39 protein-coding genes and 1 pseudogene (2 of these 40 cut by a window edge) are annotated in these 57,671 nt (G+C 54.0%); 25 read left to right on the top strand and 15 right to left on the bottom strand.

Annotated elements, in window-relative coordinates; translation table 11 throughout:
- The 5 genes in view from DTL42_RS13185 to DTL42_RS13165 are tightly spaced (at most 10 nt apart) and all read left to right on the top strand, a layout consistent with a single transcriptional unit that may run on beyond the window.
- Window positions 1–1,202 carry the 3' portion of a WGR and DUF4132 domain-containing protein gene (locus DTL42_RS13185; RefSeq protein ID WP_114369182.1) on the top strand. Its footprint begins 1,939 nt before the window's first position, so the window shows 1,202 of its 3,141 coding nt (coding positions 1,940–3,141); its start codon lies off the left edge, out of view; it ends in the stop codon at window positions 1,200–1,202.
- A gap of 10 nt (window positions 1,203–1,212) precedes the next feature.
- Window positions 1,213–2,355: an ATP-binding protein gene (locus tag DTL42_RS13180; protein ID WP_114369181.1), complete on the top strand. Its 1,143-nt coding sequence runs from the start codon at window positions 1,213–1,215 to the stop codon at window positions 2,353–2,355.
- Window positions 2,330–4,690 carry a DUF5682 family protein gene (locus DTL42_RS13175; protein WP_114369180.1) on the top strand — a complete coding sequence of 787 codons (2,361 nt, stop codon included), beginning with the start codon at window positions 2,330–2,332 and terminating at the stop codon, window positions 4,688–4,690. Before DTL42_RS13180 ends, DTL42_RS13175 begins: the two co-directional genes overlap by 26 nt.
- Window positions 4,683–5,810 (top strand): VWA domain-containing protein, encoded by a 1,128-nt coding sequence (locus tag DTL42_RS13170; protein ID WP_114369179.1) that lies wholly within the window; start codon window positions 4,683–4,685, stop codon window positions 5,808–5,810. Before DTL42_RS13175 ends, DTL42_RS13170 begins: the two co-directional genes overlap by 8 nt.
- A 4-nt stretch (window positions 5,811–5,814) precedes the next feature.
- Window positions 5,815–7,851 (top strand): hypothetical protein, encoded by a 2,037-nt coding sequence (locus tag DTL42_RS13165; protein WP_114369178.1) that lies wholly within the window; start codon window positions 5,815–5,817, stop codon window positions 7,849–7,851.
- Window positions 7,852–8,276: 425 nt separating this feature from the next.
- Here the strand turns inward: DTL42_RS13165 and DTL42_RS13160 are convergent, their stop codons facing one another.
- The 5 genes and pseudogenes from DTL42_RS13160 to DTL42_RS13145 all read right to left on the bottom strand — a co-directional run bounded on the left by DTL42_RS13160 (window position 8,277) and on the right by DTL42_RS13145 (window position 13,141).
- Window positions 8,277–9,335 carry a DUF1559 domain-containing protein gene (locus DTL42_RS13160; RefSeq protein ID WP_114369177.1) on the bottom strand — a complete coding sequence of 353 codons (1,059 nt, stop codon included), beginning with the start codon at window positions 9,333–9,335 and terminating at the stop codon, window positions 8,277–8,279.
- 81 nt (window positions 9,336–9,416) lie between these two features.
- Window positions 9,417–9,542, bottom strand: coding sequence for a Fe-Mn family superoxide dismutase (locus DTL42_RS26950; RefSeq protein ID WP_425305524.1), 126 nt, complete (start codon window positions 9,540–9,542; stop codon window positions 9,417–9,419).
- A 26-nt stretch (window positions 9,543–9,568) separates the two neighbouring features.
- Window positions 9,569–9,757, bottom strand: a pseudogene (locus DTL42_RS26945) (Fe-Mn family superoxide dismutase); the annotation flags it as partial.
- A 75-nt stretch (window positions 9,758–9,832) separates the two neighbouring features.
- On the bottom strand, window positions 9,833–11,665 hold the full coding sequence (locus DTL42_RS13150) for a c-type cytochrome (RefSeq protein ID WP_114369176.1): 1,833 nt from the start codon (window positions 11,663–11,665) through the stop codon (window positions 9,833–9,835).
- 36 nt (window positions 11,666–11,701) lie between these two features.
- A complete protein-coding gene (locus tag DTL42_RS13145; RefSeq protein ID WP_114369175.1) occupies window positions 11,702–13,141 on the bottom strand; it encodes a cytochrome ubiquinol oxidase subunit I in 1,440 nt (479 codons plus the stop codon).
- A gap of 285 nt (window positions 13,142–13,426) precedes the next feature.
- Here DTL42_RS13145 and DTL42_RS13140 point away from each other — a divergent pair, with 285 nt between their 5' ends.
- Together DTL42_RS13140 and DTL42_RS13130 are read left to right on the top strand one after the other, a co-directional pair.
- Window positions 13,427–14,305 (top strand): twin-arginine translocation signal domain-containing protein, encoded by an 879-nt coding sequence (locus DTL42_RS13140; protein ID WP_114369174.1) that lies wholly within the window; start codon window positions 13,427–13,429, stop codon window positions 14,303–14,305.
- Window positions 14,306–15,682: 1,377 nt separating this feature from the next.
- Window positions 15,683–16,780 carry a transporter gene (locus DTL42_RS13130; RefSeq protein ID WP_234824195.1) on the top strand — a complete coding sequence of 366 codons (1,098 nt, stop codon included), beginning with the start codon at window positions 15,683–15,685 and terminating at the stop codon, window positions 16,778–16,780.
- 523 nt (window positions 16,781–17,303) lie between these two features.
- Here the strand turns inward: DTL42_RS13130 and DTL42_RS13125 are convergent.
- The 5 genes from DTL42_RS13125 to eno form a co-directional block, all read right to left on the bottom strand.
- Window positions 17,304–18,704: a DUF1501 domain-containing protein gene (locus DTL42_RS13125; protein ID WP_114369172.1), complete on the bottom strand. Its 1,401-nt coding sequence runs from the start codon at window positions 18,702–18,704 to the stop codon at window positions 17,304–17,306.
- A gap of 49 nt (window positions 18,705–18,753) precedes the next feature.
- On the bottom strand, window positions 18,754–21,402 hold the full coding sequence (locus DTL42_RS13120) for a PSD1 and planctomycete cytochrome C domain-containing protein (protein WP_158545360.1): 2,649 nt from the start codon (window positions 21,400–21,402) through the stop codon (window positions 18,754–18,756).
- Window positions 21,403–21,489: 87 nt separating this feature from the next.
- Complete coding sequence (locus tag DTL42_RS13115; protein WP_114369170.1) at window positions 21,490–22,851, bottom strand: FecR family protein; 1,362 nt, start codon at window positions 22,849–22,851, stop codon at window positions 21,490–21,492.
- Window positions 22,848–23,378 carry a sigma-70 family RNA polymerase sigma factor gene (locus DTL42_RS27155; protein ID WP_114369169.1) on the bottom strand — a complete coding sequence of 177 codons (531 nt, stop codon included), beginning with the start codon at window positions 23,376–23,378 and terminating at the stop codon, window positions 22,848–22,850. Before DTL42_RS27155 ends, DTL42_RS13115 begins: the two co-directional genes overlap by 4 nt.
- A 742-nt stretch (window positions 23,379–24,120) precedes the next feature.
- Window positions 24,121–25,398 carry a phosphopyruvate hydratase gene (gene eno, locus DTL42_RS13105; RefSeq protein WP_114369168.1) on the bottom strand — a complete coding sequence of 426 codons (1,278 nt, stop codon included), beginning with the start codon at window positions 25,396–25,398 and terminating at the stop codon, window positions 24,121–24,123.
- A gap of 454 nt (window positions 25,399–25,852) precedes the next feature.
- Here eno and DTL42_RS13100 point away from each other — a divergent pair, with 454 nt between their 5' ends.
- On the top strand, window positions 25,853–29,368 hold the full coding sequence (locus DTL42_RS13100; protein ID WP_114369167.1) for a tetratricopeptide repeat protein: 3,516 nt from the start codon (window positions 25,853–25,855) through the stop codon (window positions 29,366–29,368).
- Between the two features lie 2 nt (window positions 29,369–29,370).
- Here the strand turns inward: DTL42_RS13100 and DTL42_RS13095 are convergent, their stop codons facing one another.
- On the bottom strand, window positions 29,371–32,868 hold the full coding sequence (locus DTL42_RS13095; RefSeq protein WP_114369166.1) for a tetratricopeptide repeat-containing glycosyltransferase: 3,498 nt from the start codon (window positions 32,866–32,868) through the stop codon (window positions 29,371–29,373).
- 317 nt (window positions 32,869–33,185) lie between these two features.
- Here DTL42_RS13095 and DTL42_RS13090 point away from each other — a divergent pair, with 317 nt between their 5' ends.
- The gene (locus DTL42_RS13090) at window positions 33,186–34,286 is read left to right on the top strand and encodes a glycoside hydrolase family 5 protein (protein ID WP_114369165.1); all 1,101 of its coding nucleotides are present in this window, start codon (window positions 33,186–33,188) and stop codon (window positions 34,284–34,286) included.
- A 249-nt stretch (window positions 34,287–34,535) separates the two neighbouring features.
- Window positions 34,536–35,171, top strand: a complete 636-nt coding sequence (locus DTL42_RS13085; RefSeq protein ID WP_114369164.1) for a hypothetical protein — start codon at window positions 34,536–34,538, stop codon at window positions 35,169–35,171.
- 39 nt (window positions 35,172–35,210) lie between these two features.
- On the opposite strand, the gene recJ is transcribed toward DTL42_RS13085, so the two are convergent.
- Together recJ and rpmG are read right to left on the bottom strand one after the other, a co-directional pair.
- Window positions 35,211–36,980, bottom strand: coding sequence for a single-stranded-DNA-specific exonuclease RecJ (recJ, locus tag DTL42_RS13080; protein ID WP_114369163.1), 1,770 nt, complete (start codon window positions 36,978–36,980; stop codon window positions 35,211–35,213).
- Between the two features lie 380 nt (window positions 36,981–37,360).
- Entirely contained in the window at window positions 37,361–37,525 is a 165-nt protein-coding gene (rpmG, locus tag DTL42_RS13075; protein ID WP_114369162.1) for a 50S ribosomal protein L33, read from the bottom strand.
- Between the two features lie 456 nt (window positions 37,526–37,981).
- On the opposite strand from rpmG, the gene DTL42_RS13070 reads away from it, so the two are divergent.
- The 15 genes from DTL42_RS13070 to DTL42_RS13000 all read left to right on the top strand — a co-directional run bounded on the left by DTL42_RS13070 (window position 37,982) and on the right by DTL42_RS13000 (window position 56,763).
- A complete protein-coding gene (locus DTL42_RS13070; protein WP_114369161.1) occupies window positions 37,982–39,478 on the top strand; it encodes a hypothetical protein in 1,497 nt (498 codons plus the stop codon).
- A 172-nt stretch (window positions 39,479–39,650) separates the two neighbouring features.
- Window positions 39,651–41,183: a prenyltransferase/squalene oxidase repeat-containing protein gene (locus tag DTL42_RS13065; RefSeq protein ID WP_147274265.1), complete on the top strand. Its 1,533-nt coding sequence runs from the start codon at window positions 39,651–39,653 to the stop codon at window positions 41,181–41,183.
- Window positions 41,167–41,955 (top strand): HisA/HisF-related TIM barrel protein, encoded by a 789-nt coding sequence (locus DTL42_RS13060; protein WP_114369159.1) that lies wholly within the window; start codon window positions 41,167–41,169, stop codon window positions 41,953–41,955. The genes DTL42_RS13065 and DTL42_RS13060 overlap by 17 nt, the downstream gene beginning before the upstream one ends.
- Window positions 41,956–42,535: 580 nt before the next feature.
- Window positions 42,536–43,885, top strand: coding sequence for a Na(+)-translocating NADH-quinone reductase subunit A (locus DTL42_RS13055; RefSeq protein WP_114369158.1), 1,350 nt, complete (start codon window positions 42,536–42,538; stop codon window positions 43,883–43,885).
- Window positions 43,886–43,887: 2 nt separating this feature from the next.
- Window positions 43,888–45,141 (top strand): NADH:ubiquinone reductase (Na(+)-transporting) subunit B, encoded by a 1,254-nt coding sequence (locus DTL42_RS13050; RefSeq protein WP_114369157.1) that lies wholly within the window; start codon window positions 43,888–43,890, stop codon window positions 45,139–45,141.
- The gene (locus tag DTL42_RS13045; protein ID WP_114369156.1) at window positions 45,131–45,919 is read left to right on the top strand and encodes a Na(+)-translocating NADH-quinone reductase subunit C; all 789 of its coding nucleotides are present in this window, start codon (window positions 45,131–45,133) and stop codon (window positions 45,917–45,919) included. Before DTL42_RS13050 ends, DTL42_RS13045 begins: the two co-directional genes overlap by 11 nt.
- Window positions 45,912–46,544 (top strand): NADH:ubiquinone reductase (Na(+)-transporting) subunit D, encoded by a 633-nt coding sequence (locus DTL42_RS13040; RefSeq protein ID WP_114369155.1) that lies wholly within the window; start codon window positions 45,912–45,914, stop codon window positions 46,542–46,544. Before DTL42_RS13045 ends, DTL42_RS13040 begins: the two co-directional genes overlap by 8 nt.
- A 3-nt stretch (window positions 46,545–46,547) precedes the next feature.
- Complete coding sequence (gene nqrE / locus DTL42_RS13035) at window positions 46,548–47,162, top strand: NADH:ubiquinone reductase (Na(+)-transporting) subunit E (protein ID WP_114369154.1); 615 nt, start codon at window positions 46,548–46,550, stop codon at window positions 47,160–47,162.
- A gap of 57 nt (window positions 47,163–47,219) precedes the next feature.
- Window positions 47,220–48,446 (top strand): NADH:ubiquinone reductase (Na(+)-transporting) subunit F, encoded by a 1,227-nt coding sequence (gene nqrF, locus DTL42_RS13030; protein ID WP_114369153.1) that lies wholly within the window; start codon window positions 47,220–47,222, stop codon window positions 48,444–48,446.
- Window positions 48,447–48,483: 37 nt separating this feature from the next.
- Complete coding sequence (locus DTL42_RS13025; RefSeq protein ID WP_234824194.1) at window positions 48,484–49,512, top strand: FAD:protein FMN transferase; 1,029 nt, start codon at window positions 48,484–48,486, stop codon at window positions 49,510–49,512.
- A 15-nt stretch (window positions 49,513–49,527) separates the two neighbouring features.
- Window positions 49,528–49,788 (top strand): hypothetical protein, encoded by a 261-nt coding sequence (locus DTL42_RS13020; protein ID WP_147274264.1) that lies wholly within the window; start codon window positions 49,528–49,530, stop codon window positions 49,786–49,788.
- A gap of 181 nt (window positions 49,789–49,969) precedes the next feature.
- Window positions 49,970–51,118, top strand: a complete 1,149-nt coding sequence (locus DTL42_RS13015) for an alpha/beta fold hydrolase (RefSeq protein WP_158545359.1) — start codon at window positions 49,970–49,972, stop codon at window positions 51,116–51,118.
- Window positions 51,119–51,204: 86 nt separating this feature from the next.
- Window positions 51,205–52,686 (top strand): sulfatase, encoded by a 1,482-nt coding sequence (locus DTL42_RS13010; RefSeq protein WP_114369227.1) that lies wholly within the window; start codon window positions 51,205–51,207, stop codon window positions 52,684–52,686.
- A gap of 367 nt (window positions 52,687–53,053) precedes the next feature.
- Window positions 53,054–55,426, top strand: a complete 2,373-nt coding sequence (locus tag DTL42_RS13005; protein WP_114369150.1) for a DUF1588 domain-containing protein — start codon at window positions 53,054–53,056, stop codon at window positions 55,424–55,426.
- 2 nt (window positions 55,427–55,428) lie between these two features.
- Window positions 55,429–56,763 carry a DUF1552 domain-containing protein gene (locus DTL42_RS13000; RefSeq protein WP_114369149.1) on the top strand — a complete coding sequence of 445 codons (1,335 nt, stop codon included), beginning with the start codon at window positions 55,429–55,431 and terminating at the stop codon, window positions 56,761–56,763.
- 143 nt (window positions 56,764–56,906) lie between these two features.
- Here the strand turns inward: DTL42_RS13000 and DTL42_RS12995 are convergent, their stop codons facing one another.
- Window positions 56,907–57,188, bottom strand: a complete 282-nt coding sequence (locus DTL42_RS12995) for a hypothetical protein (protein WP_114369148.1) — start codon at window positions 57,186–57,188, stop codon at window positions 56,907–56,909.
- 105 nt (window positions 57,189–57,293) lie between these two features.
- Window positions 57,294–57,671, bottom strand: partial view of a DUF1559 domain-containing protein gene (locus DTL42_RS12990; RefSeq protein WP_234824193.1) — the final stretch only. The gene runs 492 nt beyond the window's last position; 378 of the gene's 870 nt are visible here — the last part of the coding sequence; its start codon lies beyond the right edge, outside the window — the gene reads right to left on this strand; its stop codon occupies window positions 57,294–57,296.

Genomic DNA, 57,671 nt, shown 5'->3' with positions numbered 1-57,671 from the left:
TGGGGGACGATTCCAGCGTTCTGAAATTGACCCCGATGATTCGAGTCTGGCCAGGCGAAAGCCAACATCAGCGTGCTGTTTTTGGTTTGCAATGCCTGCGCGCCGTTGGCAGCACGACGGCCCTGATGCAGCTCTCGTCGATTGGCCAGAAGCTGAAATTCAAGGGATTGAAAGCGAAAGCCCAAGAGTTTGTGCAAGAGATTGCCAACGAAAGGGGCCTGACTCGCCACGAGTTAGAAGATCGCGTTGTGCCCGAATGCGGCTTGGACGAAAACGGCTGCCGAGAGTTTTCTTTTGGTCCGCGCAGCTTCTCCTTTGTGCTGGGAAGCGATATGAAAGCGATGATTCGGGACGCGAAAGGCAAGGTTCGCCCGAATCTTCCTTCCCCTGGTGTCAATGACGATCAGGACGAAGCAGCCCAATCCGTTGCCGAGTGGAAGCTGATCAAGAAGCAGATTAAAGAAGTGGCAACCCTCCAGGCAGGTCGCCTGGAGCAAGCGATGGTGACCGGTCGCCGCTGGTCGGTCAAAGACTTTGAGACACTACTCGTCAAACACCCTCTCCTGACACATCTCGTACAGAAGTTGATCTGGTTGGGGTACGACGAGAAAGGCAAGCAGATAGTATCGTTTCGTGTAACCGAAGAACGCGATTATGCCGATGCCGATGACAACGCGATCAAACTGGACAACGTAGCGTCGATCGGGGTTGCGCATCCCTTGGAAATGACCGAGCAAGAGCGATCCCGCTGGGGAGAAGTCATGAGCGATTACGAAATCATTTCTCCCTTTCCACAACTTGGCCGCCCGGTGTATACCTTGGAGAAAGGGGAAGACAAAACAGACGATTTGACACGTTTACACGGTATCAAGCTTGCGGCCCCTACGATGGTTTTCACCTTAGAAAAATTGGGCTGGGTTCGCGGTGTCGCGATGGACGGAGGCTGCTTTGACGAGTATTCCAAACAATTCCCCGGGGCCGATGCAACGGCAGTCGTGCATTATGATGGCGTAGTTGGCATGGGGTATATCGATCCCGATGAAATCCTGACTACCGACTCGATACACTTCTGCAAAGGCATACGAAGTCCTTCCGTTTATGGCTGGAATTCAGAAAAGAAATTGAAGCTGAGCAAGGTGCCGCCAATTGTGATCAGCGAAGTGATCGCCGATTTGCAGGTCCTTAAAAGCAAGGTGAAGTGAGATCCAATTCATGGCAAAGAAAAAAGCTCCGGCAGCCAAGACCTCGAAGAAGTCTGATTCCGATCAGAACGGTGCCTCGCTTCAGCGTCCTGCTGCCGAACTGCTTTTTGCAGAAGAGTTAGCCAGGTTGGAAGCAGCTTCGGCCGACCAACCCAAGCCGCCCGGCTGGCGTATGACCCCCAAGAGTGTATTGGCCTTCGTGCTGGGGGACGAATCCATGGATGTCGCGGCCAAGTTTGTGGGGCGACGGAGCTTCATGGAACGCTGCATCGTGTCGCTGGCGACCAACCGCGGCTTGATGCTCATCGGCGAGCCTGGCACGGCCAAGAGTTTTCTTAGCGAATTGCTGGCCGCCGCGATCAGTGGCGACTCGACTCTAACCATCCAGGGAAGCGCCGGTACCACCGAAGATAATATCCGCTACTCGTGGAACTATGCCTTGTTGGTTTCGGAGGGCCCCAGCGATCGCTCGTTGGTCCCAGCACCGCTGTACATGGGAATGAAGTATGGCAAACTGGTGCGGTTTGAAGAGATCACGCGTTGCCCACTAGAGATTCAGGACGTCCTGCTTTCGATCCTCAGCGATCGCGTGATGGCCATTCCAGAACTCCAAGACGCGGAACGCATGCTGTTTGCGGCGGCAGGCTTCAACGTCATTGCCACTGCGAATACCCGTGACCGTGGTGTCAACGAAATGAGTGCGGCGTTAAAACGGCGATTCAACTTTGAAACCGTGAATCCAATCGCCGACATTGCCCAAGAAATGGAACTCGTCCAGCGCGAAACGAACCGTAACCTCCAGCGATCAGGTGTCCCGGTAGTGTTGGGTGAAAACATTACCGAACTACTCGTTACCACCTTCCGCGAGCTACGACTGGGCAAGACCACCGATGGTAAGGGGATTGAATCGCTATCGACGGTACTTAGTACGGCCGAAGCGGTAAGCACGGCCTGTGCTGCCGGCATTCATGCGTACTATTACAGCGACGGCGAAGTCCATCCCCATCACTTGGTTCAGCACCTGGTCGGTACTGTGTTGAAAGATAACCCCGATGATCTGAAAAAAGTTCGACATTACTTTGATCACGTGGTGAAGAAACGCAAAGCGGATATGTGGATGCGGTTTTATGACGCACGTAGCGAACTCTGCTGATATCGGCGAGAGCGAAGTTAACCGCCTCCTCAATCGGCTTTGCCAACTGGAAACGGACGTCGTCTACTTTCCCGTGCGGCACCATAGTCCGGTGTCGGCGGCCATGGTCTCTAGGTGCATTGATGCTTGTCAGGCCGCGGCCGTTCTGATCGAAGGTCCCAGCGACTACAACGAGCATCTCGACGAATTGCTCCTGGACCACCAACTGCCGATTGCTATCTACAGCTACTTTCGCAGCAGCGAACAGACCCGGGGGGCCTATTATCCATTCTGCGAATACTCGCCTGAATGGCTGGCCCTGAAGCATGGTTCACAAATCGGTGCCAAGCTTCAGTTCATCGATCTGCCCTGGACACATGTCGCCCGGCACGATGGTGCTGCCCATCGCTATGCCGATGCGGAACTGCGCAAAGGGCGTTACGTGCATTGGCTTTGCGAGCGAATGCAGGTCGAAGACTTCGACGATCTATGGGACAAAATCGTCGAGTCGCAGCAGCAGATCGATTTGGACGACTACATGCAACGCGTTCATTCGCTCTGTTTTCATATCCGTCTTTGGGAAGAACACATCAGCGAAGCAGATCGTCTGCGCGAAGCGTTTATGGTCGAGAGAATCCAAGCGGTGCGCGAAGAAGTTTCGGGCCCAATTGTCGTGGTAACTGGTGGCTTTCATTCCAGTGCCCTGGCGGCTCGTATCGCAGGATTCGATTGCCCCGGGATCGATACGCCGCAACACGATACGGCCACTGTTCCGATCGACCAGCAGGGCATTTCGCTGACCACTTATTCCTACGAACGACTCGACAATCTATCGGGCTACAACGCTGGCATGCCCAGCCCTGGCTTCTACGAACATGCCTACCGTCAGCGAGTTAGCGGGCAACCCTTTTCACACCAACCCCTATTGATGGATCTGGTTGAGCAACTGCGCGAGCGCAAGCAAACCCTCAGCACGGCCGATTTGATCGCCGTCGAAACATCGGCTCGGGCACTAGCCGCGATTCGTGAACGCGAGCATGTCTGGCGTCGAGATTTGATCGACGCCGTCATCCTGGCGTTGATCAAAGACGAATTGCAATATGGCTGCGCGTCTCCCTTTCTTGACGCCGTGCATGCGGTATTACGGGGGCAAAGACGCGGCAAGCTGGCCGAGGGGACTCGGATGCCTCCGCTGGTGCAAGATATCGTTCACCAATTGGAATACGCGAAAATTGACGTTTCCCGACGTGGTCAGGCACTTGAATTGAACCTTCTCAACCCCAAGGAACTGGCCAAGAGCCGGCTGCTGCATCGGTTGAGAATTCTGGGAATCATCGGCTTTCAATGCACCGGCGGGACCGACTTTTTGAAACGGGATGATCTACAGCGGTTGTGGGAATCGTGGCTAATCATGTGGGGCCCTGAATTCGATTCTTCGTGCATTGAAGCCTCTCGCTATGGTCCATCACTGGCCGATGCCGCCAGTAACTGCCTAGTCGAAAAGGCGCAACAGGGAATTCATGACGCCGTAATGGCTGCCACGCTTCTGGTTGAATCCGCCAAGGCAGGCATTGAAACCATGTCGGCAACGCTAAAGGAAAGGCTGCGGACGCTGATTCAAGCTGAATCACAGTTCGCCAATGTGGCGACGGCCCTGGGGCATTTGACGTTCCTGTATCATTACGACGAAGCATTCGGTACGGCGAATTTGCCTCAAGTGGGCGAGATCCTCAGCGAGGCGTTTGTCCGGTCGTTATGGCTACTGGAACTTCTAGGCAACTCGCCCGATGTCGATGGCAGTTTGGTCCGTGGTATGCAGGCCATCCAGGAAACCTATCGTCGTGCCGATCAGACGCTCGAAATCGACCACAACGAATATATCCAAGTTCTCTCGCGCGTCGAACAAGACAAACACAAACCACCAGCCGTGCGGGGAGCGGCAGCGGGAATTTTGTGGTCGCTGGGTGAGGCCAACAGCGAGCAAGTCTTGGGAGACTTGTTAACGTTTGCTGACGCGAGTCAACTGGGCGACTTTCTCACGGGGCTGTTTGCTCTGGCTCGGGAAGTCGCACAGCGCGATCCCCAATTAGTGCAAACGATCGACCGGCTGCTCTTGGAATTCGGATCAGACGACTTTCAGGCGGCTCTACCCTCGTTGCGGCTGGCCTTCACCTACTTCACGCCGCGTGAGAAGCATCACATGCTAACAACCCTGTTTGAATCACTTGGCCTTAAGGACGTTCGCCCACTGGACAAATTAACCGTCAATGCTGCCGTCGCTGCCGAAGCACTGGCGATGGAAGAACGTATCTTTGAAGCGTTGCAACACTATGGATTGGAGGCCGATCATGAGTGATGTCAATCGACAGTCACGCTGGAGGCTGGTCATGGGCGCCGGCAGCGAGGAACTTTGTGGCGAACTTAGTGGGGAAGAGCAATTGAGGGATGCCTGCCTTGGTTACCTTTACGATCGCGAATACGGTAGCGGCGGTCGCAATGTGCGAAGTGGCGAAGGTGGGGGGCTGGAGGCGTCGAATCTCACGGTACCTGACTGGATCAATCAGATTCACGAGCTATTCCCCAAGAAGACGATCGAACGCTTGGAGAAGGACGCCCTCGAGCGATACAACCTAGAAGAAATGGTGACCAATCCCGAGGTACTCTCGCGTGCCAAACCCAATCAAACCTTACTCAAAGCGGTACTGCGAACGAAGCATCTGATGAACCAGGATGTGCTAAAGATGGCTCACCACCTGGTTCGCCAAGTCGTCGAAGAGTTGATGAAGCAAATTGCCCAGGACGTGCGTAATGCGTTTCAAGGGTCGCTCGACCGCCGCAATCGCTCGTTTCTGAAGATCGCCAAGAACTTTGATATCGAGACCACCCTACGCCGCAACCTGAAGCACTACGATCCTGAATTACAACGCATCCTCATCGAAACCCCTTTCTTTTTTTCCCGGATTCGTCGGCAGGTCGATCGGTGGCAAATCATTATTTTGGTCGACGAATCCGGCAGCATGCTCGATAGCGTGATTCATTCGGCAGTCACCGCGTCGATCTTCTACAGCATGAAGATGATGAAGGTCCATCTTTGCATTTTTGATACCTCGGTGGTTGATCTGACGTCGGAATGCATGGACCCCGTCGAAACGCTCATGAAAGTGCAACTCGGTGGTGGTACCGATATTGGCAACGCTTTGTCTTACGCGGCCGAGTTAGTAGAGAATCCACAGCGTACTATCGTCGCGCTAATCACTGACTTTTACGAAGGGGCACCAGTCGCAAAATTGTATTCCGTAGCCAGAACGCTTATCGAAAGTGGGGTAACCGGGCTAGGAATAGCCGCACTCGACGAACAAGCCGATCCGACCTACAACCATGAAGTTGCGGCACGCCTGGTTCAAATGGGATGGCATGTTGGCGCGATGACTCCTGGCGAACTAGCCAACTGGGTCGCCGAGAAAGTGCGGAACTAAAGCGATGCATCGAACCGACCTGCTCGTTCTCACTCCTGATGACTTGGCCGCGATTACCAATCGCGGCACGGTAAAGCGTGCGCAGAAAGAGATCGAATCGGAAAGTCCAACGTGCGAACTCGAGGAACAGGATGGTGCGTTGATCTTTACCTGGTCGGACGGAATCACCTGTCGTTTTCCCGAAGGCAAAACAATTCATGATGCGATCTGCTCAAGCGGTAGCTTGGGGGTCACGCGGCACATCATTCGTTCGGTCTTGGCCTACCAACGATTGGCCGCTGCCGGACCAGAATCGCAGAATCTTGATGAGCCTACTGCTGCAGCCGAGGAGCCGCCGGTAGCGACTCTATTGACCGCTCCGTGGGATCCGGGGACGTTTACCGATGAGGACTTGATCGCTCGATTTCGAAAAGCGGTCGTAACCAAAGCCCGAAAGAAGTTTGAGGAGGGAGTTCTCGTCGAATTGACTCGTGGAGCCAAGCCGACCGCGCGGTTCCTGGATCAGGCCTGTACCGTCCGATTTCTCGTCCCCGGCGACCTGCGTTATGTCCATGCAGACTGCGCCGAATCGCTGTTGCCAACATGGGTTCCGCTGGCGGTCTGGGCGTTTCGTGAACTTCCGCAGGATCAGCTTGCCGGCTTGATCTCGATACAAAACGCCGACTTGCCCACGCCGACTGAATTGCTTGCCAATCTCGACGATATCTTGCTCGAACTCTATCGCGCGGGACTCTCGAATGTGGGCAGTTCGTGGTCGGGGCGGTTGATGCGTATCGAAACGGACTTGCGCGGCGAAGGGCTCGTCTGGCCGGCCGAACTCGTGGCCGATTTGCTTCAGCAACACCAGCTTTATCAACAGCACGACGCGCGCTTCGAACCTCTGACGGTGTTGAACGTTGTAGGCGAACTGATTGCCCGGACACGTGCGATCCGACGAGCTACCAAAGCGGTACCGCAGCCCTTAATTCGCGGAAGCAAATCGGATCGCCCAACCGAGATCGCCAGTGGACGCATGATTGGCGTTGGTCTGGACGTGCAAGCTGGAAGGCAACATGTCACGCTAAGTGCCTACCTTCAGGATGCGGAGTCCGGCAGCGTGGTCACGGTCGAAAGAACCTTTGCGGATCCCGACCCTGACTTAGGCGAGACACCGCGATCGTTTTCAGATTTAGCGGAAACCATTGTTTCGCGTGGCACATCGTTGGCATCACTGGGATCGTCGCAATTGCTATTTAAGTCGGGCAAGCGAACCCCGAGCGGCGTGTTGATCCTCCCTCGCGGTGCCAGTAACGTATCGACCAATCCACAAAGCTTTCAGTGGGAACAACTCAAGCCTCCATTCGCAGCCGAGAGTATTGCCCAACTGAGGGCTCGCTTCGATTCGCTTCCCCCTTCGTACCTTCGCCCTCGTCGCCGAACCGAAAACCTGCATGCACTTAGCGTTGTCGCAGTCGAAGAGGTTACGTTCGATGTGGCTCATCAGCGCTTACGGGCCGAATTGCGCGATGTCTATGGAGACACGGCCCAGTTGACCTATCCGTTTCACTCGCGCGGCAGTGCTGGATTCGATGCCTTGTTCGACACGCTCCAAAAGCAAGGGGACCAGATTCGCTTCGTTTGTGGGCATGTCCACAGTGTGGGGCGAAGCCTGGAGATACATCCGATTTGCCTGGTGCTAGATGACGGCAATCACCGTATCGGAATTCTGCCTGCCTTACCTAACGGAGGATTGAATCTCGACCCCAGTGCAACCGCCAGCAAACGCACTACTGGCGAGCGATCGGTATTGGATGAATTCCTCGCAGAGCTTCGGAGCACGCTTGGCGACTTGCTTGTCACCGGCGTTGCCAGCATTGACGATCGTACTTGGAGCGAACTTACCGACGCAGGTCGGCAACTTGGCTTCACACGCCTAACCATTCCAATGGGCAAACTGGCGGAAGCGTTGGCGGCTCGCTCGAATCGTTTGGATTGGGAAGATACCGCTGCTACCAGTCAAGCACGCGAACTCTTTTTGCTGGCCAGGATTGCTATGGAGTAATCCTCTTTCCAAGCTTCGCTGGTGTCGATGATTGCCTGGACCGGGTGATTGTTGCCGCCGCTTTCATTCAACTATTTACGCCTCGTCCAGAACGGTTGCTTCAGATAGGCCACGATCTCGGCGAACTTTGGATTGTTATAAGGACTCTGAATTTCGTGGGAATCGCTTTGCAGGTCGTACAGCCTCTAACTGTCGGTGCCGGCACTTTGCAGCCATGGATAACGCCCCCCTTTATCACTCAATGCGAAGCCCAAAGTATGCCGGGAAAAGAAGATCATTTGCCAAGTACATCCAACAAGGGCAGTAGGTTGCCTTGCGTCGTCCGGCTACGGTAGCCGCCTATCACCTCGGGCAGACAGCAACCCGACGTGATCACAAGCCTTGATAATGGGATGGCATCTTAACTTGGGCCATCGTAAGCGAGGTCAGAAGTCGGCTAGAACTTCGCCGCCGCCGCGTGTTGAAAGGCCACGCCAGATTGGCAGATCGACTGTTTCGGCAACGAACTTGACCGAGCCATCCGCTAATACGGCATTTACTCCGCCTGGGTGCAGGCTGCGAGCAGCAAACCAGCCACGGCTGTGGGAATAGGCGTCTGGTAAGCTGCTATTGGGTGCCAGGTAGCTATTAAAGAGAGTGGCGCTCGCTTGGCCCCAGATCCAGGGGAATCCTCGATCTCCGCGCCAATCGGACGCCCCTTGAATGTCGGCTTCAGTAAACATCGGATCTACCCCGCCTGGGGAGGTGCCGATACGGGAACGCCCGGCACTTAGGCTTGCCGCCAGCCGATAAGGCTTCGGAATATTTGCCAGGGGCGTCGAGGACATATCCAGCCCTGGTCCGCGAAGAGATTCCGACATGACAACCGTGTTGGAAGTCCCGTCCGTAAGGTCGGCAAATCGCGTGCTACTGTCGAAAAAAAACACTCCGTCGGTAGGAAATGCGGGATCGTAGTACGACTTTCCGGCTGCGGAGATGCCGGTCCCCGTGTTAGCCATGTAATTTGTTCCTGCCAAATCGGTACCGAACGACATCGTTCCGAACTTTACTTCCGCCCGCTCCGGAGCGCTATCACTGGGACAAAGAAACATGTCAATCAACTGCTTGGCTGCCGCATTGCTGAAGCTCGGTGGCGAGCCTGCCAACACCGGCTGACGAAAATCGATGAGGTCTTGTAGTGACGTTTGCTCGACGAACGGTAGCAAGCGAGCATGTACCGAAAATGCGGAGCTGCTTGCCTGCGTGCTGCCTCCGCCATTGCCGCCGCTTGGAAGCGTACGGTAACTGCTTTCGTAGGTATGCATGGCCAACGCCAACTGCTTTAAATTATTGCTACACTGCATCCTCCGTGCAGCTTCACGGGCCTGTTGTACGGCGGGCAGCAGCATGGCAATTAAGATGCCGATAATCGCAATGACGACTAACAATTCGACAAGCGTAAAACCACGCCAGCGAGCATTAACCTGGTGAAGACGATAATTCATGGTGTTTGGCAAGAGAGTCTCTTTATTGAATTCGTTTGGAATACAGCGGTCACTTCGATGGCAGCTTACCGATCGTTTGCTTCAGGCCGTCGCGAATTGTTCATTCAAAAACTTCCAGTTCACGACGTTCCAGCAGGCTTTCACGTGGCTTGTCCGCATATTTTGGTACTTGAGGTAGTAGGCATGCTCCCAAGCTTCGATGCCCAGAAGTGGTTCAACCCTTGAGACTCAGGTGTAGCTTGGTTCGCAGTCGAAATGACTTCCAGCTTTCCGTCGTTGAAAACAAGCCAAGCCCAACCGCTTCCGAATCGCCCACCAGACTTGGCAGCAAACGCTTTCTGAAAATTCTCAAAACTGCCAAACGTTGAGCCGGATGCTACTCCCACGTTTCCCTTGTTATGCTTACCGCCGCCAGGAGCCATCACATCTGCCAGAAGAGCGAGTGGTTCAGGCGACCGTCTCGCTCTCCCTTTCGTTGTCGCTGGTTCTTGTTCTCGTCACAATTGCATCACATACGCCACGAGGTCAGCCAATTGTTCAGGTGTGATATTGTCAACAACACCGTTAGGCATTTGTGATTGCGACTGCTGTGACTTAGCGTCGAGGTCGTCCTCGATCAGCTCCACCTCTTTTCCATCGGCGAGACGGATTGTTAGCGTCCCCTCTTCCTCATTCTGCTCTGTGATCAAGCCCGTATGCACAATCCCTTCCCAGGTCAGCACCGACCATGTCTCGTAGCCTTTGGCGATTTCTGCCGATGGATCGAGAATGGACTCAACAATCTGTTTCCGAGATAGACGCTTGCCAATGCCCTTTAGGTCGGGGCCGACCGTAGATTTGCCATTTTGAGAAACGTGGCAAGACACACATGTTTGCGTAGTGAAAAGGAGTTCTCCCTGCTGAGGCACCCCAGGAAGTTCCATGGTACGAGCAAACGCTTCTTCGCGGGGGAGATTTCGTATCCATTGCGATTCATCCACAACGAATTCTTTTTCGCCGCTTCCCAATTCCAGCATGTAGTTGGCGACAAGTGCGAGTTTCTCTTCACCAATGTGGGCCATCGAGGGCATTTGACCAAACTGCTGTCGTTTCTTCCCAGGATGCATCGCCCATTCGACGATTTTCTCAGGATGATCTTTGTGAAGCCGATAAATCTCTTGAATCGACGGAGCAGTTTTTTCCAACTCGACCTGATGACAGGAAGAGCAGACCATCGTGTACAACTGCTCTCCGTTCATTTCCCTTCCACCAGCACTCGCAAACGCGGTATTGAATGCTGCCACTTCTTCACGAAATGCAACCGTGCGTTCCAGCACTGCGTCGTTGAAATCTTTCAAGGCGACATCTCGATACATCTGACGACCAATGCCCATGGAAAGGGCGACGACCGTAAAAACAAGGAAAATCGGTGCCCACAATCGACCAATTCGGGCATCGTCGGAATGGATTTCAAGCTTTAACAACCAAAGCAGGCCAATTCCCAAACAGGCTCCAATCAGGATCGGCACGACGACATAGGCGTTCATTCCCACATGAGGAAGTATCAGCAAAAGAACCGGCCCAACCAAGAATTGCGCCATCGTGATGTAATACGTCAGACGGTAAAAGTGACGCCGCGTTGCCGGCACCGTAAAACCTTCTGGCAACCGCTCGCTCGCCTGCTTTCCGAAGGTTAACCAGATGCATAGAAACAATGCCGTTACCGCGACAGATGCGGCTAGGAAATGAAGGTACCTGAAAAAGACATTCCCGTTGCCAATCGTCAGCGAGGAGAAAAATCCCTGCACGTCGTACCAACGATCAGGGTACTGCATCAAATTGATGTTGGCCAAGAAGATGAAAGGGATTGAAAGGAACAGCATCATGGAACAGATGCCGAGCCCTATGTGCAGAATCTTCAGACCGCCGACGCACCAGTTTGACCAAGTGTACTTATGGAGATAGGTCAATAAAAAGGCCGCCGTCACCAACGGGACAATCAAGATCCATGCGTGCCCGGTCAACGAGTTCGACGAGTAAAACGTCAGCGTATAGAGCAAGTTGATTATCAACAAAGGGCCAACGCCAAGTACGACAGCCAGACTCTTATTGACCGTTACCGATGCGGCTATCTGTTCCGCCAGTCGATCGAATTTTGGCTGCTTTTTCGTGTATCCAAGTATTTCGTAAATCACGGCCAGGATGGTTCCCCCCACCATCAGATTCACGAATAGGATATGTAGCAGGAACAGCGGAACGAGAAGTCCTCGTAGCGTTAACTCGTCGATTGGCAGGGGAAGCGGAAGGTCCCGCGGCGTGGGCATTTGGGCGAGCAGAGACAAAGTATTCATAGCACAACGCGTTCATGTGGGATGGAAGATTTTGGACTAGTCAGCACGAGAAACCGTTTCCTCAGTGTCCGACTCAGGATGCGAGTTCGAGGATTCTGTGCTGGGGGGAATGCCCGCAACCTGAACTCCTTCCAGCGAAGAGGGGTGATCCTGCAATTCTTTTAAATAGGTGACCAAGGCATCCGCCTCGTCCGCATTGCCCGGAAAAGGCGGCATATAGGGATGAGACAGGTGCATCCCGCTTAGGAACGCGTTCATCTGCTCCCCATTCCAGGGATCGTTTCCGTATAGCTTTTCTAGTTTTGAAATGATTCCGTTGAATCCATCGGTCGTATGGCATCTGGAGCAGGCGATTACGAACACGTCTCGTCCCGCCAAGGATTTATTTTCCGGGGTGACTTCATGCACGTGGGCATACGCGGCATACGGCAGCAAGCCGTTCTTCTGGTAGAACGCGACCTCGTCGACGCGAATCCCGTTCGAGTACATGTAGTCGGCGATCACGTACGGTTTACGGATAAATTCGCGTACCCGCTCGAAGTGTCCAAGCAGTGCTAATCCAAATAGAAAGGGAATAATCAAAACGAAACGGGGCATCCGTTGAGGGATTAAAGCCCCCGCCAATGCCGAGAGAGCAATGAATCCAAGCACCCCGGTCGCGATCCAGAGAAACGAGCCTTGCCACTGGGCGAATTGTTGAGTCATCAGACCTACGGGAATTAGACCTGACATCGCCTCCGGCACCACTTGCAGATACCACCAGGAAGCCAGGCCAAGCAGTGGTAGCCAAGCTAGTGTCCAACATGAAATCAAACGCATTGCTCGGTTGCGGAACTCGGAGTCTCTCCGAAACCAGATGCCCAGCAAGAAGCCAGCGAAAAGTCCTGCCGTGGCCATGGCAAACGTTGTCCGGAAAGCAAGCTGGGGCAGGTAAATCGGATTAAGTACAGCAGACCAGAACAGCGAATTATCTTTCCAGGCACCGGGATCCATCATGAATCCCAGGACCGCGACAATGATGCACATCGTCAGCCACGAGGCAATTGAAACCGCGATCCCCAAGCATAGATGCAGCCGCTTGGCTCTACCCTCTTTCCATCGATCCCATGTCAGATAATACGCCAGAATCAAGATCACTTCGGTGATAAAGACCAACCACTCAGCGAACCAAGCCCAGAAAAAGACTCGCAACAGGCTCCCGATCGCGAACGGTGAAACGAGTGACGTCGACAGCCAAATACCGACGCCAGTGAGTGCCCCCAGCGACGTTGTGATAATGAAAACGACAAACGTTACCCGCTTGGCCAACTGATCCCACTTTTGATCTCCAGTCTTCACCCCCATCCATTCCAAAAGAGTCAGCAGGGGGTAAATCCCAACGGCTAATGGGTGATTGATCGCCACATGCACAATCGCGATCACAGCGATCAGCATGCGATTCCCCATCCCGTCGAGGTGAAATATCGGGAAATCCATCGCAAAACCTCGGTAAATTTCGATTCAACGCAACCGGGGCGGTCCGCTCTACCGGCTACTTCCAGCAAACTACAGTGTCATCATATCTAATAATGCAAGAATATACATGCGACATTTTGACGCACATATACTTCGAATTGCAACTACTGCTTATTGACATGCGACATCGTTTTGCGGACTATTGCTTATTGAGCTTCCATTGGAAATGGTACAGAAAGAGCCACATCGACCATCTCCACCCACCTTTTTGTGGCGTCCCGCAATAGCCAAGGAGCTAGTTTTTCTATGCGACAGAATTGGACCGATCAGCAGTACCGAGATGAAGAAAGTCGTCGACGTTTCCTGAAAGAGATTACCGCCCTGACCGGCTGGACGGTCGTAACAGGAGCGACCGCTTTTCAAGGACCGATGGAAGCTATCGCTGGCGATAAAGCGAATGCTGACAAGGGGTTTGGTGGAATCAAGGGACGTATTCTTTTAGACGGAGAAGTGCCGGAACGAAAGGAAATCGATCTCTCAACCGCTGCGTTAAACAGCGAAGACCTGAAATGGTTTCGATCGATGGGGCCGATCCTCAACGAGGACTGGGTAGTCGATCCTAAGACACACGCAGTCCGATGGGTTTACGTTTGGCTTATCCCAGAAGACAAAAAGGGAAGCCTGACACCGCATGAGTCGCTTACGTCAGTAAAGGCCCAGGAAAAGGTGGTCCCTATCGACCAGGAACCAACCGGCTACGTTCCGCATGCGGTGGCCATTCGTGAAGGTCAAAATATTCTCATGCGAAACAAGGGACCGGTAGCTCATGTCTTTAGCCTGCAAGGCTTTAGCAATCCAAGCAAGAATACGGCCATGCCTCCTGGATCTGAAATCCCAGTCACTGATCTTGTCGCTGAGCGAGCACCAATCAAGATTAGCTGTCCTCCCCATCCGTGGGAGCGAATGTCGCTACGGGTTTTCGATCACCCCTACTTTGCAGTCACCAACGCGGATGGGGAATTTGAGTTCAAAATGGTCCCATCCGGGCCTTGTCGCCTGATCGTTTGGCACGAAACATTAGGGTTTCATGGAGGGCGCCAAGGTCGATATGGCTCTCTTGTCAATGTGGAGGGGGCTGCGGTGACCGATCTTGGTGAAATCAAGATTAAAACGCAAACCGCGTGAGAGTTGGAGTTTATTGCACCCCACTTTCCTGCTCTTGGATTGCGGTGCCGCCTTGAGAACTTTGGAATGAGGCCTCACTTTTCCATAAATTGAGAATTAACAGCGACTTAGAGTGTTGTTTCGATGGTGTTAATGCCGTAGATTCTTAATGTGGAGAGTGAGCCGAGAGACTTTGGGACGTCGCTGCTTATCCTGCAGAATGACACTTTATGTCGAATCGGCAACGTAGAATTCGCCTGATCCAGTTGGCGCAAAAGCTCGTAAGCTATTGCGTTATCTTGGGTATTGCGCTTTCCGCGATTCCACTTCCCTATCTCGTTTCGCCGAAATTCTACAAAGATCTTTCTGTTCCTTTTATCTGCCAAGATCATGCTTGCGGGTGTTGCTCTGCGTCACAGTGCTGGAGCAGTTGTCGCTGCTTTTCCCATGGGCAGCGAGTTGCCTGGGCACATACACATGGTGTCGAAGTCCCGGCAGCAAAGCGAAGTTCTGGCCATAACCATAAACGAGACAAAGGGTTACTGCATGAGCCGAGTTGCGGAACCCAATCGAGTTTAGCCAAGTTGCGGCGTAAGAATCTTGCCAGAAGTACTCCTCTCAGCGATGAGTTCTGTGGGACCCGCCCATCTCCGGAAAAGACCCTGACAGAGCCACCGCCTAGCAATGAGTACGCAGCCATTTCTTCGCCTCTGTACCGCTGTCACAGCGGTAAAAGCTACTTCCTGGGTGGTATCCCTTGGTGCATTCTAGGCGAAGAAACCGACAATAATTGGTCTACTAGGGGTAGCCTTGCCTTTATTGCGGTCCCGTCAATGAACTCTATTGACGACTCTCCTCCAATCCCTCCCCCTAAGCTCTTCGTGGCGACGGTCTAGAGATCCGTCGCTTTCACTTCAATTCGAAGAGCGCCCGAGGTATACGCGTTGTTTTTACAGCTGCGCAATCTCTGGGATGTCGCGCGGCTCGTGGTGGCACGTTCGCGTGAAATGGTGAGGCTCACTCTCCACAAAGTGACTCTATGTCATTTCATTGTGAGCGTGCCGCCATGAGCCGCCCGAAATATTATCGGCATATGCTATTATAATGGTATATATGAATTGTGGTATCAATGCGCATACACCTATCTAGTTGGTTGTTTCTATTATTTCGAAATCAGATAGAAACCGACTGTCAGGCTCAAGGCCAGCACCACTCCGGCCCGATTTTGTAAACATGGGCATTAAAGGCAGTTTGCCGAAGAAGTGGCCAAAACGGTTCTCGCGGCAAGGAAATCCGCAATAGTCCCGTGCGGTTGACGGCAAATGGGCTTCTTATTCCTCGCTTTGGCCCCAGGTGAGGTGGCCTGCTACGGATCATTCAGGAAAGGACTCTCTCAAAATGCGACAACGAACTTCTCGGTACCTGGCAACGCTAGCCCTGTGCCTGGTGCCTGCTCTGGCCATCGCTCATCCAATAGCAGGTGATTCCGGTGAACAGCTTTACTCACCGATGGAGCCTTTTGCCGCATGCTGCTGTGATCCACATGCCCATTCGTTGAAGGAAGGCCGCCCCGATAGCCATGCCCCAGCCGGCCTAATGGGAGATCATGTCCACCATCAGGGCGAGATCATGGTCGAGTACAAGTTCGAAAAAATGTTCATGGATGGAAATCGCTATGGGACCCAGCAGGTAAGCGATGTGGTCGCCCTCGACGTGACCGGCATCCCCTTCATGGCCACGCCGACCCGCATGGACATGAACATGCACATGCTCCACGTCATGTACGGGGCAACCGATAACGTGACGCTTTACCTGATGCCGATGTGGATGGAATTGACCATGGACCACATGCGTCGCAACGGAACGACCTTCACGACCTACAACGAGGGTTTTTCGGATCTTCGATTCGGTGCGCTCTTTTTGCTTTACGATACGGAAAGCACCGACTTGATTTTCAATTTTGGCATGAGTGCACCTACCGGCAACATTCACGGCACGACAACGGCTGCCAGTCCCATGGGAGCGGAAACGCAAATGCCGTATCCGATGCAGCTGGGAAGTGGAACGTTTAACTTCCGCCCAGGCATCACCTACAAAAAATATTGGGAAATGGCCAGTACCGGTTTCCAGTTTCAAACGAATCTGCCCGTGGGAGAAAACTATCGCGACTATACGGTCGGAAACGAATATCAGCTCAACTGGTGGTTCGCTAAGCGAGTGGGTGAACAGATGTCGTTCAGCTTCCGCACCGAGGGGCTTTGGCGGGAAAACTATGGCGGCCCTGGCGATCCCCAACTCAATCCGAACATGATCAGTACCGCCCGCACTGACATGCGAGGTGGTTTCTGGTTCAATCTCGGCGTCGGCGGTATCTACCAGTTCTGTGACGGCAGTCGGCTGAATGTGGAACTTGTCCGTCCCGTCTATCAAGACCTGGATGGTGTGCAGCTAGAGACCGACTTCCAGATGTTCGCCAGTTGGTCGAAAGCTTGGTAAAGCAAACCCTCTCTCCCAGAAGGCGGTCCCGATCTTAGTTGATCGAGATCGCCTTTTTTTGTGCCGGCAAAACGACCTGCGTTTCAGGACCGTTCAAATTCAGTATGGATATTCATTGAATCGGCCCAGCCGAGTGCGAACCATCGAATGGCACATAGTTCTACCCGAGTCGTTTGAGGATTTCGCGTTTGACCTTGTGCCTGGGCTTCATCATGCGGCCGTATTTCTTTGCCCACCAGTTCCGGCGTCTTGCAATGCAGGATGGGGCCACATTGCCCTGCGAAATGTAGAAGCTCTCGTTGAAGCCGTCTTGCCACGGGCTGCCGGGCTGGTTGAGCGATGATCCATCCCTAAGAACTGCCGCACGCTGCGGCAGATAAACTTAGCCCCGTTTTCGTTTCGGCTGAACTCTGACACGCAGGTTCAAAATGGGTTGAAAGTCAACCTGAGGACGATAATTGTCGCGATTTGGAATGGTGCGATTTTCCATCCCCAAAAATACGCTTGGCAATCATCGCTCAAGTCAGATCATGATTTCCTCAATCACGTTTCCTTTAACGTCGGTCAGTCGAAAGTCCCGGCCAGCATGTCGGTAGGTGAGCGCTTTGTGATCGAGACCGAGGGTTGCAAGAATCGTGGCATGAAGGTCGGCGATCTGAACGGGATTTTCTACGGCTTCGTAGCCATAGTCGTCGCTGCGGCCGTAGGTAATGCCCGGTTTGATGCCGCCGCCCGCCATCCACATTGTGAAGGCTTTCGTATTATGGTCTCGTCCATCTTGGCCTTCAGCGTAGGGAGTTCGGCCAAATTCGCCTGTCCAGACAACGAGCGTGTCGCGCAGCAGATCACGTTGCTCAAGATCAGCCAGCAACGCAGCGATTGGCTGATCGACTTCGCGGCAACTCTTCTGGAGTTTATTGTTCAAGTCGAAATGGTGATCCCAGTTTCCGTGAGTGATTTCGACAAAGCGAACTCCAGCTTCAACGAGTCTCCTCGCGAGTAAACACTTCCGTCCCATGTCGTCCGTCGGATCTTTATCGATCCCATAAGCATGCTGCGTGACGGAGGTCTCACGCGAGATGTCGAGAACTTGTGGCATCTCCTGCTGCATCCGAAATGCGAGCTCATAGGACTGAATAACCCCTTCGACATCGGGATTCACTGAATCTCGATTCTGCTTATCACGGTTGAGTGTTTGAATAAAATCAAGTTCCGCTCTTTGATCGCTTCGTGAGGACCGTCCCTGTAGGTTTGCGACGCTCGCATGGCGAATCGGTCGATCGTTCTGGCCGATTCGCGTCCCCTGATAAATCGCGGGAAGAAACGAACTACCGTAATTTGTTGCTCCGCCGAACCCGCTGGGCGGTGTGAGACTGACGAAGCCGGGTAGGTTCTGATTCTCGGTTCCCAATCCATACAGCGTCCATGCGCCCATCGACGGTCTGACGAACTGAGCGGTTCCTGTGTGGAGCTTGATAAACGCTTGTGGGTGGGCGGGCAAGTCGGTTTGCATTGAAGGAACAATGCAGAGTTTGTCCGCTTGTTGAGCAAGCTTCGGAAGAAGTTCCGACATCCAATGTCCACTCTGTCCATGTTGCGAGAATCGCCATTTTGATCCGAGCAGTTGCGAACCGGCGCGAGGCCCTGGCTTGCCAGTATCGCGATTGAGTCGTGGTTTATAGTCCAGCAGATCGACGTGCGAAGGAGCACCGCTCATGCAGAGAAAGATAACGCGTTTGGCACGCTGCGGCAGGGTTGGGACTTTGGGGGCCAGTGGACCTTGCGTTTGCGTCGACTGAGCGGATAGAGCGGTTCGACCAGCCATCCCCGCAAAGGCGAGCCACCCGAACCCACAAGCAGATCGCTGCAGAACGTCTCGGCGTGTGTACAGCTTTTCGATTGTAGAGCAGGTTGATCTGTTCATGAGAATGCCTCTCTGATGACGTGAAACATCGACTGAAGATAAAGTTGGTCTAATCGATAAAGCGAAATTCTGCAGAAGCAAAGAGGCTCCGCACGATACTGGTCCATGCCTGACGAGGGGTATCAAATTCACCGAGTAGACGCCGGGCCGCTTGCGTTTCATGCTCCGTCGGAGCACGGTTGAGAATGCTCTGAAATACGAATTCAAGTCGCTGTGGGACGGATGAGGAAACCGATCGTCCAGGGTATTTACGCAACGCTGTATCCGCCAAATGTTGCGACTGCTGTGCGACAAATTCACTATTGAGCATGAATAAAGCCTGTGACGGAACATTGGTTGCCTCGCGGGCTCCATCCGTTGCGGAACTGTCCGGCGGATCAAAATCAGCGAGGACTGCCGGTTGCACACTGCGAGTCGCCGGCAGGTAGATCGACCGGAACTGGTGATCCGCACCACCTATTTCATCGAGCGTCACAGCTTGAAATCGAAGCCCTCCGATTGGCCCGTCACCGGCTCGCCCGATTAGCGATGCTGGTTCGGGCGATAGATCAAGTCTCCCCGCTGCCGATAGGATTGCGTCCCGTAACTCTTCCGCCTCAAGGCGTCGCGAAGTGTGTCGCCACAGGTAGGAGTTATCTGGATCGGCAGCAAAGTTTACAGCGTCGTAGGATGATGACAGCTGATAGACGCGACTGAGTGTGATCTCTCGGATGAGATCTTTCATGGACCAACCGTTCTGAACGAAGCGATCTGCGAGATAGTCGAGCAATTCAGGATGAGAGGGCTCAGCGCCGGAGGTGCCAAAGTTGTCGACACTTGCGACGATTCCGCGTCCGAACAGCCAGTGCCAGGTCCGGTTGACGATGACTCGCGAAGTGAGGGTGTTATCGGGAGAAACAAGCGCCTCTGCGAGTTGCAAACGTCCGCTACCGCGGCGAATTAGGATGTCTTCTCCTGATCCAAGGAGTGCGGGAATCCCTCTTGGGACCTCCTGTCCTTCGTTTTCAATGTTGCCACGGAGAAACAGGGGGCTGTCCCCGATCTGTTCAAATCCGCTCGCTTGGTTCCGTCCACGCTGTTGCATCTGCTCCCGGTTCGCTCCCGCTTGCATCGGCTGCCCCGGTCTCATCTGCCGATTAGGAGGCATGCGTTGCCCGGGGCGCATTGGTCGTCCATTTTGCGGACTGCGAGGACGTTCCGGTCGACCGGGACGCCGAATTTCGGGAAGCGAAACAGGGCGATCTGCGACACCCATCGCAAGTGCCTTCGCTGAACCATCCTCGTTGATAATGCTCAGTTCGAATTCTAGTTGTGAAATCTGTGTGTTGATTCGTACGATATCAAAATCGGTCAGTCTATCTGTCGCACGTCCACCGTTCGCACGTTGGGCACGGGCAGAGCGTTGCTGTTCCTTGAGTCTTTCCAACTTTCTTTGCTTGCCGGAAGTTTCTGCGGAACTCATTCCATTGCCGACAACTGGTAGGTTTGCACCTGCAGGTAGTTCGATCAGTCCCGCACGGTTCCGGCCCCCCACGGCGCCTGCCGTTCCGTACTTCGTTTCTGTGGAAAGGAAAATTCCCGCCAGTGCCGTATAATCTCGCTGAGTAATCGGATCGAAACGATGGTCGTGACAGCGAGCACACGCGACCGTCTGTCCGAGGAATGCTTGAGAGACAACGGCTATCTGATCATCCGCCAAATCAACGGCGAATTGCTTGGCATTGCGCTCATTAATTGGATTTTCACCAAGTGCGAGAAAGGCTGTGGCAATGAGGTGTTCGGCTCGTTCGGATTCATTCTTCGCCGGTAATAGATCTCCCGCGATCTGCTCGCGTAAAAAAACGTCGAACGGCTTATCCTTATCGAACGCGTCAATAACATAGTCGCGATATCGCCACGCATGAGGGTAGACGAGATTAACGTCTTTGCCTGATGATTCCGCATAGCGAGCAACATCAAGCCAGTGACGTCCCCACCGCTCTGCAAATTCTCGTGAGTCGAGCAGGCGGTCGACGGTATTCTCAAGCAACTCTTGCCTCGCCGCGGGGGCCTTCTGCCACTGTGACAAGAAGTCCGCCATTTCTTTTTGGCTCGGTGGAAGTCCAGTCAAATCGAAGCGTAGCCTGCGTAGCAACACCGTCGGTTCAGCGTCACCAACCGGCGTCAGTCCGTTTGATTCCCATTTTGCCGCGATGAATTTGTCGATGTCAGTCCTTGGCCAAGCTTCATGCGGTGAAGCGACTGACATTGAAGACGGCATTACTCGCTTGATCGGTTGGAAAGACCACCACGAATTGGCGTCCGATGTGTCGTAACTGCTGACGATTTTGGCTGGTCCATCACGTGGGTCGGGAGCACCCATTCGTACCCAAGTTTCAAAATCACGTATCACATGAGCCGGTAGTTTGCCACCATTGTCCTCAGGCGGCATTTGCAAGTCATCGCTGGAATAGCGGATGGCTGCAATCAGCAGACTTGCAGAGAGATTTTCAGGAACGACAGCCGGTCCAGAGTCGCCACCACGACGCATCCCTTCACGCGAGTCCAGCAGCAACCCTCCCTGATTCTCATTTGCTTTTTCCGAGTGGCATGCATAGCAGTTCTCGACAAGCACAGGGCGAATCTTCGTCTCAAAGAATGCCAACTGGTCTTTCGATAGCTTCTCCTCACCGCTCACCTGGGTCGCGTTAAAAGTCATGAGAAGTATCGCAGCGACAGCGAGGCAATTGAATTTCTTTATGGATGTATCCTGAGATCGGTCGTTGGTATTTTTCATGGTACTTCCTTATTGCTCCAGCGATTCATCCACAATGACGCGAACCTGATCGTTGAATTGTCCAAAAGCAGCCAGATCGAGTGAAATAGTTCGTCGATCCTTGCTGAGCGTGAGTACGTCATCACGAGGTGTCCCAAACAATTCGAGCGATCGGCCTTTTTGAGGGACTTGTCCCCCACGTACCGAGAACCGGCCATCGCTGGATCGCAGGTCGTCCCCACGCACGATCAAACCCAATACCGGACGGTCAAACGTGATGTCTCCGGTAATCCGTTTAATGTCATCAGGGTTGGGACGACTTCGTTGAACGGAACTCTCTGCCTCGTTATCATTCGCAGGGCGAAACTGAAGCAGGAAACTCTTAACACGAGTTCCTGCCGGGATTTCCTGATCAATCAATTGCGAATCATGTCGGTATGTTCCCGGAGCGACCACATTAACAGTGAGAGGTGCGTCCAGCGTTTGCGCGTAGCCTTCCTGCAAAACCATGAGGTTTTCGTCACTTTGAATCCGTCCCATGCGTCGAGGCCATGGTGGTGCGTATTTGAACGCTCCGCTTGAGCCAGCAATTCCTGATGAAGCAGGCCACAACTTCTCATAAGGCGAGGTATCGAATTTCGATTCCAGAATGGTTTTCAAACTAGCGACCTCTACGGCTTCGCCTTCGCGAACCAGACGCGTTTCGGAATCGTCGCCCGAGTGGACTTCGACTTCACCATCGAACACAGAGATTAATGCCCTCCCGTCGTCGTCCAGTTGAATTCCGAACGCTGTTCCCAAGTCAATAACTTCTGCCATTGGCGTATCGACCTTGAAACCCTCTGCTCCTGGGGGAACAGTGGCGGTCAAGAGTCCCCGGTCCAGGCGAGTGCGGCCTGGTGAGATAAGTTCATATCTAGCGGGTCCCTGCAGCGTCACCTCGACCCCATCGTCAAATTGAAGCCGCACCAATCCAGTTTGAATGATGATGGCCTGGGCGCTGATCCGATCGCCGACGGTAAGATCGCTGCCAGGATCTTCGACCATTGCGACCGTCACGAATGGAGTTCGTTCGGAGTTGCCATTCTTGTTCGGGCGTAACACGAACAAGACGATTAGCAGGCAGGCGGCGATGCCTGTCGCTATGGCAAGGGACTGTTTCCAGGCAAATGTTGAGCGTTTGGCAGAAGCTGAAGACGTTCCTTTAATCTCGTTAGTCACAAGTTCGCTACGGATTGCATCTTGCAGAATCTGGTGGCGGATGTTTGCCTCAGTGAAGGATTGCATGTTTTGGGGATCTGACTGCAACCAGTTCTGAAGTTCTTTCTCTTGCTCGGCATTGAGAGAGCCTTCCAGCCATCGCTCAATCAGGTCGTCGATCTCGGCACTCATGCGGATTCTCCCGAGATTGCCAACTTGCGCACTATGCAATCCTTAAGTGACTGGCGTGTTCGTGAGAGAATTTTGCGAACGTTCGCCGCAGATAGGTTTAGTTTGTCCGCGATCGTTTCCGAAGTCTGATTGTCTCGAATTTGTAACTCCAGAATCTTTCGCGGTCGGCCTTTGAGTTCGCTGACACATGCCTGCAACGCTGTTATTTCGTCAGTCATACGCGGCGCGAGCTCAGCCCAACTCTTCGTGTATTGTTCAAGGAATTCTGGATTGCAGACCAGGCGATCGCGAGCAGAGTCTCGACGGTGACTGAGGACTTCGAATTTCGCGATGCCTAGCGCCCATGGGAGGAATGGTTGCATTTCATCGTACTCCGTGAACTTTTTTAGCAGTGTGAGCGAAGTATTCTGGACCACATCGCGAACTGCCCATTGATCTTTAATCAACGACGCCACGAACTGACTCACAACCGGCTGAACGTCCGTCCAAAGCTGTGTAAATCGAATTTGCTGATTTTCGTTAAGCATGGTGAGCTAACTTCAGAGTTTGTAGTCGTCTAAGAGGAATCTCCACGGGTTCATCTTTGTGTGACAGAGTTTTCGAAGGAAACAGATAATTACTTCAAATTTCATATCTCGTGACGAAAAATGATCGTCTTGTATCCCGTGGTTCGCGCTTCTTTCTGCGATCGTCTTCGGCTCGCTCGGTGCAACTCGCCGCTGTCATGAGGCCACGCAGTTCGTTCCTGCGCTAGCGCCGGCATGACGAATCCACTTTGCGCGTTGAAACCTTTGTCAAGTTCCGCAGTTGCAACTAGGCACTCCGCCGTTTGAAAACGGTATTACCTTGATGGTGAACTTCAATTAAAGATCGCAACGCCCAGCTCAGAAACTGGCGGAGGCATTCCCGGCGATATTATTTTTTGCTTGGCCGTATCACCAAGATATTGTTACTCGCTTGTATCGATCTGGTCGGAAGCTTCTCTTGGCTTTGGCGGGGATTCGCTGGGAGAATGCGAGGTAATCATCGATGTGGTACTTCAATAAAGACGCCGGGCAATGCCAACCCGAAACCGCGAATGCGAACAGGTGGCCAGAAACAACAAGGTGGCAGCCGCTGGAGGATACGGTCTACCGGATGGATACCAGGAACGGATCGTCGATAAACTTTTCGCGGCCAATGAGATGGAAGCAGTTGTTGTTCCATCTCACTTATCTCCGAGTATTTCGTCAGCAAATGACGCCCATTTGTTGCCGAGATCGACTTCTGTTAGTACTTGAAGGCCTTGCGGCCCGCAAACTGGGCGTCCTTACCGAGTTGGCGTTCGATCCGCAAAAACTGGTTGAATTTGGCGACGCGTTCGCTGCGGCAGCCAGAACCGGTCTTAATGTGCCCAGCTCTGGTTGCCACCGTCAGGTCGGCGATCGTCGTGTCTTCCGTCTCGCCAGAGCGATGGGAGATGAAGCAGTTGTAGTTGTTCTTACGGGCCAGCTCGACGGTGTCTAGTGTTTCGGTGAGCGTGCCGATTTGATTCACCTTGATCAGGATCGAGTTGCCGACGCCTTGTTCGATTCCTTTCGTTAGAATCTTCGAGTTCGTGCAGAAGATATCGTCTCCCACGAGTTCGATTTTGCCGCCAAGTTCGCTGGTGAGTGTCTTCCAGCCTTCCCAATCATTTTCGGCCATTCCGTCTTCCAGCAACACAATCGGATATTGCCCCGCCCACGACTTCCATAGATCGACCATCTCGTCGGAAGTCTTCTTTGACTTATCCGACTTGAAGAACAGGTACTGGCCTTCGTCCCACATTTCGCTGGAGGCCGGATCAATACAAATCGAAATGTCGCCGCCTGGTTGATATCCGGCTGCGGAAATCGCTTGCAGAATGATTTCCACCGCTTCGACGTTCGACTTCAGGTCAGGGGCGAAGCCGCCTTCATCACCGACGCCGGTACTGTAACCTTTGTTTTTCAGGATGCTTTTCAACGCGTGGAAGGTTTCCATTCCCATGCGAATCGCTTCGGCAAAACTGGGGGCATTGTGGGGAGCAATCATGAACTCTTGAAAATCAACCGTGTTGTCAGCATGCTTGCCGCCGTTGATCACATTCATGCAGGGGACCGGCAATAGCGAGGCGTTGCAGCCACCGAGATAACGATAGAGCGGCAGACCAAGCGCGTTGGCGGCTGCCCGGGCTGCAGCCAGCGAAACGGCAAGCATGGCGTTGGCGCCAAGTTTAGCCTTGTTGGGCGTCCCGTCGAGCTCGATCATCAACCGATCGATTTCCCGTTGGTGCAATACGTTCGTGCCAATCAAGGCCGGCGAGATTTTCGCTTCGACGTTCTCGACCGCTTTCTTCACGCCCTTGCCGCCGTACCGCTTCTTGTCGCCATCTCTCAGTTCAACCGCCTCCCGCTCGCCAGTCGACGCTCCGGACGGCACGATCGCCGTACCGAAGGTTCCGTCTTCCAGCGTGACACAACTTTCTACGGTTGGATTGCCGCGAGAATCGAGAACTTCCTGGGCAGACACATCCTGAATGAACATCTTTGATACTCCTGAAAAAAGGTGAAATCGGCGCAGAGGGGGAGTGATTTGTAAAATTACTTGCGAAGCGTCGCAGCGACTCGCCGGGAATTACGTGAAAGCTTCAACGCTTCGATAATGTTTCTTTTTCTTTGGGCTGCTCTGGCCCGTTCGCTGTTGTTGCGCCCCGAGTGGATGTCTGGACGCTGGATGTCGTGTTGTGATTGGGGGGGCCTGCCATACCGCGATCGTCGGCAAAGCTACAGATAGCGAGATCAGGCATAAGGGGCTCGCTTGCCGGCCCCGAAAAGTCTTCCAACTCAACGTTTTCTACGTAATAGGCGCATGAAACTGCTAGCGTTAGGGATTGCGCTGATTGTACCACCTTAAACTGAATCGACCGATTCCAATGGTCGAAAGAATTGAGACATAGTACGCAAGCAACGTTGATTCATGTAGCGGGAAATGGTGAGTGATGGAGAGGAATCTCGATCAAGAAGTGGACAGTCAGGGTCAACTCGACCGAGGATGTCGCTGCTGGCAGGGTTCGCTAGCAGCCGCCGTTTCTCGCTCTGTTGCTTTCGTTTTTCTGCTGATGTTTTCGTGGATCGTCGAAGCGGCCCCGCCGGAGGAAGTTCCTTTATCTCGAAGACTTCCGGTGCCCACATCGCTGCAGAAAGCCAGCGAGGATAAGATCATTCCGCTATCGCTTACACCTCCTAGTAATGCGATAAACGATGCGCGATTCTCCCAGCCACAAGCATCTTTACTACCAAGCGAAGCCAACTCGGATCAGGGGCCCAGCCTCATACCGCCGATCGCCGAAGAGATCCCACCGAGCAAGCCGATAAGGCTACCCCAGGGGGCCGATCCGAACATCAGCAACAATCTCCAACGCCAGGTGTTGCTTGAGGCGGCCCGCAATGCGGTGGCCCTGGGCGACTTGAAGGTGGCGGCCCAGCGTTTCGAGACATTGCTCAAGAGCTATCCCCATGACATGGAGGGACGCCTGGAATATGCGGGCATCCTTCTTCGTTTGGATCGCCAACAGGAAGCGATTGCCAATTATCGCCAGGTTTTGGTGTTGGATCCGCAGAACACGAAAGCCTCGCTCACCTTGGCTGACTTGCTGATTGGTCAGCATCAGTTCGACGAGGCAAACGCTCTCCTGACTAAGCAACTGCATATAGAGCCCAACAATGTTTCAGTGGCACTCCGGTTGGCAAATGTCCTGCTGCAGATGGGGAAACGGGCCGCAGCGATGGAAACGCTGCATCACTCGGTCTTGAAAATCCAGCTCTCCAATGCCGATCGCCTCTCGGCTGCGATGTTGCTTCGCGCCTTGAACGATCCCGCCGCAGCGCTCCAAATGCTAGAGCCGTTGATCCAGCATCAAACGCTTAGTCACGATGGACTTACGCTGGCGCTGCGGTGCCTGGCATCGTTGGGGAATTTCGAGGCCATGCAGCAACTGGCCGCCCAGTATGGAGAAGACAACCCGGAAAATATCAGCAAGATGCTGGAACTGAGCGGTGAACTGCTGGACGAAGAAGATTCGCTGGCCGCGCTCTTCCTACTGGAAGCCATCACGGCGGAACTCCAGACCGATAGCGATGTCTTGACCCTTCTGGCTCGAGCACGCGTTGCTCAATATCAATTGCCGCTCGCCCAACAAATGCTCGAAGAGTTCGGACATCTGATTCCGGAAAGAGAACGCATCTTGCTTTGGGGCGAGATTTTGCAACGTTCCGGTAACTATCTTGAGGCGATCTCTGACTTCGAACAGATCCTGCTAGAGGAACCGAACAACCGGCGAGCCGTTTACGGGAAAGCCCAGGTGCTGCAAGCATTGGGGCAGTATGGCGGCGCAGAAGCGACACTGCGTTGCTACGCACAAGCCTTTCCTCAAGAACTGGGGCCTCGATTTCGCCTGGCCCAACTGTTGATCGATCAGCAGCAACTCGGACAAGCCGAGTTCATCTATCAAGAGATCATCTCCCAAGAGCCTGGCGTTGTGTTTGCCTATCGAGCGCTGCTGAATCTCTTGATTCGTCAACATCGCTATGATCAAGCTGCGGCACTGATCGATCAACTTCAGCGTACACGCCCCTTCGAACCGCTGCTGATGTCGACCCTTCGCATCGAACAGGGACTTTTGTTCGTAAAGCTGGGCCAGGCGATCGAAGCGATGGAACTGCTGAGAAACCATGAGCCTGCCTCGCGAACGTTGCTGCCAGATGGTTTCTTGGTGATGTATCAGGCCGCATGTTTCATTGGCGAGCCAAGTCAGATTGAATCTGCCAAGGCAAGCCTGTTGGGATGCTGCGGTCAATCATTGGAACTCTCTGTACGGATGTCGGACGAGGCACTCGCGCAGTGCCTCGACTCGCTGGCGGCGTGTATTCTCGAACAAGCCAATCAAATGAGCTCGAGTCAGATCTCGATCGCCGTTCGCTTGGCAGATGCTTACGCGGCAGGCAGTTGCATGCCTGACTTGTGCCGAGCGGAAGAGCTGTATCGTAGTGTCATCGCTCTTTCACCAACCAATGCCCGAGCTCGGATAGGGCTCGCCCGAGTTCTCTTGAAGATGGATCAACCGGTCGAGTCGGATGCCGTCTATGCTCGGTTGGATCAAGATATGCCGACCTTTGTCACCGCCCGCCGCGAGTATGCTCGCGTGACGTATGCCGTTCATGGTCGCAGGGCAGGGGACGCGGTCTATGCCGCGCTGCTACGCGATGCTCCGTCGGCAGCTTCAATGCCGGTTCAATCTGTGCATGTGGGGCCTGCGTTGACGCTTACCGCTCGACAGCCTGCTCCGATGGACGTGGCCAGTGCGATCTCATTGGAACGCCAGGCGAAGTCGTGGAAAGATTGGCGTCCGACTCAGGCAATCTGCGACTACCAATCGTTAATCGCGGTAGAGCCAGCGAACGAAGATGCCTATTTCGATCTGGGGCAGCAGTACCTGGAAAAGCAGCGTACCTGTGCGGCGATGAATACCTACAAGGAACTGCTCTGCGTTAACCCTTGTAGCGAGCCGGCCCGAATTGCCTTATCAGGCATCAGCCGCAGCACGCAGCCCCGCGGGACGTTCGACTTCCTCTACTTCGGACAAAGTGGTCGTAACGGGCTGGCCAATATCAATCGTGTCTCTCTGGAATGGGGAGCCGAAATTCCACTCGGCGATGCCGATCAGTTCCTCCGCTTCGACTACGCTCACCTGGTGTACGATCCGAAGACGACCGGCACCGTTCTGGGGAATTCCTTTGGGGCCGGTATTCACCAGCGATTCTGGGAAGACTTTCGCTACTTCGCCGAGGTCGATGTTCAGGTTTTTGATGAAGGGTTCTCACCTCGGCCGGTGTTCGACACGGGAGTCTCGGTCGACACGTGGTTTGATGGCCGCTTTGAACTAGGTGGCTTTCTGCAGAATGTCGCCGAGAATAGCCAGTCGATTGCTCAAGACATCTACATGGGTGGCGGGCGACTGGCGGGAAGCATGATGCCGACGTCGTGGTGGACGATGCAAAGCCGATATCGTTTCAGTGGCTACTCTGATCACAACTTTCGTCACGACCTGTTCGTGCACAATCGCTTCCAGCTGATGAAGGCCCCGAACGAGCTCAACTTTCTGGCCGATTACGACTTTCTCTCGTTCGACGAAGGTTCCATCTTCGGGCCTGGACCTGGGATCGACGGGACGATTCATCCCTATTTCGCTCCGTCGGGGTTTTCGCAAGTCAGCCTTGGGTTTGAGTACAAGTGGCATCTGGGACGCTACGACTTTGAAGGAGCGCCGCAGCGTTGGGTCTCGCTCGAGTATCGTGCCCAATGGGACTCGCAAGGGCAGTTCTATAACATCGGTCGAGTGCGTGGCTATTGGGACATCTGCGGCCGCCTGGCAGCCGGGGCCGAAACGAGCCTTACCCGTTCGGCGGTCTACAATAACGACGTTGCTTATGCCTACCTGATTCTATGGTTCCCATAGGATCAGGTAGGGTTGCGTAGGATCGAAACAGGCTGTGTGTCGGACGAATTGACGAGCTCCAACAGTAACTTGTACTGTTCGTCGGCGGCCACATACTGCCCGGCGTCGTGTAGCATTTCCGCATATCGCTTTCGCAGTTGCAGATTGTCAGGCTGCTCGTGCACGCATTGCGACATCAACGTGGTTGCACGATCCAACTGCTGATCCGAGGCGAAGTACTCTGCGAGATCTTCTTTCAACGGTTCGCAACCTTTTTGGGTAGTCAACTTCTCGTAGATCGCGTCCAGGTTACTGCGCATCTTGGGCGAAGGCTGCTTCAAGTGCCGCACGGCATTCACATACGAGGGCCAAAACGTCTGATCGTCGACAATCTGTTGCGATAGTTCGTCCAGAAGGGGAACGGCTTGATGAAACTTTTTTTCGATCATCAACAAATTGACGAGCCGAAGTTTCGTGTCCGCCAGTTGATACCCTGCGTCAACCAATTTCTGGAGCTGGGCAATTGCTTGCTCGTTTTCACCGGTATCTTCCAGGGCACTCGCGAAGAGGCTACGTAAACTGTAGGCGTCGGGATGCTGCTCGGTTAGCTCACGTAGCAGCGTGACGGCAGCTTCAGGTTTCCCTTCGGCCATCTCCAGCCGGGCTTGAATTTGCTGGGCATCGAAGCTGGGAGGCATCTCGGCCAAGAGCTCGCGCACGGCGGTGAGTTGCTTCTGATCGAATAGCACGTTCACCAGTTCGAGGGAGACCTCGGCGTCGGGCTTGACCCTCAGGGCTTTGCGATAGGCAGCCGTGGCGATCTCAAACTGCTTAACCGAAACCGCGCTGCGAGCCAAGCCGACGTCAATCTGAAATAGTTGTGTCTTGTTCGGCTTGATTTCTCCAGCGGACGCAGCGGCTGCGATCTCTTTGAATTCATCGTAAGCAGCGACATACTCTTTTCGTTTGCTCAGTGCACTGGCACGGGCCAGCTTTAACCCCACGTCGTCTGGGAAGTCCTTGGCCAAAACCTGATCGAGTGCCTGCAAACGCTCCTTCTCGCCCAGCAACTCCAACACGCGGCGAGCCTCGAACAGGAGTGCGGGGCTCTGTTTGTCCAAGGGAGACTCCATAATCTTGGCCAAAATGACGTTCGCCTCGTCACGCTGCTCCATGCTAATTGGTCGATGGTCCTTGCCCAAAGTCGATAGGAAATAGTTGTCTTTCCAGACATGCCAGGCGCACAGCACGCACATAACGGATGCCGCCAAGGCCATCCAACCTCCATGAATCAGGGGACGAACCAATGGTCGCGGGGCGGTCGAGGAAATTGGATTCAGCACCGATGCCGTCTTCGTTTGCCGATCCGACGCTTGCAGGCTCTTCAGCAAGCTTCGCGACTGGTTGTCGAACTTTGTGAAACGCAGACGATACTCATTGGGGCGTTCGGTCTTTTCCAGTTTGCCCATCCCGCTAATCGCGCCGACCGGCGAGTTGATGCGGAAAAACGTTTCTTGATTCAGGTCCAACGCTAAGGTGGAATCGAAGAAAATTGACTCATCTTCTAAAACCGACGAGACCACATTGACCGAAGCTTGAGCTCCCTGACTCGCGGCCAGTTCGATCGGCAGACGCATGACATTCTTGCGCCGTTGACGAGTCGCACTGGGCCCCAGGCGCTTATATTGGTCGTCGACCGCTGCTTCTGACGAGATCGACCACAGATCACAGATCTGCGAATGAGATAGGTTCAGGAAGTGGAATCCTATGCGGAATGCCTGAAATCCTGGCTGTCCTTCGGTTAGCTGCCAGCAATTGCGTGCCTCGGCCTGGCAGATCAGCTGCCGATTGACGGTCGAGATGTTCAAGGTAACGATCGCCCCCACGGGAATGGGTTGATAGGCAATCGCTCCCAGGCCAGATTCGTTCACATCGACGCTGATGGCCTGACCACGCAGGCCGTCCCCTTCGTAACAGATGTGAACTTCATTGGTCGGGTGACGCCACGAGAAGCGTCCATCGGCAGGGCGAAACGCCTTGCGGACGACTTCAAAGGCCATGAGCGATTGGACGGTGATGATAAGGCCACCCACTGCCAACGCCACGTAATCGTTGCTGGCACCGAAGTAGATCTTCGCTGCGGCCCAGGCGATCGCCGCCACGCCGAGGGTGATCACCGTCACGTGCGGAGCGATCAGCATCGTGAACTTGGTGTTCTGCCGCCCACGCTTGTTCGTCACCACAAACTTCCCGCGACCACGCCGAATAATCGCGCGATATAGGCAGCAACATTGAATCCAGAAGTTGGTCATCGCCTGAACTTCCATGTCCCACAAGCGGCCATAACCGTTACTGACGACCTTCACGGCCGCCCAGGTCACTAGCAGATAGGTAAGTGTCACGGCCAGCAGTCCCATCGTGAACTGCCCCACCGGCGAGACGCCCGACAACAGCATCAAGATCGGGGCCGCATATAGCAAGGCCTTCGCCGGACCGGTCGTCCAGCCGAGCATCGAGCCCAGATAGTTGAGCCTCTGTCCGAGCGTCAGCCCCTTCATTGTCAGCGGATTGTCGTAGGCGAAGATGCTGAGATTGCCTTCACCCCAACGCAAACGCTGTGCGGCAAAGGTCGTGATATCGGGGGCGGCCTGGGCGGCAATCATCCGCTCGTTGACAAACAACGACTTCCAACCCTTGGCATGCAGCCGTAGCCCGGTGTGCATGTCTTCGGTAATCGTTTCCGTCGCAATCAGGCCGACATCTTCCAGCGCCGTGCGGCGGAAGATCGCCGCGCTGCCGCAGAACACGTTCGCATTCCAAGCGGTTTTGCCAGGCTGGATCACGTTGTAAAAGAGCTGTCCTTCTTCCCAGTAGATTCCCCGCTTGAAGTCGACGTGCGATTGGAAACTATCGAAGTTGTAAAACGCATGCGGCGTCTGCACGAAGGCCAGCTTGTCGTCCGCGAAATAACCCAGCGTACGGGAAATGAAGTTCGGCCGAGCAATGTGATCGGCGTCGAAAATAACCACGAACTCGCCGTTGGTTTGATCCAACGCGTGGTTCAAGTTGCCCGCTTTCGCGTGGAGATTGTCATCGCGCGAGATGTAATTGACTCCCATCTCGCGACACAGGTCGGCGACTGCCGGGCGATGTCCGTCGTCCAGCACGTACGTCGTGTGTGGGTAATCGAGTTGATTGAGCGCATTGATCGAGCCCTGTAACAACTGCACGTCTTCGTTATACGTGGGCAGGAAGACGTCGACCGAACGGTTCTCGAGCGGGGGTATTGGCTCGGGCTCGACCTGCCGCCAAACCTGCATGAAGTACAGGAACATCAAGAACACCCCCCAGAATTCGGCCCCCAGCAGCATTGCCGAGGCGACGATCGCGTAGGGACTCTCGAAATTAATCGTGAAAAGCAGGCGGTACGTAAGGTAGGTGGCTGCCGAAATAACTGCCAGCACGATCATCAGCTGGCGGACTGCTTGGGGAAAATGCGATGTCGTTTGTCGGTCAGTCATGGTTGTGCTTCCTCGCGATGGCTTCCGCGAGCTAAGAGGGCGATCGATGACGTAGTCGTCATTAAAGTACGTCACTGCTTTCTAATGCGTGGTTCTAGAACGACACGCTGTCGATCTTTTGGCGGAACCTTTGCGCTTTTTGGCACCGCTAGCGATTGTAGTGTATATAGGGGTTATGCAGTTGAGGGGGCAGGTAGCAATATCTTGGTTTTTTGGGCAGTCGTAGATGACTTACGTGCCATATGCCCTGCCGAAAGCTAAGTTTGTCCTGCTGGGAATACGACGACTGACGTCTTGTCTGAGAGATTGACTGAAGAATGAATCTCAATCGAAGAATGTTCACCGCTGGGACCGCAACAACACTTGGCCTGTGGAGCCTCGGGCAGCCTGTGCTCGCAGGTGGGGGGCACGATGTCCCGCCGTTGGACGTGGGCGTCAACCTGGCGGGGCCAGAGTTCGGCACCCACAGTCCGCAGTTTTCGCAAGCCAATCCCGGGACGCTGGGACGTGACTACACGTTCAACTCCCGTCAAACGGTTCAATACTTCTACGACCACGGCGTGAAAAGTTTCCGCATCCCAATTGCCTGGGAACGGCTCCAACCGCAACTGCAGGGTGAACTCGACGTCGTTTACTTTGGCGGCCTACAGAAGCTGCTTTCCTGGATTACCGACGTCGGTGGTAACGCGATCCTCGACTTGCACAACTACGGCCGTTATCGGCTATCGGTTGACGGTCGGCCTCTTGAAGTGGTGCTAGGGGAAAAGCAGGGGGGCAAGGTCCTGCTCTCGGTTGACGATCTGGCCGATGTGTGGCGCCGGATCGCCCAGCAACTTAGGGGGCACTACTCGATTGCCGCCTATGGAATCATGAACGAACCGCACGACCTCCAGGGGCTTGATTGGGCTGCGGCTTCGAATCAAGTTGTCGCCGCGATCCGTGAGGTCGATCAGCAGCGCTGGATTTCGGTCTCCGGCAACGACTGGGCTACCTCGAAGCGGTTTGCGGAAGTGAACGGTGAGTCGGCCTGGATCAACGATCCCGCCCAGCGAACCATTTACGAAGCCCACGCCTACTTCGATTCCGATGCCAGTGGCAAGTATGCGGACTCTTTCGCTGAAGAAGCGAAGCTTGATCCCCAGATCGCCGGTCGCCCATCAAGGACGCTCGACCCCTTTCTGAATTGGTGCCAGCAGAACCAGGTGTACGGCTTCGTCGGTGAAATCGGCGTGCCGAACGAGCCCCAGTGGCTGGAACTGTTGGCCGAGGCCTGTCGTTTGATACACCGGGCAAAGGCCGCCGTCGGCTATTGGGCCGCAGGAGAGTGGTGGGGCGACTATCGATTGTCGGTCCAGCCGAAAAGCTTCGACGCACCGCTACCGGCTCAGATGAAAACAGTCGTCACCAACATGCAATAGCGTCCGCGATGGAATCACGGCGTTTGCGCCATGTTGGGGTGTCTGCGACAATCGGAAAATTGCGTCCTAGGCACTTGCCATGTCTATTTCGCGGTCTGAGGTTTGCTTGGCATCGATCCTCAACGCGACAACTCTGAACGCAAACTTGGGAGTTATCTTGGTGGCAAATGGCAATGAGACGGGTGGTGGTATTTCGACTTGGTATGTCTAGCGATCACGTTACCGATAGTAATTTTGGGAGAGTGTTTCGTGAAGGAGTCGGTGTCTGGCGTCAAGTCTGTCTTCTTTGCTAAGACTTGGTATTTGTATGTGGGGGCGATCTTGTTCTCGATGCTAGCTCTCTTTTTTGTTGTTTCGGGGCCGTTGTTTCTGTTGAGGATCGTGGGGCAAGGAGACGCTAGGAAGGCGACGGAGGCAGGAGTGGCCTTGTTGGTCATGTCTGTCCCTATGTGCCTCGTCGCGTTGCTTAGTTGGTTTAACGTTTATGCTCGTCGCAGGCCGCTATTGCGAATTTGCAAGGAAGGGCTCGAAGTGAATGTAATTGGTGCCTCAAGCTTGGGGGGAGGGCATTTGGTGCCGGTTTGGGTGCGGGTGGCGTGGCTAGTTCTGACTCGACAGGGGTTCAAGAGGCGGGTTGGGCTGATCCCTTGGCACATGCTTCGCCATGTTGGGGTGTCTGGTTTGCCAATGATGAAGAAGCTAGAGATTGAAGGGACGATCATTTTTCCTGCAGGTTATGGAGATAACACGAAAGATCAGGTTCTTGAAAGTATCGCCTTTGACGAGGCGGACTTCCGCGATTCTTTGGTGCTCATCGCTTCTGCGATCCATGTGTTCCAGGATGATCCCGAAGCGCGGGATGGACTACTGAGCCTACACGGCTAGTGAGTGTCGTTAGATGCGGTGCGTAGGCCGAAGAGCAGGTTACCTGGTTTGTGGTGCTAGGGTTTTTGATTGAGTTGGTTTCCAGGCCACCAAGTGCAGTTCTACGTTGCTGCGGCCGCGGAAGGTGTTGATTACTGGGTGGTAAGCAATATCCAGAGGGCCTTCCGATTGTTCAAGTTCTTCGGCCCAGTCGCCGCGACCAAACGCAACTCCACGGATTTTGATGCCATGGTGTTCAAGCTGAATTGACAGATGGCGTTCGCCTCCGCCGATGCGTTTGGGAGGGGTAGCCAGCTTGGCGCCGGTGGCGCACATCAAGGGGCGGGGATTGCCTTGGCCGAAGGGCCCCAGAAGGTCAATTTGCTCGACAATCTGGCGGGTAAGCTGTGTGAAGGGAGCTTCGGCATCAATGACCAGTTCGGAAACGCGGTCTGCTTCGCTCACATTGCTTGCCGCGTATTCGAAGAATTCGTGACGAAAGTTCTCGATCTGGGCTTCGTCGATTTGCAGGCCGGCTGCGGCTGCGTGCCCTCCGTGCCCTAGGAGTAGGTGGTCGCAAGCTTGGAGGGCCTCGTGCAGGTTCAAACCATTGGCTGAGCGGCAAGAGCCGACCCCTGGTTTTACGCCAGCTTCGTCCAGTGCGATCATGACGACAGGGCGGTTGTATTTTTCCGCCAGACGGCCTGCCACGATACCAATGATACCGGGGTGCCAGCCGCGACCAGCCAGGACCAGGGCAGGGTCGTTCTCTGGATCGAACTCATCTTTGATTTGTTTTGTGGCGGCCAGTTGCACACTGCGTTCCAGGCTCGAGCGACTGTCGTTAAGTTGGTGCAAGTAGTCGGCCAGGGCAGTGGCTCGTTCGGTAGAGTCGGTCGTGAGAAGTTCGATCGCGAGCTGAGCTTGGCCGAGACGGCCTGCCGCATTTAAGCGTGGAGCGAGCGTGAAACCGATGTCGTCGCTGGCTAGTGCTGGTTTGTCTTGTAGTCCGGTGATTTTACTCAGTGCGCTAATGCCCAGCACGGGAAACTCTCGCAGGCAATTCAATCCGTGTCGAACGAGTAGGCGATTTTCGTCGGTCAGGGGAACCACGTCCGCCACGGTTCCGATGGCGGCTAGGCCAACCGCCGAGAGCAGATAGTTCTTGTAGCGATCGGTAACTCGTTTCGATTCGCATTCGAGCTGGCAGAGGGCCCAAGCCAGTTTCAGGGCGACACCAGCTCCGCAAAGCCCGCCAAACGGATAGTTGGTGCCGGGAAGCCGGGGGTGAACCAGAGCGGTTGCGTCTGGCAAGGTCTCTCCCATCTCGTGGTGATCGGTGATGATCAGGTCCAGCCCCAATTCCTTGGCCCTGGCCGCTTCGGCCACGCTGGCAATTCCGCAGTCGACGGTGATGATCAGGTCGGTACCGCGCTCGGAAAGCTTTTCAATCGCTTCGACATTCAGCCCATAGCCTTCGTCAATGCGGTGAGGTACGTAATAACCGACCGAGGCTCCCATGAGTTTCAGGCAGCGGTAAAGGATCGCAGTCGATGTGATCCCGTCCGCGTCGTAATCACCATAGATGATGATTTTCTTATTCGCTTTTACGGTGGCATGGATCAGGGCGGCTGCTTTTTTGACGCCTGGAAGAAGATCGGGATCTCTTAGGCCCGAGAGTTTCGCGTCCAGGAATTCGCGAGCCGTTTCAGGGTCGCGGATTCCTCGGCAAATGAGCAGCTGAGCGACAACTGGAGGAATACTGGCGGCCTTTTCTAGTGCTCGGACAACGGCTACATCGTGCGGGAGTATTCGCCAGTTTGCATCCATAAGTCAGGTCGTGTCGCTCCATCTTTGAAAGAAAAGAAGTAAAGGGCGTTGTTAATTATCGGGACAGTTGAGCGACTTTCCAGCCCTGTGGCGTGATTTAGGGGGATCTATGCGAAAGTTCGGGTTGGGGAATTTTCGCAAGTGAGCAGCTCTCGCGTTGAAGCGGTTGCCTATTTGGTTTTCTCTGGGGTGAGTCTAAGGGAGGACGTTAGACAGGAGGACGCCACCGCCCAAGAGTCTTGGGCTTTCGATCGGCGAGTTTAGTTACTGCGCATGCAATAAGCCGGGTCCGTAAGGATCCGGCTTATACTGTCTATTTGCTCGCTTGTCAGCGCACAAATGGCGCACGCAATCGCTATCGAGAAACGATGCGGGGGAGCTTACTTTTTCTTTTCGGCGTGCAGCGTATGCTTGCGCAGGCGAGGGCAATATTTCTTCAGGCGTAGCTTTTCGCCACCTGGCTTGCGTCGCAGCGAGTAGTTGTAGTCACCGGTTTCTTCGCAGACGAGGAACACGGTTTCAGCTTTTTTATTCTTTTTGGCCATGGCGTTTGGACCAATTACCTACTAAAGGTCAGCGGAAGATGTCGTCGAAACCTTCGTTTTTAGCAAAATCCCGGGTGGTTGGGAAGGGGCAGTGCAAGGTTGCGGAAATCCACCGCAGAAGCGAACGGCAGGAAGTGGGGGCGGAATAAAACCGTTGGCTAGATACGAAAGAAGAAGCAAGGGAAGTTGATCTGGCCCAGGCGAAGCTTAGTAAAGCGAATGAAAAAGCCCCTTGAGTGGGGGTTTTGTGGCGGATTCTCTCCCGTAAGATAAGATATAGTGTCGATGTCTCATCAATTTTGCGCCTCGCATTCTGGCGTTCCGTTCGGCTGAGAGGCTTCTCGCTTCGGATCAGCCCGTGGATGTGTTTGCCCTAGTGGGTAGGCGATCTGATTGGTCATTGCATTGAGTATCTCCGCTTCTAGCGTGAAGCGACGAAATATACGGAGAATTGCCATGTCTGAAGATTATGTTGATCACGAAGTGCGCGGCCGCTTAGGGAGTCGCTTCTTTTTGTTTACGGCAGTTCCTTCGTGGTTGATCAGTTTGGTGGTCCATCTTGTCTTTTTCATGATCTTGCTGACCATCTTCATACCAGAGAGCAAGAACGAGCGGCAGATTCTTACGGTCGATGACGCGCCAGACGCGGAGGAGATCGAGGAATTTGTCATGGAGGAATTCGAGCCGGTCGACATGGAGAAGCTCGAATTCGATAACCCTCTCGAGCAGCCAGAAGAGGCCGTTATTAGCGATGAGGTCAATTTCTCGGACTTCGACGAGCAAATGGCGGCCACGCAGATGGTTGAGCTAAGCGACTTTGCTGAAGAAACGATGCCGTTTTCCGACATTATGTCGACCCAGGCCGGGAACAGCGGGAACGCCACCTCAGGGCGTGGGCAGGCGACGCGCTTGCAGATGCTACGAGAGAACGGCGGCACAGGGGCCTCGGAAGAGGCGGTGGTGTTCGGCATTCAGTGGATTGCGGACCATCAGCTGAAAAACGGGACTTGGAGCTTCGATCATCGCAGTGGTGCCAAGAAGCCAGGTAGCAAGGATTGGGGGACGTTTGCTAATTCACCCCGCGGCGCGACCGCGATGGCGCTGTTGCCGTTTCTGGGTTCTGGGATCACGCACAAAGAAGGTAAATACAAAGACCAGGTCGGCGCCGGGCTGAATGCTTTGGTGAGCTTGATGGAAGTTCGTGGGGATACCGGCAGCTTGCACGAAAAAGATGGCAACATGTATTCGCATGGGCTGGCCACGATTGCCTTGTGTGAAGCCTATGCCATGACTCAGGACAAAAAGCTGCAGGCACCAGCCCAGTATGCCATCAACTATATTCAGGCGGCTCAGGACCCGATTGGTGGTGGCTGGCGGTACCAGTTTCGCCAGCGAGGGGATACGTCGGTCGTCGGGTGGCAGGTCATGGGGCTCAAGAGTGGGCACATGGGCTACTTGGGTGTTCGTAAAGACACGATTGCTGGGGCGGTGAAATTTTTGGATTCCGTGCAAACGAAGAACGGTGCGGCTTACGGCTACGAAGATCCAGGCGATCGGGCGCCATTGAATGCGGTTGGGCTTCTGTGTCGGATGTATACCGGCTGGCGAAAGGATAATCCTGCGTTGCAGCAAGGTGTGGCTGCACTCGCTAAGCAGGGGCCTAGCGTGGGTGGTAATGCGAACATGTATTACAACTACTATGCCACTCAAGTGATGCGGCAATATGGTGGCCCGCAGTGGGAAGAGTGGAACGATAAGATGCGTGATTTCCTGGTTAAGTCTCAGGTGCCCCAGGGTCAAGCTGAGGCTGGCAGCTGGCATTTCGGCGGCCCTCATACCGAGCGAGGCGGGCGGCTGTACAACACGTCGCTAACGCTGTTGACGTTGGAGGTCTACTATCGTCACTTGCCGATCTATAAAGCGGCGGCAGCGGATGAAGATTTCCCGCTTTAATCGGTAAAGCCGATGCAATTCAACTAATGCAACCTCGTGTCGAAGCCCCTTTTGACACGAGGTTTTTTACTGCGCTAGTGAAAGTGGTTTGCGACCTAGAGTTAGAGGCTGCTTAGTCATAGCACGTCCATTCATCTAAAAACGCAGTTGAGCTCCAGTAACTCGATTTTCCTTGTCCACTGCTAATTCCAACGCGAATCCATCTGAAGGGTCGTCCGCTTCGGTCGAAGGGAAGCCGGTGCGCATCGAGTTTCGCTTGGGTAGGTGGGAGTTCTTTTCCTCGGATCGGTTGCGAGGAAGTATCGGCTTCTTGGTCAGTGCGGCCGTTCACTTTGCCTTGCTGGTGGTATTGGCCTTGTGGATTGCCCCGGTCGGGCGCGGAGGCAATGCGAACGACTTGTTGTTGCTGCCAGCGGATAATGAATCGCTGGATCTAACAATGGAGCAGGTCTTAACTCCTATTGAAGTGAGCACCGCCAACGATCAGCTAGAGCAACTCGTTCAGGCCGATTCTGCCGCAATCGGTGAGCTAAGTCAGTTGGTCGATCCTAGCTCGAATCAAGCGGCTATTGAATCGGAAGCCACGACCGTTGATTCGGTTTCCGATCTGCAAAAAAACTTCCCCTGGCAGCAAGCTATTCCTTCCAAGAAAGGTGGTGGTTTCGAGGGGCGAAGTAATGCGATGCGTCAAGAATTGTTGGCCGCGCGTGGTGGCTCTCCAGCGACAGAGGATGCGGTCGATCGGGCTTTGGGGTGGATTGCCGCGCACCAGTTGCCGGATGGCTCGTGGAGTTTTGATCATCAGCAAACGGAAATTGGCAAGCTAAGTCCTAACCCTGGGAAAGCCGTAACCGCCACAGGGGCGACTGGGATGGCATTGTTGCCGTTTCTTGGGCGAGGCTATACCCACATGAATGACAATCCCTATCGTGAACAGATTGAAAAAGGGTTGTATTTTTTACGTGCTAACGAGGTGATCGGGCCCAATGGGGGCGACCTGAGAATGGGGTCGATGTATGGCCATGGCTTGGCGGCTTTGTCATTGTGTGAGGCCTATGCTATGACAGGCGATCCCGCTTTGAAGGAGGACGCTACTCAAGCGATTCGTTTCATTGAGTATGCCCAGCACAGCGAGGGAGGCTGGCGTTACGAGCCGCAGCAGCCAGGGGATATCAGTGTGTTTGGCTGGCAGTTGATGGCGTTGAAAAGCGGACTCCTAGGAGACATCAAGGTTTCTAGCTCAACGATTGGAATGGCAGAGTTTTGGCTCGATCAAGTGCAGCAAGCGGATGGCGCCTACTACGGCTACCAGCATCCCGGCAAGATGGTTTCTCCCACATCAATTGGATTGCTTTCGCGAATGTACTTGGGCTGGCCGAAGGAGGATCGCAGGTTGCGAAAGGGGGTCGAGTTCCTGATGGAAGAAGGGCCCTCGAAGAGCGATATGTACTACAACTACTACGCAACCAATGTTCTGAGCCACTACGGTGGCCCCAAGTGGGAGGCGTGGAATGAAGAGATGAAGGAGTATCTCGTAAAAACTCAATCGCGACGCGGCTACACCAACGGCAGTTGGTATTTCGATGACAAGCACGCCAAGGTCGGAGGGCGATTGTACGTTACGTGTCTCTCAGCGATGATCCTAGAGGTTTATTATCGACACATGCCTCTCTATTCGGAAAAGTCGCTTGAGTTCACCTTCTGATCGCCCTGCCTGGTACGATGCTATTTTGCCGGTGATGGATCTTCGCTTGGGGCAAGTTGTGCGAGGAGTTGCTGGGCGTCGCGATGAATATCTGCCTGTTCAATCTCGCTATGTCGACGATTCGCGCCCAGGCACAATCGCCATGCTGTTGGCGCAGACCTTTGGCTTTCGCGACTGTTATGTCGCCGACTTGAATGCGATTGCTGGTGGCCAGGTCGACGCGGCTACGCTCGAGGCAATCGCCGTTCAAGGCTTGAATGTTTGGCTTGATGCGGGCGTTGGGAGCGTTGCTCGATGGCAAGCATGTTCCGAAAATCTGCGAGGCTGGAGCCCTTTTCGTTGGATTGTGGGCCTCGAGTCGCTGGTGAGTTGGCAGGCCATGCGGCAGCTTGTCGAGGCAATAGAGCCAGAGCGATTGGTTTTTAGTTTGGACTTGAAGCAGGGGAAACCACTCACGAACCGGCCTGAACTTGTGGGGTTGTCTGCTCTGGAAATCGCGAAGACGGTTGCTGGGATGGGGGTTGGCACGTTGCTGGTCCTTGATGTGGAAGCAGTAGGCGAAGGTACTGGAGCACGGACGGAAGATCTGTTGGACGAGATTTCTCGGGAAGTGCCTGAAATCGAGTTAGTCGCGGGGGGAGGAATGGCATCGCCCGCTGGTATTGAGTCGTTGATGGGTCATCAGGTGCGGCGCGTTCTCGTCGCTTCTGCTTTGCACGATGGCCGTATTGCGCCATATCACGGTGGGGGGCGAGGGGCTGGGTGGGAGTGACAAAAAAAATATTTTTGGACTCTCGGCGTTATTTTCTTGAGGCTGTATGACCAGCAAGCTGGGTAATTTTACATCGCTGAGGAAATCAAATCGGATAAGTCTGTTTTTCCCAACTACGTTGAAGAAAACGTAGTTTGCAAGTTAATTCCCTTGCGGGCGGATTATGGGATTCTGTTTTCCGCAATGGTTTAATTCCGATTGCCTTAAGAAGTGGTATCCGCAGGCGTAGGGCTTTCCTAGAAGATCGACCTGTTTTAAGTCGTCGAATCTCCCCTTGCTGCGAAAACTGAAGCCATTATCATTTCACTTGTCGAGCTGGTCACCCCACCATGCACTGACTTGTTCTCTGAAAGATTTCCAGACAGGCGACTCCCGGCATACTCGGATAAACCTGCCTGCTTGGTTGCGACCATCTTTCACTCGGACACGACGCAGAGCACGCATCCAGTTTCTCCGAGATTTTTTAGCCCAAAAAGCATATCGCGGGGGTCATTCGACTTTGACATTGTGATAGTTTTCACAATGTCCCTCCTTGCAAGTGTTTTGAACCATAGCCTCCCAAACGGGAGTGAGGCCCAAGATGCCACGTCGGATCACGATTAGCAAAGGCCTGGATCTGCCGATTTCAGGCAAGCCAAAACAGTCGGTGCAAGAGATCGCCGATGTCCGAAGGGTTGCCATTCTGGCACGAGACTACATCGGCATGAAGCCAACGATGATGGTCACCGAAGGGGACATCGTCAAAGTTGGCCAACCGCTGTTTGAAGATAAGAAAACGCCAGGCGTCCTATTTACTGCGCCAGCTGCCGGCAAAGTGGTCGAGATTAATCGCGGTGCTAAGCGAAAGTTGCTCTCGGTCGTCATTGAGGTCGAGGGGGACGATAAAGTCGCTTTCCCCTCTTACACCGAAGATCATCTAACGCAGCTGGACCGAGCCACGGTTGAGGAAAACCTGATTCAGTCAGGTTTGTGGACCGCTTTCCGCACGCGTCCTTATGGTAAGGTGCCCGCTCCCGGCACTTCGCCGCGCTCGATCTTTGTTACGGCTATGGACACCAATCCCTTGGCGGCCGAAGCGGCCCCAATCATTAAGGGAAGCGAAATCGAGTTCATTGCCGGACTTGAAGCGATCAGCACGCTGACCGAAGGCAAAGTTCACGTTTGCCAGGCTCCTGGGGCGGCGCTGCCTGGGGAAGGGCTGGACTTTGTTGATGCGGTCGAGTTTGAAGGTAAGCACCCCGCCGGCTTGCCAGGTACACACATTCACTTCCTCGACTCAGCCGGTCCTGGTCGCGTGGTTTGGTACCTCGGTTACCAAGACGTGATTGCCATCGGCCATTTGTTCCGCACCGGCGAACTTGATCCGATGCGAGTCATCTCGCTGGCTGGTCCAGGTGTTAAGGAACCACGTCTGTTGAAGGTGCGTCTTGGTTCCAGCATCGAAGATCTGACGAAAGATCAACTGACCGAAGGGCCCATGCGAAAGGTCTCTGGTTCGGTTCTTTGCGGTTACCAATCGGAAGGCGTCGAAGCTTACTTGGGGCGATATCACAACCAGGTTTCAGTCCTGGGCGAAGGTGGCCATCGCGAAATGCTCGGCTGGTTGGCACCTGGATTCAAAAAGTTCTCGGTAAAGTCGGTGTTCGCATCGTTCTTCTCGCCAGGCGAGCTACCAATGACCGCAACCGCCAACGGCAGCCACCGGGCGATTGTTCCGATTGAGGTTTACGAGACGGTCATGCCGTTGGACATTGAGCCAACCGCCTTAATGAAGTCATTGATTGTGGAAGATACCGATTCGGCTCAGGCCCTTGGGGCGCTCGAATTGGAAGAAGAAGACGTCGCTCTTTGTACGTTTGTCGATACAGGTAAACACGATTTCGGTACCATTCTGCGGAAGAACCTGACCCGCATTGAAGCCGAAGGATAGCCATGAAATTACTACGCGGAATGCTCGATAAGGTCGAGCCAATGTTCCTCGAAGGGGGAAAGTTGGAACGGCTCTATCCGCTGTACGAAGCGGCGGATACGTTTTTGTACACGCCACCAGATCGTGCCAAGGGTTTGACCCACGTGCGCGATGGCTTGGATCTGAAGCGAACGATGATTTTCGTCGTTCTCTCCCTGATTCCATGTATTTACATGGCCCTGTGGAACACCGGGTATCAGGCCAACTTGCAGATCGCCAAAGGTGCCGCGCCGATGGCCGACTTCCACGAGTCGCTCTTCGTGATGACCGGGCTGGAGCACAACCCCAGTAGCTGGATCAGTAACATGGTCTTGGGGGCGATCTTCTTTCTGCCGGTTTACATCGTCACGATGACCGTCGGTGGTACGATCGAGTTGATCTTCAGCATCGTTCGTAAACACGAAATTAACGAAGGGTTCCTGGTTTCCGGGATGCTCTTTCCGCTGATTCTGCCCCCCACGATTCCCCTCTGGCAAGTTGCCGTCGGGATCGGGTTTGGCGTGTTGGTCGGTAAAGAAGTCTTCGGCGGAACCGGGAAGAACTTCCTGAACCCGGCATTGACTGCTCGTGCGTTCCTCTACTTCTCGTACGCAACCGACATGACCGGCGATAAGGCCTGGACTGCGGTTTCGCCCGATGGTTTCAGCGGAGCGACAACGCTGGGTGTCGTAGCTTCGTCCCCTGCTGGCACAACCATGCAAGACGCTCTGTCGCATGTCGATGTCCATGGGATTAACTGGCTTGGCGCTTTCATGGGCTGGATTCAAGGCTCTATGGGCGAGACCTCGGTGCTGGCCTGTTTGCTGGGTGCTGCCTTCCTGATTGCCACCGGCATTGGTTCGTGGCGAATCATGTTGAGCTGTGTTATCGGTGCTGTCGGTACCTCGCTGCTGCTGATGGGTGTTGCCAATGGTTTTGACGTCAGCAATCCGCTGTTATTAGGCATGGCTCCTTGGTGGCACTTGGTGATTGGTGGCTTTGCGTTCGGTACCGTCTTTATGGCAACCGACCCTGTTTCAGCCGCGATGACAACGACCGGTAAGTGGTTCTACGGAATCCTGATTGGTGTGATGACGATTCTGATTCGTAGCGTTGGTACGGCCTTCCCTGAAGGGATCATGCTGGCGATCTTGTTCGGAAACGTGATGGCTCCGCTGATCGATTACTTTGTCCTGCAAGCCAACATCAATCGAAGAAAGGCCCGCTATGCGACGTGATAGTGTTCTCGGAACCATTGTGGTTGCCGCTGTGTTATGCGTGGTCTGCTCGGTGGTGGTCAGCTCGGCTGCGGTCTTGCTGAAGCCATATCAGCTGGAAAACGAGCGGCTAGATAAGCAAAAGAATGTTTTGGCTGCAGCTGGTTTGCTCGAGCCAGGCGATGACAATGCGGCGATCGACGCAAAGTTCAAAAAGATCAAGCGTCAGATCGTCAACCTAGACACCGGCGAAGTTGCTTCCGATGAAGAGTTGAAAGAAGCTGGCATCGATAACCCAAGTGAATACAGTGCAGACGAAGCTCGTGACAACGACAAGCTAAATCGCCAAGTCACTGGCTTGCCGGGTATTCCTAAGACCGAGAAGTACGCCGTTGTCTACGTGATTGAAGACGATGGTGAACTGCATGGAGTGGTGCTGCCTATCTATGGTAAAGGTCTCTGGTCGACCATGTACGGCTTTTTAGCTCTGGATGGCGACTTAAAGACCGCTAAGGGGATCACATTTTATAAGCAAGGTGAAACCCCAGGTTTGGGCGGTGAAGTCGACAATCCGAAATGGAAAGCTCAGTGGCCTGGTAAAAAGCTTCGTAGCGAAGATGGGAAAGTGTTGATTCATGTCGTTAAGGGACAGGGAACCGGCGACGAGCAAGTCGATGGTCTCTCCGGTGCCACGATTACGACCAACGGTGTGAACGACTTTGTCCGCTTCTGGCTGGGCGAAGAAGGCTTCGGTCCCTATCTCAAACAGCTTGAATCGAAGGAGAACTCCAATGGCTAATTCGCCATCTCCAAAGTCCGTTCTGCTCGACCCGGTCATGCACAACAACCCGATTGCCTTACAGGTACTCGGGATCTGTTCCGCCCTGGCCGTGACATCGAACTTGAAAACCGCACTGACGATGTGTTTGGCGGTGACGGCCGTGACAGGCTGCTCGAACCTAGGCGTTAGCTTGGTTCGCAAGTTCATTCCCAGCAGCATCCGAATTATTGTCCAGATGACGATCATCGCCTCGTTGGTGATCGTGGTTGATCAGTTTCTGCAGGCCTTTTTGCCTGAGATTAGCAAGTCGCTCTCGGTCTTCGTCGGGCTGATTATCACCAACTGTATCGTGATGGGCCGGGCGGAAGCATTTGCCATGAAGAATCCTCCAGGCATCAGTTTCCTGGATGGTATTGGTAACGGCTTGGGTTACTCGATGATCTTGTTGGTCGTCGGTTTCTTCCGAGAACTGTTCGGTAGTGGTTCGTTGTTTGGAATCACAATTTTTACACTGACAAAGAATGGCGGCTGGTACCAGCCCAATGGTTTGATGCTGTTGCCGCCGAGTGCATTCTTCTTGATCGGTTTCATTATTTGGGTTATCCGCACGTTCCGCCCGGAACAAGTGGAATCGGAGGGTTAGGCCATGGCTGATTTGCTAACCATTGCACTGAAGGCCGTTTTCAGTGAGAACCTCGCTCTGGCGTTCTTCCTGGGGATGTGTACCTTTCTCGCCGTTTCCAAAAACGTGAAAACGGCCCTGGGGCTTGGTGTGGCGGTGATTGCTGTGATGGCAATTACTATCCCTGCCAACCAATTGCTTTACTCTTTCTTCTTGAAGAAGGGAGCGATGGTTTGGATCAGTTCCGATTTGAAGGACATGGATCTGAGCTTCCTCGGTTTGATTAGCTACATCGGCGTGATCGCGGCGATCGTTCAGATTCTGGAAATGGCGCTCGATCGCTACTTCCCGCCCCTGTACAACGCTTTGGGTATCTTCTTGCCGCTGATTACCGTGAACTGCGCCATCTTGGGTGGTTCGTTGTTCATGGTCGAACGCAACTACACATTTATTGAAAGCGTTGATTACGGCTTGTTTGCTGGTATCGGTTGGGCGTTGGCAATCGCTTCGCTGGCTGGTATTCGAGAAAAGTTGAAATATAGCGATGTGCCTGCTGGGCTGAAGGGCCTGGGGATCACGTTTATTACCGCTGGTTTGATGGCAATGGCCTTCATGTCTTTTGGCGGCATGATCAAGTAAGACTGGCCACTTGTCAGCACAAAAAAATAGCGAACCTGGCATCAGGAATAGTTAGATATGGGAACGATAGTTCTAGGCGTGGCGATGTTCACCGGGGTGGTTTTGCTCCTGGTGGTGGTCATTCTTTTGGCCAAGAAAGCCTTGGTTCCGTCTGGTGATGTGCATATTGACATCAACGAGCACACCAAGGACATCGACGTACCGGCAGGCGGAAAGCTGCTTAATGCCCTGGCCGATCAAGGGGTCTTCGTCTCTTCCGCTTGTGGTGGCGGTGGTACATGTGCCCAGTGTGTCGTCCGAGTGAAGAGTGGTGGTGGCGATATTCTGCCGACCGAACGCTCGCACATCAACAAACGCCAGGCACGCGAAGGTTATCGCCTTTCCTGTCAGGTCGCCGTCAAGCAGGACATGGAGATCGAGGTCCCGCACGAAGCCCTGGAAACGAAGAAGTGGGAATGCGAGGTCATCTCGAACCGCAACGTTGCCACGTTCATCAAAGAGTTCAAGTTGAAGATTCCCGAAGGGGAAGCGGTCAACTTCAAGGCCGGTGGCTATATCCAGATCGAGGTGCCACCGCACGAACTGTGCTACAAAGATTTCGACATCGAAGAGGAATATCACGAAGATTGGGATAAGTTCAATCTCTGGCGTTACGTCAGCAAGGTGGACGAACCGGTTATTCGTGCTTACTCGATGGCCAACTACCCGGGCGAAAAGGGCATCATTATGCTCAACGTCCGTATTGCTTCGCCACCGCCAAGAGCGCCAGAAGACACGCCTCCGGGCAAGGTGTCCAGTTATATCTTTAACTGCAAGCCAGGCGACAAGGTGACCATCAGCGGTCCTTACGGCGAGTTCTTCATCAACGATAGTGACGCAGAAATGCTCTACATCGGTGGTGGTGCTGGTATGGCTCCTCTGCGTAGCCATATCTTCGAGTTGTTCAAACAGCGTAAGACGAACCGTAAGGTGAGCTACTGGTACGGTGGCCGTAGTGTTCGCGAGCTATTCTATCTCGACGAATTTGAAGCGATCGAGAAAGAGTTCCCGAACTTTAAAATGAACATTGCTTTGTCCGATCCGTTGCCGGAAGATAACTGGACTGGCTACAAAGGGTTCATTCACCAGGTTCTGTTAGAGAACTACCTGAAGAATCACCCGGCGCCCGAAGATATCGAATACTACATGTGTGGTCCGCCGATGATGAACCAGGCTGTCTTCAAGATGCTGGACGACCTGGGGGTCGAACCGGAGAACATCCGCTTTGACGACTTTGGTGGCTAAGCCCCTACGGCGAGCGAATTCGGCTCGCAAACGTATCATGCGAATGATCATCACGGCCAGCCTTTTGTGGCTGGCCGTTTTAGTTGGTTGCCAGAAAGCTCCCACAACTCCTGCGATCGAAACGATCCGTGGAGAAACGATGGGGACCACGTACAGTGTACGTGCTGTAATCAAGCGAGAGTTGCCAAATCAGCTGAAGAATCTGCAGAAGGAAGTCGACTCGCTCTTGGCCGAGGTCAATCGCCAGATGTCGACTTACGATCCCCAATCCGAGTTGTCTCGCTTCAATCAGGCTCCTGCCGAGAAATGGGTGCCGGTCTCTACCGAGTTGCTCCATATCATCGACGATGCACAGTCGATCAGCGACGCCACCAAGGGGGCGTTTGATGTCACCGTAGGCCCCGTTGTCAACTTGTGGAAGTTTGGTCCGGATAAAGACCGCAAGCACTTTCCGACCGATCAAGAAATTGCAGAAGCCAAGAAGCTTGTCGGGTATCAGCAAGTCAAAACCCATTACGAGCTGTTGGCCGTGCAGAAAAGTCAGGGCAACGTCTATGTTGACCTTTCTGCGATCGCCAAGGGATACGGCGTGGATGTTGTCTTTCAACTGCTGAAGGAACGTGGGCTGACGGACTTTATGGTCGAAATCGGCGGCGAGGTAAGGGCCACCGGGCTCAAGCCTAACGGCGAACCGTGGCAAATTGGAATCGAACTGCCCACCGAAAAGGCTGGCGAGTACGACGAGATCGTGGGGCTGCACGACAAGGCTTTGGCCACTTCTGGCGACTATCGCAACTTCTTTATGCACGAAGGCGAGCGTTACTCGCACACGATTAATCCTCTGACCGGCAGACCGGTCGAGCATGACCTGGCCTCGGTAAGTGTGCTGCACGACCGCTGTGCGATGGCTGATGGCTGGGCAACGGCGCTTTTGGTCTTGGGGCCGGATGCGGGATATAATTTAGCGGAACAGCAGAAGCTTGCCGCCTTTTTTCAAATTCGCAAAGAAGACGGGACGGTCGAATCAAAGTCGACTACCGCTTGGCAACAGTATCAACTGGACTAACGAGGAACACTTCCGATGCTCTCTATGTTGCTTATCACCGTCGGTGTGTTTGCCATTGCTCTTACCGGCATGGCGATTGGGGTGATTCTCAGCAATCGCCGGATCAAAGGAAGCTGTGGGGGATTGAACAACTTCAAGGACTCGGTGGGAAATCCTATCTGCGACGCATGCTCGAACCCTTCTCCTTCGTGCAGCCGAATACCCGAAAAGGAGCGTTGCCAAGAGCCAGTTGCTTGCGAGGATCATGTGGCAAAAGCAACTTCAGAGGGGCACTAAACTAGGGTAGTTACCTCCCTCGCGTTTCTTTTCGTAACATACTGCGCGATACCCTGACGAATTGGCGGTGTTTTTAAAAAGACACCTCTCCTATTCACTCCCTTTTCTTTTCACACCAGCTTCCAGGGGGCTGTCTATGAATGCGTATATGCCGACGTATGGGCTTGTTTTGTGTCTTTTTATGGCGACGACTACGTGGGCTCAGCAAGGGCCATCCTTCAACCGGTTGGATCGAAACAAGGACGGGAAGATTGAAAAAGACGAACTGCCAAACGCCGCTCAGCGTTTGTTCGATCAGATCGATACCAATTCCGATGGCAGCGTAAGCAAGCAGGAATTTGCCGCATTTGAAAGCCGTCGCAGGGCTCTGCAGGCGCAAGGAGAGGGGCAGACGGGCGATATGGTTGAGGGAGTTAAAGTTACACGGAATATCCCGTATGCCGACCAAAACCTCCCTCGGCAGAAGCTCGATATCGCGATCCCCGAAAAGTCGGCGACCGATAAGCCACTGCCGGTCATCGTGTTGATTCATGGTGGCGGCTGGCAGGGAGGAACCCATGGCCCGTTTTTGAACCGCGCGATACCCTTGGTCCGCAGTGGCGAATTTGCGGCCGTATCGCTCGGATACCGTTTAACCGATCAAGCAAGTTGGCCGGTTCAGATTCACGATTGCCAAGCGGGCCTGCGTTGGGTCAAAGCCAACGCCGAGAAGTACCACTGGGATCCTGAACGAATCGTGGTCTGGGGCAGTTCTGCCGGCGGGCATTTGGTCGCTATGTTAGGTGTTTCTGCCGATGTCGCAGAGCTCGACGGCAAGTTAGGACCGCATACCGATGAAAGCTTGCAGGTTGCCGGAGTGATCGATTTTTTCGGCCCCGCGAATATGTTGACGATGGGAGATCCACCGGGATTCGAGCGTCATTTCGCCGCTGATTCACCGGAGAGCAAGCTTTTAGGTGGGCCGGTGAAAGAGGTACCGGAGGTAGCCAAAGGGGCTTCTCCGCAAACGTATGTGTCGCAAGGAGACGCACCGTTTTTGATCTTACATGGTACCGATGACCGGACGGTTCCCTATCAGCAATCGGTTGATTTTCATGAGGCTCTGAAAAAGGCGGGGGTTGATTCGACATTTGTCCCCGTAGAAGGAGCCGGGCACGGTTTCGCTGGGCAGGAAGTAAATCAACGCGTTGAGGCATTTCTCGATAAAATTCTCTTGGGCAAGACGGTGAAAGTCAGCTCGGAGCCAATTAAGTCGGCACAAAGCATTCAGCGTCGAAGGCCGTTAAGAGGCCAGCAGCGGCCTGATCAGGAAGAGGGCAAGCGGGAATAGAACTTCCGTGTGATTGGCCAACACATCGATTACAATGGGCCGACGGCGTTACTTTGGTTTGTCGGCCCTTGTTGTTGGTATCGTTTATGTTTCGCACGGCATTGCTTTCGCTTGGCTTTCTGCTGTTGACCGTTTCTTTGCTGGTTGCGGACGATCGCCCTAATTTCTTGCTGATCTACGCCGACGACTTGGGGTGGAAAGACGTCGGCTATCAGGGTAGCGATTTCTACGAGACGCCAGTGCTGGATAAGTTTGCCCAAGAGGGCATGGTCTTTTCCGCCGCGTATGCGTGCGCTGGCAATTGTGCTCCTAGCCGAGCTTGCTTGATGTCTGGCCAATATACGCCGCGACATCATTTGTACGCTGTGGGAAGCACCGATCGCGGCCCGAAGAATGAGATGCGCCTGGTACCGGTTCCTAATCACCATGGGCTAAGTGCCGATAACCTTACCGTGGCCGAGGCCTTGCAAGCGGCCGGCTATGTGACGGGGCACTTTGGTAAGTGGCATCTAGATGGCAAACAAGGGGCCAAGCCGACTGAGCAAGGCTTTGTTGAGAGCTTCGATTCTTTCGGAAACGGCGAACTAAAAGAAGGTACCGAAACGAACAAGAAGGGGCCGCCCGAAGATCCTAAAGGGGTTTTCACACTTACCGACAAGGCATGTGCGTTTATCGAAAAGAACAAGGATCGCCCGTTCTTCTGCTACTTGCCCCATCATGCGATTCATACGCCGCTGCAAGGCCAGCCAAGCACACTGGAGAAGTTCAAGCAGAAAGAGAAAGGGAAGTATCACCAAGCCAACATGTATGCTGCTTGTACTTATGACTTGGACGAAAGTGTCGGGCGGTTGCTCAAGAAAATCGATGAGCTTGGGCTAACGGAAAAAACCATGGTCATTTTCACCAGCGATAACGGTGCAACGCCACAGTCTCCTCAGGAACCACTTCGTGGGAACAAAGGGGGATACTACGAAGGCGGAATTCGTGAACCGTTTATCGTCCGTTGGCCTGGCAAGGTAAAGCCGGGTAGCGTCTGTGACGTACCGGTGATTCAACTTGATCTCTACCCTACCATGCTCGCTGCCGCTGGTATCCCGGTACCGGAAGGCAAGGTGCTTGATGGGGAGAGTTTGTTGCCGCTGTTGACTGGGGAGGGTTCGTTAAAGCGATCCGCCATCTTCTGGCACTTTCCTGGCTATCTGAACACCCCGGTCATTCGCGGGCGAGAGCTTGATGTGCAGACGGGGTTTCGTTCTCGCCCGGTGTCGGTGATCAATCAAGATCACTGGAAGCTTCATCTTTATCATGAAGAGTGGGTGCTTGATGGTGGCCAAGAAAAGCTGCCTGAGAACGGTGCCGTGGAGCTTTACAATCTGAAAGACGACATCGGCGAGCAACACAACTTGGCTGCTTCACACCCTGAAAAGCGAGACGAGCTTCTCAGGGAACTTCTGGATTGGCACAAACACGTCGGGGCTATCGTCCCTAGCGAATCCAATCCTGACTATGCTCCGGCGGCAGTTGGCCAGCAGGCAAGTCAAAAGAAAGGCAAGAAGCGGAAAATCTAACCGGCGAATCCGCACGAAACGGCCGAACTTACCACCCGATAGAGCTTGTGGGGATTCGCCGCAAGTTTTGGCCTTCCGATGGGGTTTCTCGTTGGACTTCTTCCCCGGGGCTCAGGTAAAATAAAAGGTACCCTGAGAATAATCCTTTGGTAACGCTTGGTGCGGACATCGCAAATGAAAGCGGCCAGGGTTTTTTCAGGAATAACTAGTGACGGGGTTCGTCGATGGTGTATGATGGCTCCGCTCGCTTGGAATGAATAAACCCTCCCGCCCCATTTCCCACCTCCCTGCCAAGCCTGCCTCCCCGAAGGTGTTTCCTTAAGAAGCATCGACGGTGGTTTTGGTACGCCTAGCTGCCAGGTTGCCTATGCCTAACTACTTTCCCTCAAATCACTTGCGATTACCGCTTGTGCTGCTTTTGATAACTGCTTGCGCGCAGTCGGTCGGCGCGAACGAGGATGTTCTGCGCGAAAAAGGCAAGCGGATCTACACCAATCTGTGTGTCGATTGCCATGGTGGTCAGGGGGAAGGGGTTGCTGGGGCTTATGAAGCTCCGTTGGTGGGTGATGCCAGTTTAGGCGAGCTTGCCAGCCAGATTACAAAAACGATGCCTGAAGGGGACGAAGAGGCCTGCGTGGCCGAAGAGGCGGAAGCGGTCGCGGCCTACATGCATCATGCTTTCTACAGCGAAGCAGCCCGAATTCGGAATCGTCCTCCGAAGATCACCTTGGCCCGGCTGACCGGGAACCAGCTTCGGCAGAGCTTGGCGGATTTGTATGGCCATTTTCATGGAAACACGGCCTACACAGATGAACGGGGAGTGAAGGGAATTTACTTCACCGGTTCGCGCTGGAAGAACGAGAACAAGAAAATCGAAAGGGTTGATCCCACCATCGATTTCGACTTTGGCAAAGAGAGCCCTGGCGAAGGGATCGACAAGGAAGACTTCTTTATTCATTGGACCGGAAGCATCTTGGCCGAAGAAACCGGCGACTACGAGATCATCGTTCGCAGCACCGTCTCATTCACGATGGACTTCGGCAAAATGGGGCGACAACTGATCGACAATCACGTGCAATCAGGCGACAAAACCGAGTTCCGTGAAGTGGTGCGGCTTACGGCGGGGCGTGCTTATCCATTCAAGATCGACTATATCCAACGCAAGCGAAAGACAGAACAGCCGCCAGCCAGCATTTCGGTTTCCTGGGTGCCACCGCATGGGACTGAGCAACTGATTCCCCGGCGGAACTTGATTCCTTGGGCGGTCGAGCCCACTTTCTCGCTTCAGGCAAAACTACCTCCGGACGATCGCAGCTACGGTTTTGAACGCGGGATTAGCGTTGATCGCCAATGGGACGATTCCACAACCGCTGCGGCAGTCGAGTTCGGTCATGTGGCTACCGAAGAGCTGTGGCCTGATTATCGTCGTCGCCACAAAGACGTCTCCGACGAAAACCGTTTGCGGCTGAAGAACTTCCTCACCGAGTTAGTCGAAACGGCATTTCGCACGAAGTTATCTGAAGAATTGCAAGAGCTGTATATCAACCGGCAGGTCGCCGCATGCCCGGACGATGGCGATGCGATCAAGCGGGTCGTGTTGATGACGATCAAATCGCCACGGTTTCTATACCCTGCAACCGACGCGACCGACTCGGTTTCACAGCGTGCCGCCAATCGTTTGGCACTGACTTTTTTCGATTCGATTCCGGCAGATAAATGGTTGTTGGCAAAGGTTCAAAAAAACGAACTGCAAAACGAACAGCAGGTCCGCGAAGCTGCTTGGCGAATGGTCAACGACTTTCGGGCTCGGGGCAAAACCCGTGAGATGCTGCATGAGTGGCTCAACGTTGGCCATATTGGCGATATCACCAAGGACGACGTCCGCTACCCAGGCTTCGACAAACAACTGGTAAGTGATCTGCGGGCTTCGCTCGATCGCTTCCTAGACGATATCGTCTGGAGCGAAGCGAGTGACTATCGTCAGTTGTTCCTGGCTAAGTGGTCGTATTCAACCGATCGCATGGCGGACTTCTACGGCGAGTCGTGGCAGCCGGTGGCGGACGCGGAAGCAGCCGTAACAGAAGAAGGTAAGCTCCCACGCGGACCGGGCCCGCAACGCATGCGGAAGACAGGCGACGATGGCCAGCTTCGATTGGGCGTGTTGACGCATCCCTATATCATGAGCGGTTTGGCTTACACCGATGCCTCTTCGCCCATACATCGCGGCGTTTTTTTGATTCGCTACATGCTCGGACGAACCTTACGTCCGCCGAACGCTGCCTTTTCGCCTTTGAGTGCGGACTTGCATCCTGGTTTGACAACGCGTGAAAGAGTTTCGCTGCAAACCAGTCCTGAGAGTTGCCAGGTGTGTCACTCGCGAATCAATCCCTTGGGGTTTACCCTCGAGAACTTCGATGCAGCGGGCCGCTTTCGTGTGCGAGATCAAGACAAGGCGGTCGATAGCAGTGGCACGTATACCACCCGCGATGGTCAAGAGATTACGTTTCAAAACGCGGAAGAAGTCGCGAATTATCTCGCCTCGAGTGAAGATGCTCACCGAGCATTTGTTAGTCGCGCGTTTCAATATTTTGTGAAACAACCAGTGGCTGCTTATGGCCCAGACAAGCTGGATGATTTAACTCGCAAGTTCAAGGAGAGCGGATTCAATATTCGCTCGCTTCTAGTCGAGATTGCAGTGATTTCGGCGTTGGAACCCCACTCCAAGAAGATCGCAGGATAGATATGCTCAACCAATTCTCACGACGTGAGTTTTTGCAAAAGACGGGCATCAGTTTTGCCGCCGCAAATTTACTGATGGGCCTGCCCAGCTTGGGGTGGGCATCTGAGGTGAAACCCAAGAAGCGTTTGGTCTTCATCTTCAGCCCGAACGGTGTGATTCCGGATCACTTCTGGCCAAAGAACGTGGGCGCGGACTTCGACTTCCAGCGTATTCTTAAACCGCTAGAACCGTTCCGCAATCAAACGATGACCATCAAGGGGGTCGGCAACCTAATTAAAGGGGACGGCGACGGGCACATGCGTGGCATGGGCTGCTTGCTGACCGGGATCGAGCTGTTTCCTGGTGACGTACAAGGTGGTTCCGATACGCCAGCTGGTTGGGCCATGGGCATTTCCATTGACCAATACCTTAAAAACCAGTTGCAAGCCAACGCTGCTAGCCAAACCCGCTTCGGCTCGCTTGAGTTCGGCGTGATGGTGCCAGATCGGGCCGATACCTGGACGCGCTGGTCGTACGCCGGGCCCAATCAGCCGGTCGCTCCGATCGACGACCCCTATCAGATGTTCGATAAGATGTATGGTCAGGCCAAGAATCGCGAAATGCTGGCCAGCGTGCTCGACGACTTGACCGACGATTTTAAGAAGGTCGAAAAACTGATCAGCGTCGAAGATCGCCAGCTCCTCGATTCGCATGTGGAAATGGTGCGGAAGGTCGAACTGGAACTGCAGGCCGAATTGGCGAGCAAAGATCAACGGGCCGAGCTTGATCATGCCATTCCAGAGCTGCCGCCGAATGTGCGTGAAGATAACGACAACATTCCGCAGATTACCAAAATGCAGATCGAGCTGATGGTCAACGGCTTTGTGGCCGACATGAACCGCGTCGCTTCGCTGCAAATCACCAACAGCGTCGGACAGCCCAAGATGAAGTGGTTGGGAATCGACGAAGGGCACCATGGCCTATCGCACGAGCCGGACAGTAACGAGGACGCATACGAGAAGCTGATCAAGATCAACACTTGGTACTGCGAACAAGTCGCCTACCTGGCCAAACGCCTGGCGGACACGCCAGAGCCGGGGGCCAACGGCAGTATGCTCGATCACACCACCATCGTCTGGACCAACGAGCTAGGCAAGGGGAACTCTCACACCCACAACGATATCCCGTTTGTGCTAGTGGGTGGCGGCCTCGGCTTCAAGATGGGCCAGGCCATAGATTACAAGAAGGTGCCCCACAACCGCTTGCTAATGAGCATGTGCGAAGCTATGGGCTACCCTTTGAAGTCTTTTGGCAATCCTGACTACTGCGGCGAGGGGGCCCTGACCGGTTTGACCTAGTCGCCCGGTTAAAGGCCTGCCTGCGATCAAAAACGAATAAAGCCGAAGCGTTTGCTTCGGCTTTTTGTTTGTTGTGAATAAAGCTCCTCAACCGGCAACTCCATCCCAGTTGCCGATTGAGGAGTCTGCCTCATGTTATCGCGTTATTGTAGATCTGGTCTGGGGAGATCGGTTCGCATTTCTGGACCAATAACATCGTGCATGAACTTCTTCCAGGCTCGTTCTGACTTCAATTTATCGTCATGCATTCGGAGACGTTCTAGCGTAGCGCCATCGTACTTTTCAGGTATCGGCAGCGTCTTCCAAGTTTCAACGGTTAGTGCTGATGTCTCGTTCGCGGTGGTCTTAGGAGCCGAGGGTTTTTGATTACAGGCCAAAATCCCTATTAGGAACATGCAGGTCAGCCAGTAGCAAAACGCTCGCATAGCTTGGTTTCCTCGGATAGGCATTGCGCGTTAGGGAAAAAGAAAGAGGCGAGTATTGATAGGGCTGGAAGCCGAATGTACGCTCGCCTGCCGTTTGCCTATGCGTTAGGGGAGTTGGGCAACTTCGCCACCTGCTCGGGTGCTGATTGCTTGGTAGATGTCGTTATCGATGGTTTCAGCAACAAACCGCACTGAACCATCAACCAAACCAAACATCACGCCACCTGGATGCTGGCTGCGGAATCCGCCATTAACACTTGAGGTGTGGTTATGCTTGTTCAGCGGGTAATATGCGGAACCCCAGCCATACAAATAACCGTATGCCCAAACTGCACCATAGCTAGTAGAGGGAACACCCTGGGGCATGAAATCTGTCTCGCCGACCATGAATGTGTTTGAAGTTCCATCGGTGATGTCGCGGAATTTGGTAGGGGCGCGATGATTGGGGCTTTCATTATCCTTTAGTTTTATAGGGATAATGGC

This window comes from Bremerella cremea, assembly GCF_003335505.1.
GTDB lineage: Bacteria > Planctomycetota > Planctomycetia > Pirellulales > Pirellulaceae > Bremerella > Bremerella cremea_A.
The sequence above is the reverse complement of the archived record's forward strand: the minus strand, read 5'-3'. Positions and strand labels throughout refer to the sequence as shown.

Excerpts from the sequence above, each read along its gene's own strand:
- DTL42_RS13180 (WP_114369181.1), top strand. The coding sequence starts at position 1,213 with ATGGCAAAGAAAAAAGCTCCGGCAGCCAAGACCTCGAAGAAGTCTGAT.
- DTL42_RS13175 (WP_114369180.1), top strand. The coding sequence starts at position 2,330 with ATGACGCACGTAGCGAACTCTGCTGATATCGGCGAGAGCGAAGTTAAC.
- DTL42_RS13170 (WP_114369179.1), top strand. The coding sequence starts at position 4,683 with ATGAGTGATGTCAATCGACAGTCACGCTGGAGGCTGGTCATGGGCGCC.
- DTL42_RS13165 (WP_114369178.1), top strand. The coding sequence starts at position 5,815 with ATGCATCGAACCGACCTGCTCGTTCTCACTCCTGATGACTTGGCCGCG.
- DTL42_RS13160 (WP_114369177.1), bottom strand. The coding sequence starts at position 9,335 with ATGAATTATCGTCTTCACCAGGTTAATGCTCGCTGGCGTGGTTTTACG.
- DTL42_RS13150 (WP_114369176.1), bottom strand. The coding sequence starts at position 11,665 with ATGAATACTTTGTCTCTGCTCGCCCAAATGCCCACGCCGCGGGACCTT.
- DTL42_RS13145 (WP_114369175.1), bottom strand. The coding sequence starts at position 13,141 with ATGGATTTCCCGATATTTCACCTCGACGGGATGGGGAATCGCATGCTG.
- DTL42_RS13140 (WP_114369174.1), top strand. The coding sequence starts at position 13,427 with ATGCGACAGAATTGGACCGATCAGCAGTACCGAGATGAAGAAAGTCGT.
- DTL42_RS13130 (WP_234824195.1), top strand. The coding sequence starts at position 15,683 with ATGCGACAACGAACTTCTCGGTACCTGGCAACGCTAGCCCTGTGCCTG.
- DTL42_RS13125 (WP_114369172.1), bottom strand. The coding sequence starts at position 18,704 with ATGAACAGATCAACCTGCTCTACAATCGAAAAGCTGTACACACGCCGA.
- DTL42_RS13120 (WP_158545360.1), bottom strand. The coding sequence starts at position 21,402 with ATGACTTTTAACGCGACCCAGGTGAGCGGTGAGGAGAAGCTATCGAAA.
- DTL42_RS13115 (WP_114369170.1), bottom strand. The coding sequence starts at position 22,851 with ATGAGTGCCGAGATCGACGACCTGATTGAGCGATGGCTGGAAGGCTCT.
- DTL42_RS27155 (WP_114369169.1), bottom strand. The coding sequence starts at position 23,378 with ATGCTTAACGAAAATCAGCAAATTCGATTTACACAGCTTTGGACGGAC.
- eno (WP_114369168.1), bottom strand. The coding sequence starts at position 25,398 with ATGTTCATTCAGGATGTGTCTGCCCAGGAAGTTCTCGATTCTCGCGGC.
- DTL42_RS13100 (WP_114369167.1), top strand. The coding sequence starts at position 25,853 with ATGGAGAGGAATCTCGATCAAGAAGTGGACAGTCAGGGTCAACTCGAC.
- DTL42_RS13095 (WP_114369166.1), bottom strand. The coding sequence starts at position 32,868 with ATGACTGACCGACAAACGACATCGCATTTTCCCCAAGCAGTCCGCCAG.
- DTL42_RS13090 (WP_114369165.1), top strand. The coding sequence starts at position 33,186 with ATGAATCTCAATCGAAGAATGTTCACCGCTGGGACCGCAACAACACTT.
- recJ (WP_114369163.1), bottom strand. The coding sequence starts at position 36,980 with ATGGATGCAAACTGGCGAATACTCCCGCACGATGTAGCCGTTGTCCGA.
- rpmG (WP_114369162.1), bottom strand. The coding sequence starts at position 37,525 with ATGGCCAAAAAGAATAAAAAAGCTGAAACCGTGTTCCTCGTCTGCGAA.
- DTL42_RS13070 (WP_114369161.1), top strand. The coding sequence starts at position 37,982 with ATGTCTGAAGATTATGTTGATCACGAAGTGCGCGGCCGCTTAGGGAGT.
- DTL42_RS13055 (WP_114369158.1), top strand. The coding sequence starts at position 42,536 with ATGCCACGTCGGATCACGATTAGCAAAGGCCTGGATCTGCCGATTTCA.
- DTL42_RS13050 (WP_114369157.1), top strand. The coding sequence starts at position 43,888 with ATGAAATTACTACGCGGAATGCTCGATAAGGTCGAGCCAATGTTCCTC.
- DTL42_RS13045 (WP_114369156.1), top strand. The coding sequence starts at position 45,131 with ATGCGACGTGATAGTGTTCTCGGAACCATTGTGGTTGCCGCTGTGTTA.
- DTL42_RS13040 (WP_114369155.1), top strand. The coding sequence starts at position 45,912 with ATGGCTAATTCGCCATCTCCAAAGTCCGTTCTGCTCGACCCGGTCATG.
- nqrE (WP_114369154.1), top strand. The coding sequence starts at position 46,548 with ATGGCTGATTTGCTAACCATTGCACTGAAGGCCGTTTTCAGTGAGAAC.
- nqrF (WP_114369153.1), top strand. The coding sequence starts at position 47,220 with ATGGGAACGATAGTTCTAGGCGTGGCGATGTTCACCGGGGTGGTTTTG.
- DTL42_RS13025 (WP_234824194.1), top strand. The coding sequence starts at position 48,484 with ATGCGAATGATCATCACGGCCAGCCTTTTGTGGCTGGCCGTTTTAGTT.
- DTL42_RS13020 (WP_147274264.1), top strand. The coding sequence starts at position 49,528 with ATGCTCTCTATGTTGCTTATCACCGTCGGTGTGTTTGCCATTGCTCTT.
- DTL42_RS13015 (WP_158545359.1), top strand. The coding sequence starts at position 49,970 with ATGGCGACGACTACGTGGGCTCAGCAAGGGCCATCCTTCAACCGGTTG.
- DTL42_RS13010 (WP_114369227.1), top strand. The coding sequence starts at position 51,205 with ATGTTTCGCACGGCATTGCTTTCGCTTGGCTTTCTGCTGTTGACCGTT.
- DTL42_RS13005 (WP_114369150.1), top strand. The coding sequence starts at position 53,054 with ATGCCTAACTACTTTCCCTCAAATCACTTGCGATTACCGCTTGTGCTG.
- DTL42_RS13000 (WP_114369149.1), top strand. The coding sequence starts at position 55,429 with ATGCTCAACCAATTCTCACGACGTGAGTTTTTGCAAAAGACGGGCATC.
- DTL42_RS12995 (WP_114369148.1), bottom strand. The coding sequence starts at position 57,188 with ATGCGAGCGTTTTGCTACTGGCTGACCTGCATGTTCCTAATAGGGATT.